The organism is Streptomyces sp. ISL-96 (genome assembly GCF_018614035.1).
Classification (GTDB): domain Bacteria; phylum Actinomycetota; class Actinomycetes; order Streptomycetales; family Streptomycetaceae; genus Streptomyces.
Genome location: NZ_JAGGPA010000020.1, coordinates 224,692 through 282,362, shown reverse-complemented (window position 1 = coordinate 282,362; position 57,671 = coordinate 224,692). Strand labels below are relative to the sequence as shown.

Annotated in this window: 48 protein-coding genes and 2 pseudogenes (2 of these 50 only partly in view); 31 read left to right on the top strand and 19 right to left on the bottom strand. The window is 69.8% G+C overall.

Annotated elements, in window-relative coordinates; genetic code table 11:
* The 14 genes from J7E96_RS14430 to J7E96_RS14365 all read left to right on the top strand — a co-directional run.
* Positions 1–785, top strand: the 3' portion of a protein-coding gene (locus J7E96_RS14430; protein WP_215131169.1) for an ABC transporter substrate-binding protein. 196 nt of this gene lie to the left of the window's left edge; 785 of the gene's 981 nt are visible here — the last part of the coding sequence; its start codon lies beyond the left edge, outside the window; the stop codon is at positions 783–785.
* Positions 786–844: 59 nt separating this feature from the next.
* Positions 845–1,774 carry an iron ABC transporter permease gene (locus J7E96_RS14425; RefSeq protein WP_251069912.1) on the top strand — a complete coding sequence of 310 codons (930 nt, stop codon included), beginning with the start codon at positions 845–847 and terminating at the stop codon, positions 1,772–1,774.
* Positions 1,771–2,835 (top strand): iron ABC transporter permease, encoded by a 1,065-nt coding sequence (locus J7E96_RS14420; RefSeq protein WP_215131167.1) that lies wholly within the window; start codon positions 1,771–1,773, stop codon positions 2,833–2,835. Before J7E96_RS14425 ends, J7E96_RS14420 begins: the two co-directional genes overlap by 4 nt.
* 47 nt (positions 2,836–2,882) lie before the next feature.
* Positions 2,883–3,791, top strand: a complete 909-nt coding sequence (locus J7E96_RS14415) for an ABC transporter ATP-binding protein (protein ID WP_215131165.1) — start codon at positions 2,883–2,885, stop codon at positions 3,789–3,791.
* Positions 3,792–3,849: 58 nt separating this feature from the next.
* Positions 3,850–3,996, top strand: coding sequence for a streptamidine family RiPP (gene amiA / locus J7E96_RS14410; RefSeq protein WP_215131164.1), 147 nt, complete (start codon positions 3,850–3,852; stop codon positions 3,994–3,996).
* Between the two features lie 92 nt (positions 3,997–4,088).
* The gene (locus tag J7E96_RS14405; protein ID WP_215131163.1) at positions 4,089–4,952 is read left to right on the top strand and encodes a hypothetical protein; all 864 of its coding nucleotides are present in this window, start codon (positions 4,089–4,091) and stop codon (positions 4,950–4,952) included.
* 110 nt (positions 4,953–5,062) lie between these two features.
* Positions 5,063–6,556 (top strand): CocE/NonD family hydrolase, encoded by a 1,494-nt coding sequence (locus J7E96_RS14400; protein ID WP_215131162.1) that lies wholly within the window; start codon positions 5,063–5,065, stop codon positions 6,554–6,556.
* Entirely contained in the window at positions 6,547–7,938 is a 1,392-nt protein-coding gene (locus tag J7E96_RS14395) for a YcaO-like family protein (RefSeq protein ID WP_374196677.1), read from the top strand. The genes J7E96_RS14400 and J7E96_RS14395 overlap by 10 nt, the downstream gene beginning before the upstream one ends.
* 11 nt (positions 7,939–7,949) lie before the next feature.
* Positions 7,950–9,296: a hypothetical protein gene (locus J7E96_RS14390; protein ID WP_215131159.1), complete on the top strand. Its 1,347-nt coding sequence runs from the start codon at positions 7,950–7,952 to the stop codon at positions 9,294–9,296.
* Complete coding sequence (locus tag J7E96_RS14385) at positions 9,293–11,032, top strand: ABC transporter ATP-binding protein/permease (protein ID WP_215131157.1); 1,740 nt, start codon at positions 9,293–9,295, stop codon at positions 11,030–11,032. The genes J7E96_RS14390 and J7E96_RS14385 overlap by 4 nt, the downstream gene beginning before the upstream one ends.
* Complete coding sequence (locus J7E96_RS14380) at positions 11,029–12,795, top strand: ABC transporter ATP-binding protein (protein WP_215131155.1); 1,767 nt, start codon at positions 11,029–11,031, stop codon at positions 12,793–12,795. Before J7E96_RS14385 ends, J7E96_RS14380 begins: the two co-directional genes overlap by 4 nt.
* A gap of 167 nt (positions 12,796–12,962) precedes the next feature.
* On the top strand, positions 12,963–13,244 hold the full coding sequence (locus tag J7E96_RS14375; RefSeq protein WP_308295954.1) for a polyprenyl synthetase: 282 nt from the start codon (positions 12,963–12,965) through the stop codon (positions 13,242–13,244).
* A gap of 10 nt (positions 13,245–13,254) precedes the next feature.
* Positions 13,255–14,295 (top strand): polyprenyl synthetase family protein, encoded by a 1,041-nt coding sequence (locus J7E96_RS14370; protein ID WP_215131391.1) that lies wholly within the window; start codon positions 13,255–13,257, stop codon positions 14,293–14,295.
* 49 nt (positions 14,296–14,344) lie between these two features.
* The gene (locus tag J7E96_RS14365) at positions 14,345–15,508 is read left to right on the top strand and encodes an oxygenase MpaB family protein (protein WP_215131153.1); all 1,164 of its coding nucleotides are present in this window, start codon (positions 14,345–14,347) and stop codon (positions 15,506–15,508) included.
* A 90-nt stretch (positions 15,509–15,598) separates the two neighbouring features.
* Here the strand turns inward: J7E96_RS14365 and J7E96_RS14360 are convergent, their stop codons facing one another.
* Complete coding sequence (locus tag J7E96_RS14360) at positions 15,599–16,606, bottom strand: NADP-dependent oxidoreductase (RefSeq protein WP_215131151.1); 1,008 nt, start codon at positions 16,604–16,606, stop codon at positions 15,599–15,601.
* Between the two features lie 189 nt (positions 16,607–16,795).
* Between J7E96_RS14360 and J7E96_RS14355 the strand changes: the two genes are divergently transcribed.
* From J7E96_RS14355 to J7E96_RS14340, 4 genes and pseudogenes are all read left to right on the top strand, one after another.
* Positions 16,796–17,590 (top strand): NPP1 family protein, encoded by a 795-nt coding sequence (locus J7E96_RS14355; RefSeq protein WP_215131150.1) that lies wholly within the window; start codon positions 16,796–16,798, stop codon positions 17,588–17,590.
* Positions 17,591–17,664: 74 nt separating this feature from the next.
* Positions 17,665–18,215: pseudogene (locus J7E96_RS14350) on the top strand (AraC family transcriptional regulator); the annotation flags it as partial.
* Positions 18,216–18,816: 601 nt separating this feature from the next.
* Positions 18,817–20,076, top strand: coding sequence for a PP2C family protein-serine/threonine phosphatase (locus J7E96_RS14345; RefSeq protein WP_251069860.1), 1,260 nt, complete (start codon positions 18,817–18,819; stop codon positions 20,074–20,076).
* A 107-nt stretch (positions 20,077–20,183) separates the two neighbouring features.
* Entirely contained in the window at positions 20,184–20,324 is a 141-nt protein-coding gene (locus tag J7E96_RS14340; RefSeq protein ID WP_215131149.1) for a hypothetical protein, read from the top strand.
* Here J7E96_RS14340 and J7E96_RS14335 read toward each other — a convergent pair.
* Positions 20,297–20,596 carry an Hsp20/alpha crystallin family protein gene (locus tag J7E96_RS14335; protein WP_215131148.1) on the bottom strand — a complete coding sequence of 100 codons (300 nt, stop codon included), beginning with the start codon at positions 20,594–20,596 and terminating at the stop codon, positions 20,297–20,299. The genes J7E96_RS14340 and J7E96_RS14335 overlap by 28 nt on opposite strands.
* 229 nt (positions 20,597–20,825) lie before the next feature.
* Here J7E96_RS14335 and J7E96_RS14330 point away from each other — a divergent pair, with 229 nt between their 5' ends.
* Positions 20,826–21,221, top strand: a complete 396-nt coding sequence (locus J7E96_RS14330) for a J domain-containing protein (protein ID WP_215131147.1) — start codon at positions 20,826–20,828, stop codon at positions 21,219–21,221.
* Positions 21,222–21,466: 245 nt separating this feature from the next.
* Positions 21,467–21,670, top strand: a complete 204-nt coding sequence (locus J7E96_RS14325; RefSeq protein WP_093797454.1) for a cold-shock protein — start codon at positions 21,467–21,469, stop codon at positions 21,668–21,670.
* A 162-nt stretch (positions 21,671–21,832) separates the two neighbouring features.
* On the opposite strand, the gene J7E96_RS14320 is transcribed toward J7E96_RS14325, so the two are convergent.
* Positions 21,833–22,255, bottom strand: a complete 423-nt coding sequence (locus tag J7E96_RS14320; RefSeq protein WP_215131146.1) for an Hsp20/alpha crystallin family protein — start codon at positions 22,253–22,255, stop codon at positions 21,833–21,835.
* 280 nt (positions 22,256–22,535) lie between these two features.
* On the opposite strand from J7E96_RS14320, the gene J7E96_RS14315 reads away from it, so the two are divergent.
* The 5 genes and pseudogenes from J7E96_RS14315 (at position 22,536) to J7E96_RS14300 (ending at position 31,882) form a co-directional block, all read left to right on the top strand.
* Positions 22,536–24,971: a SpoIIE family protein phosphatase gene (locus J7E96_RS14315; RefSeq protein ID WP_215131144.1), complete on the top strand. Its 2,436-nt coding sequence runs from the start codon at positions 22,536–22,538 to the stop codon at positions 24,969–24,971.
* 109 nt (positions 24,972–25,080) lie between these two features.
* On the top strand, positions 25,081–27,156 hold the full coding sequence (locus J7E96_RS14310) for a prolyl oligopeptidase family protein (protein WP_215131142.1): 2,076 nt from the start codon (positions 25,081–25,083) through the stop codon (positions 27,154–27,156).
* A gap of 177 nt (positions 27,157–27,333) precedes the next feature.
* Positions 27,334–28,512 (top strand): annotated as a pseudogene (locus J7E96_RS37360) (glycoside hydrolase family 5 protein); the annotation flags it as partial.
* Positions 28,513–28,689: 177 nt separating this feature from the next.
* The gene (locus J7E96_RS38445) at positions 28,690–29,478 is read left to right on the top strand and encodes a cellulose binding domain-containing protein (protein ID WP_308295964.1); all 789 of its coding nucleotides are present in this window, start codon (positions 28,690–28,692) and stop codon (positions 29,476–29,478) included.
* Between the two features lie 52 nt (positions 29,479–29,530).
* The gene (locus J7E96_RS14300; protein WP_308295953.1) at positions 29,531–31,882 is read left to right on the top strand and encodes a glycoside hydrolase family 9 protein; all 2,352 of its coding nucleotides are present in this window, start codon (positions 29,531–29,533) and stop codon (positions 31,880–31,882) included.
* Between the two features lie 54 nt (positions 31,883–31,936).
* Here J7E96_RS14300 and J7E96_RS14295 read toward each other — a convergent pair whose 3' ends face one another.
* Positions 31,937–33,304 (bottom strand): ABC transporter ATP-binding protein, encoded by a 1,368-nt coding sequence (locus J7E96_RS14295; RefSeq protein ID WP_215131138.1) that lies wholly within the window; start codon positions 33,302–33,304, stop codon positions 31,937–31,939.
* Between the two features lie 242 nt (positions 33,305–33,546).
* Here J7E96_RS14295 and J7E96_RS14290 point away from each other — a divergent pair, with 242 nt between their 5' ends.
* Both J7E96_RS14290 and katG read left to right on the top strand, forming a co-directional pair.
* Complete coding sequence (locus tag J7E96_RS14290) at positions 33,547–36,240, top strand: glycoside hydrolase family 9 protein (RefSeq protein WP_374196668.1); 2,694 nt, start codon at positions 33,547–33,549, stop codon at positions 36,238–36,240.
* Between the two features lie 311 nt (positions 36,241–36,551).
* A complete protein-coding gene (katG, locus tag J7E96_RS14285) occupies positions 36,552–38,741 on the top strand; it encodes a catalase/peroxidase HPI (protein ID WP_215131134.1) in 2,190 nt (729 codons plus the stop codon).
* Between the two features lie 22 nt (positions 38,742–38,763).
* Here the strand turns inward: katG and J7E96_RS14280 are convergent, their stop codons facing one another.
* From J7E96_RS14280 to J7E96_RS14255, 5 genes are all read right to left on the bottom strand, one after another.
* Entirely contained in the window at positions 38,764–40,305 is a 1,542-nt protein-coding gene (locus tag J7E96_RS14280; RefSeq protein WP_215131132.1) for an FAD-dependent monooxygenase, read from the bottom strand.
* Positions 40,306–40,322: 17 nt separating this feature from the next.
* Positions 40,323–42,017, bottom strand: a complete 1,695-nt coding sequence (locus tag J7E96_RS38440) for an alpha/beta hydrolase (protein ID WP_308295952.1) — start codon at positions 42,015–42,017, stop codon at positions 40,323–40,325.
* Between the two features lie 243 nt (positions 42,018–42,260).
* Complete coding sequence (locus J7E96_RS14265; protein WP_215131130.1) at positions 42,261–43,010, bottom strand: TetR/AcrR family transcriptional regulator; 750 nt, start codon at positions 43,008–43,010, stop codon at positions 42,261–42,263.
* 276 nt (positions 43,011–43,286) lie between these two features.
* Positions 43,287–43,451, bottom strand: a complete 165-nt coding sequence (locus tag J7E96_RS14260; RefSeq protein ID WP_215131128.1) for a hypothetical protein — start codon at positions 43,449–43,451, stop codon at positions 43,287–43,289.
* 440 nt (positions 43,452–43,891) lie between these two features.
* A complete protein-coding gene (locus J7E96_RS14255; RefSeq protein WP_308295951.1) occupies positions 43,892–44,176 on the bottom strand; it encodes an STAS domain-containing protein in 285 nt (94 codons plus the stop codon).
* A 234-nt stretch (positions 44,177–44,410) separates the two neighbouring features.
* On the opposite strand from J7E96_RS14255, the gene J7E96_RS14250 reads away from it, so the two are divergent.
* Entirely contained in the window at positions 44,411–44,980 is a 570-nt protein-coding gene (locus tag J7E96_RS14250; RefSeq protein WP_215131124.1) for a hypothetical protein, read from the top strand.
* Here J7E96_RS14250 and J7E96_RS38790 read toward each other — a convergent pair.
* Together J7E96_RS38790 and J7E96_RS38785 are read right to left on the bottom strand one after the other, a co-directional pair.
* Positions 44,965–45,186 carry a WYL domain-containing protein gene (locus tag J7E96_RS38790; protein WP_374196676.1) on the bottom strand — a complete coding sequence of 74 codons (222 nt, stop codon included), beginning with the start codon at positions 45,184–45,186 and terminating at the stop codon, positions 44,965–44,967. The two genes, J7E96_RS14250 and J7E96_RS38790, sit on opposite strands and share 16 nt — an antisense overlap.
* A gap of 152 nt (positions 45,187–45,338) precedes the next feature.
* The gene (locus J7E96_RS38785) at positions 45,339–45,896 is read right to left on the bottom strand and encodes a helix-turn-helix transcriptional regulator (protein WP_374196675.1); all 558 of its coding nucleotides are present in this window, start codon (positions 45,894–45,896) and stop codon (positions 45,339–45,341) included.
* On the opposite strand from J7E96_RS38785, the gene J7E96_RS14240 reads away from it, so the two are divergent.
* On the top strand, positions 45,846–46,793 hold the full coding sequence (locus J7E96_RS14240; protein WP_374196674.1) for an epoxide hydrolase: 948 nt from the start codon (positions 45,846–45,848) through the stop codon (positions 46,791–46,793). The genes J7E96_RS38785 and J7E96_RS14240 overlap by 51 nt on opposite strands.
* A 393-nt stretch (positions 46,794–47,186) precedes the next feature.
* On the opposite strand, the gene J7E96_RS14235 is transcribed toward J7E96_RS14240, so the two are convergent.
* Together J7E96_RS14235 and J7E96_RS14230 are read right to left on the bottom strand one after the other, a co-directional pair.
* On the bottom strand, positions 47,187–47,693 hold the full coding sequence (locus J7E96_RS14235; protein WP_251069859.1) for an SMI1/KNR4 family protein: 507 nt from the start codon (positions 47,691–47,693) through the stop codon (positions 47,187–47,189).
* Between the two features lie 209 nt (positions 47,694–47,902).
* Positions 47,903–48,940, bottom strand: a complete 1,038-nt coding sequence (locus J7E96_RS14230) for a lactonase family protein (protein ID WP_308295949.1) — start codon at positions 48,938–48,940, stop codon at positions 47,903–47,905.
* Between the two features lie 638 nt (positions 48,941–49,578).
* Between J7E96_RS14230 and J7E96_RS14225 the strand changes: the two genes are divergently transcribed.
* Together J7E96_RS14225 and J7E96_RS14220 are read left to right on the top strand one after the other, a co-directional pair.
* Positions 49,579–49,806 (top strand): hypothetical protein, encoded by a 228-nt coding sequence (locus J7E96_RS14225; RefSeq protein WP_215131118.1) that lies wholly within the window; start codon positions 49,579–49,581, stop codon positions 49,804–49,806.
* A gap of 233 nt (positions 49,807–50,039) precedes the next feature.
* Positions 50,040–52,289 (top strand): MMPL family transporter, encoded by a 2,250-nt coding sequence (locus J7E96_RS14220; protein ID WP_215131116.1) that lies wholly within the window; start codon positions 50,040–50,042, stop codon positions 52,287–52,289.
* Here the strand turns inward: J7E96_RS14220 and J7E96_RS14215 are convergent.
* The 6 genes in view from J7E96_RS14215 to J7E96_RS38170 are tightly spaced (at most 44 nt apart) and all read right to left on the bottom strand, a layout consistent with a single transcriptional unit that may run on beyond the window.
* The gene (locus J7E96_RS14215) at positions 52,253–52,891 is read right to left on the bottom strand and encodes a sterol desaturase family protein (protein WP_215131114.1); all 639 of its coding nucleotides are present in this window, start codon (positions 52,889–52,891) and stop codon (positions 52,253–52,255) included. The genes J7E96_RS14220 and J7E96_RS14215 overlap by 37 nt on opposite strands.
* Before the next feature lie 33 nt (positions 52,892–52,924).
* A complete protein-coding gene (locus J7E96_RS14210) occupies positions 52,925–54,070 on the bottom strand; it encodes a GNAT family N-acetyltransferase (RefSeq protein ID WP_215131383.1) in 1,146 nt (381 codons plus the stop codon).
* Positions 54,071–54,075: 5 nt separating this feature from the next.
* A complete protein-coding gene (locus J7E96_RS14205; protein ID WP_215131112.1) occupies positions 54,076–55,338 on the bottom strand; it encodes an aminotransferase class I/II-fold pyridoxal phosphate-dependent enzyme in 1,263 nt (420 codons plus the stop codon).
* A 44-nt stretch (positions 55,339–55,382) separates the two neighbouring features.
* A complete protein-coding gene (locus J7E96_RS14200; protein WP_215131109.1) occupies positions 55,383–56,513 on the bottom strand; it encodes an acyl-CoA dehydrogenase family protein in 1,131 nt (376 codons plus the stop codon).
* 29 nt (positions 56,514–56,542) lie between these two features.
* Positions 56,543–57,493, bottom strand: a complete 951-nt coding sequence (locus J7E96_RS14195) for an acyl-CoA dehydrogenase family protein (protein WP_215131107.1) — start codon at positions 57,491–57,493, stop codon at positions 56,543–56,545.
* On the bottom strand, positions 57,480–57,671 hold the 3' portion of the coding sequence (locus J7E96_RS38170; RefSeq protein ID WP_308295947.1) for an acyl carrier protein. The gene runs 114 nt beyond the window's last position; 192 of the gene's 306 nt are visible here — the last part of the coding sequence; the start codon falls outside the window, past its right edge; its stop codon occupies positions 57,480–57,482. The genes J7E96_RS14195 and J7E96_RS38170 overlap by 14 nt, the downstream gene beginning before the upstream one ends.

Genomic DNA, 57,671 nt, shown 5'->3' with positions numbered 1-57,671 from the left:
CGGCCAAGAAGCCGCCCCAGCGCATCGTCTGCCTCGTCGCACTGTGCGACGACATGCTGGCGGAACTCGGCATGACCCCGGCGGCCACCAATTCCACGCTGCTCGCCCACCCGGAGTTCTTCGGCAAGGAGCGGGCGCGGAAGATTCCGGTGGTTCCGGGCGGCTTCCTCAGCCCCGAGGTCGAGGCCGTCCTCTCGCACGAACCGGACCTGGTGATCGGCCTGGAAGACACCCACGGCAAGCTCGCTCCCGCACTGAAGGGAGCCACCACCTTCTGGCCCGTTCAGCCCTCCACCTGGGAGGACAGCGTCGGCTACCTGCGCGACCTGGCAGCACTGACCGGGCGTACGAAGCAGGCCGAAGCGGCGGAGAAGCGCTTCCGTACCAAGCTCGCCCGGGCGGAGAGGGAGAAGAGCGACAAGACGTCTCTGATCATCTTCGGCAGCGACGAGAACTTCGGAGTCGCGACGCCGAAGAACGACGTGGCCGCCGGCCTCTTCCCGAAGATCTCGTCGTATCCCTGGAAGGGACGCGGCGTTGAAGGCAGTTACAGCATCGAGGAAATCCTCACCCGCGACGTCGACGTTCTCTTCGTCGAGACCCTCTCCTTCGGCGCGCCGGACGGAAAGCTTTCCGACAAGCTGGCCAAGAACCCGCTCTGGTCGCGCATCCCGGCCGTACAGAACGACAAGGTGTTCGAGGTGAACTCCGACGTCTGGGCCAAGGGACGTGGAACGCGCTCGCTCGGCCTGGTCCTCGACGAGGCCACGGCCGCACTGCGGTGATACGCCAACTGGCAGGCGCCGCGGTTCTCCTGGTGGTGGCATCCGGCGTCGCCCTGTGCATGGGGACGCCGTACGTCGCTCCACACCGGCTGCCCGCGGCGCTGAGCGGCAGCGGCATCGAGGGGGTGATCCTCACCGAACTGAGACTTCCGCGGCTGGTACTCGCGCTGGCGGCCGGCGCCTGTCTGGGTGCGGCGGGCCTCGTCCTCCAGGAGGCGCTGCGCAACCCGCTGGCCGTACCGGAGATGATCGGAGTGTCCTCGGGGGCCGCCCTCGGCGTCGCCGCGCCGCTCGTGCTGGCCCTGTCGGTGCCCGCGGCCGTGGTCCCGCTGCTCGCCCTGGGCGGAGCGGTGATCGGCGGCGTGCTCACCCTCGTGGCGGCGGGATTCGGGCGCAGTCCATCGGCCGTCCTTCTGACGGGAGCCGCCGTATCGGCCGCTCTGCAAGCCGGTCTGCTGGTCCTGATGGTGCTCGCCGATCAGCTGGATCTACAGCTGATCTACCGCTACCTGCTGGGCAGTTTGTCCGCCAGGACCTGGGACGATGTGACAGGGCTCTGGCCATGGCTGCTCGTCGCCGTCCCGGCGCTCGTGCTGTGTGCCCCGGTCCTCGGGGTGCTGCGCCTCGGGGACGACGACGCCCGCGCCATGGGAGTACGAGTGCGGCAGGCGCGGCTCGGGGCGCTGGCCATCGCCATTGTCCTGATCGCTCCGGTCGTCGCCGTCTGCGGGCCGGTCGCGTGGGTGGGGTTCCTCGCGCCGCAGCTCGCCCGACGGCTGCGGCCGGAGGCGGACGCGCTGACCTGGCTGCCCTGGTCGGCCGTGTGGGGGGCGCTGGTCGTCCTGTGCGCCGACCAGCCGGCCCGCTTGGCCCTCGCGCCGGTCGAGACGCCGGTCGGCGCGTGGACGGCGTTGCTCGGGGTGCCGGTGGGGGTCGCGCTGCTGCGGATGCGGCGGCCGGCCGGCGCTGTCTCGGGAGGTGGCCGATGAGCGCACCGGCCACCGCACGCGAACGTGCACGACGCCGGCCCTCCACGATCGGCACGGGAGCGAAGCTGTGGCTGCTGTTGGCACTCGTCGTCGTGGCCGTCTGCGCCCAGATGACCGTCGGCCGCAGCCTGGGCGCGGGTGAGGTGTGGGAGGTGCTGACCGGGGCGGGCGAGCCGACCGCGCGGCACATCGTTGTGCAACTGCGCATGCCGAGAGCGCTGGTCGCTCTCGGCGCCGGGGCGAGCCTGGGCCTTGCCGGGCTCCTCCTCCAGTCGGCGCTGCGCAACCCGTTGGCGGGCCCAGAGGTTACGGGTGTCACCCCGGGAGCGGTGCTCGGAGCGGTGACCGCGACCGGGCTGGGGCTGGCGGGCTGGGAATCCCCGACGGCAGTGGTCGTCGCCGCCTGCGTGGGCGGCTTCCTCGGAGCAGGGCTGCTGTGGCTGCTCGCCGGGCGTGAGAAGGGGGACCCCGAGCAGACCGCTGTCTACGGAGTGCTCGTGTCCGCCGTACTCGCCGGACTCACCGCGGTGGTGCTGCTCGTCGCACCCGGAGAGCTGGGCAGCGTGGTGCAGTGGCTGATCGGGTCCACCGAGGGGCGGGTGTGGCAGCACTGGTCGCTGCTGTGGCCGTGGGCTCTGGCATGGGCCGTCGCGGCCTGCTCCCTGGCGGCGCCGCTGACGTTGCTGAGCTGTGGTGACGAGCAGGCGAGCGCGGCGGGACTGGCGGTCGGACGGGCCCGCGGAGCGGCGCTCGTGTGCGCGGTCGCACTGACCGCGGGCGCCGTCTCGGCCGTGGGGGCGCTCGGCTTCGTGGGACTGCTGGTGCCTCATCTGGCGCTCGCGGTCTTCGGCGCCGATCTGCGGGTCACCCTCCCGGGAGCCGCGCTGATCGGCGCGCTCGTGGTGTGCGGGGCCGACGCGGCGGCGCAGTTGCTCTCCCGGCTGCTGGTGGAAGGGCTGGACGCCGGGCGGGTGACCGTACCGGTCGGGGCGCTGACGACCTGCGTGGGCGCCGTACTGCTCCTCGTCGTGGCACGCCGTCAGGGGGCCGGGCAGGGGTGAGCGGGCGACAGACGGGACTCCGACGGACGTTGTACTCAGGAGGAAAGATGACCGCCTCGCAGACCTCAGAGGCATCAGAGGCCGGACTGGCGCGAGCGGCCGGGAGTGCGGCTGCCGGTGCTGCCTCGCACAGGCCCGACGCGATAGCCGTTGAGGCAGTGAGCTTCGGCTATCCGGGACGGACCGTCCTGGCGGACGTGAACCTACGGGTCGAGGCAGGCGAACTGCTCGCTCTGATCGGCCTCAACGGTTGCGGAAAGAGCACGCTGCTGCGGCTCATGGCCGGGCTGCTGCGTCCTTCGGCCGGCCGGGTCGTACTGGACGGCGACGACCTCGCACGCCTTTCCCGGCGGGCCGCCGCACGCCGGGTCGCACTGCTGCACCAGTCGTCTCCCGGTGTCCCCGGCATGACGGTACGTCAGTTGGTGAAGCAGGGGCGGTACGCGGCCCGTGGGCCTCTGGGCATGCTCAGGGACGGCGACGACGACGTGTGCGCGCGGGCGCTCGCCGATGTGGGGGTGTCCGACTGGGCCGACCGCATGGTCGATTCCCTGTCCGGCGGCGAACGCCAGCGGGTGCGACTGGCGATGTCCCTGGCCCAGGACACCGGCGTACTGCTGCTGGACGAGCCCACCACGTATCTCGATCTGCGGCACCAACTCGAGGTGCTGCAAACCGTGGTGAGGCTCCGCGAGGAGCGTTCGCTGACCGTGGTGATGGTGTTGCACGACCTGGGCCACGCCGCGCGCTTCGCGGACCGCGTGGTCGCCCTGCGTGGGGGCCGGGTGGTGGCGGACGGCCCGCCCGGCCGCATCGTCACCCCTGAGCTGCTCGCCGACGTACTGGGCGTCGCCGGCCGGGTGGGCAGGGACCCGGAGGGTGGCTGGCCGGTGTGTTACCCAGATCACCCTCTGCCCGCCGAGGAGCTATTGCAAAACGATAATCATATTCACTAGTGTCTGTGGTGCGGCGCCGACAGGCGTCCGCGGTTTCCCAAGCGAATGGAGACTTCCCATGGAGCACAACAAGGTGTTCAGCCCGATCGCCGAGCAGGGCCAGCTGGCGCACCTGTCGGCGACCCACTCCAACGCCCTCGTCGAGAACCCCTTCGACAACGACGCGGCCGACGTCGCCGACGTCACCGTCGACGACAACAAGTAGAAGCAAGGGAGCGGGCCCGCCCAGCACTTGGGCGGGCCCGCTCCTCCCTTCGCAGCGCCGCAGCCGCAGCCTCTTACCTCAGGAGCCTCCTTGTGACCGTCAGCCGACTCGCACCTGGCGTCGAGATCGTCGCCGTGCCCGGACTGGGCGTGGCCGTACGGACGCAGGACGGTGAATTCCTGCGCGTCGACACCGGGGAGGTGGCGGCCGAGGACCTGATCGGCAGGTTCGAGGGAGGTCCGCAGGGCACTCCGGCACTGGAGAACCTGGTGCAGGCCTTCGAGAGCGCCGGCTATGCGGGGAGCGACGACGAACGGCCACTGGAAGGACGGACCGTCTTCCTCCTCGGCGAGGCGACCCTCACCGGGAGGCTGGCGCGGCGGATCGCCGCCGAAGGCGCTGACGTCAAGCACATCGGGCCCGACGAGGTCGCCGCGATGTCCGAGAAGGGGCCGCGGCAGGACGTAACGGCAGCAGTGGTGTGGTGCCTCGACTCGCCCGTGCCCGACGGGCTGTGGGAGGTCGCGGACCGGCTGCCCGAGCGGGGCATCGGCTGGCTGCGCTGCCACCGTGAAGGGTTCCAGGCGTGGATAGAACCACTCGCCGCAGCACCCGGTGACGTCACGTCCGCGGACGTGCGCCTGCGGCGGCTCGCCGCCACCGCCGCGCACCGTGAACTCGCCGCCTACTGGGCGGGAAGCCGGTCGCCGGAGAGCGGCGGGACGGGCGGCGAAGCGTCGGCCGCACTGATCGTGGAGCTGCTCACCGCCGACCTCGTCGCCTGGGCCGGCGGCCGGCACAAGGCCGGTCGTGTGCCGGTACGCCGCCGCCTGCGCCGCGTCGATCTGCGCGACTTGACGGTCACCGAGCACCTCGTACTGCCCGTACCGGCGGTGGCCCCGCTGCACCGGCCCGGTACGCCCGCCACGGCGGGTGCACGGGGCGCGGCCCGATGAGCGGCATATCCGGCGCCGGCGCGGTCGTCGGCGTACCGACAGGGAGGACGCTCTCACCTTCGCGAAGAGAGGGCGACGCTCCCTGCCCCGTACAGGAGACGCCGGTTGGCATGTCCGACGGCGTCCGGCTGGTGGCGGACCTGTGCCTTCCCCCTGAAGCGTTCGGCGACGGGCCGTTCCCCGCCGTCCTCATCCGCACGCCGTACGATCGCCGCCACCACCGCGCCGAGCTGCGCGCCTGGGCGGCGCTGGGCTTCGCCGCGATGGCGCAGGACGTACGCGGCCGGCACGCATCGGACGGGCAGTGGCACCCGTACCGGAACGAAGAGGGAGACGGCGCGGCGACGGTGCGCTGGATGCGCAGTCAGGCCTGGTGCGCCGGGAAGGTCGTCGCTTACGGGAGCTCCTACGGCGCGTACTGCGCACTGACTGCCGGGCTGGGCGAACCGGCGGACGGCCGCCCGGACGCCCTCATCGCCGCGGTGCCCGCGCTCGGAGCCGCCGAAACGGCGCGCGAGGCGAGCGGACCGGAGCGTCTGCTGGCCCGGGCGGGCTGGTGGGCCGCGCACGGCGACCGCAGGACGTCCGACGAGGACGCTCTGGAAAAGGCCCTCGCCAGGGACCCGCGCCTTCTTGACCACCTTCCCGTGAGCGATTTCCCGCGCAGGCTCCGGCGCGCGCTGCCGTCCTGGTCAGGCTTGTGGCAGCAGGCGAGGGGCAGCGGCATCGCCGCGCGCGGCGCGGCGGCCGGCATACCTCTGCTCGCGGTCGGCGGAAGTCGAGACCCCTTCCGCGACGACACCGTCGAGCTGTGGCGGCAATGGGGCGGCCCCGCCCGGCTCCTGATGGGGCCGTGGGGGCACGCGCTGACGGCATCACCGGGAGCCGAAGCCCGCCGAGAACACCGGCTGAATCTGGGTGCGCTCTACGCCCGCTGGGCGCGAGCAGCGCTCAACGGCGAGCTGGCGGAGGGCCGCCGTGGAGCGGCCGCGCTCGGAGGCAGCGGATGGTGGGCCTCCATGGCTGATGTCCCGGAGCCCACGGTGTACCCCTTCGGCACCGGCCTGCGCCTGGTCGGCGGAGCAGGCTTCGAAGCGGACCCCGAACGGCCGCTGCGCTCCGACCACTTGAACGTCCCGGCCACCGGCGCCGCCGACCGGTGCCTGCTCGTCACCGCGCCGCTGCCCCGGCCGCTGGACCTCCTCGGCCGGGCGGAGGTCTCGCTGACGGCCGTGGCGGACACGCCCTGCGCCGACTGGCTCGTACGCGTCGTCGCCCTTGACCCGCGGGGGTTCGCCGATCCCCTGGCGACCGGAATCGTACGGCGTACGGACCCCAGGAACGAGGCCGCCCGGATGTCGGTGCCCCTCGGATTCGTTTCCCGGCGCCTGGCCGCCGGAACGCGCCTGCGCGTCGAAGTCGGCGGACACCACTTTCCCGCGCACGCGCGTAATCCGCACTCCGGTGAGGATCCGGTCACCGCGACCCGGCTGCACCCGTCACGCCGGTCCGTACTGCTCGAAGGCAGCGCTCTGGTACTGCCCGTTGTCCCCACCCGGCACCGCGTCGCGCGTGTCGACCCCGCACAGGAGATCTGCCGTTGACCAGCAACAGCGTGCCCGCAGGCCTCGTGCCGATCGATGAACTCGTGGACCCCGTGTGCGGGCTGATCCGGGGAGTGGAACCGGTCGAGCACCCCACCGGAGCACCACCGCGCTACACCGCGATGACGGCCGAAGTGGCCGATGCCCGCCGCTTCGGGGCCTGGCCGGCCGACCGCGTCTCGCTCGGGACGACGTTCGGCGACCCGCAGGGCGCCCGAGTCGCCGCCATCGCCGAGGCCATGGAGCGCTACTGCGGCAACCGGCTGCCCCCGCCGGGACACCCGGACGCTCCCAGGCTTGCCACAGCGCGCCAACTCCACGACGAGGGAGTGCGGTTGTACGGGCCGGACGAGCTGCCCCGTTACGCGTCCTGGCAGTACGACCGCCCAGGGTTCCCCTACCGGCAGTTCGACCAGGACACACCCGCCCTGTGGACCCGCGGGAACGAAGGTGCGGCGGAATGCTGGGCTCCGGTCGCACTGACCCACCTCAACTGGCGGCAGGGGGAGCTACGTTCCCTTCCTCGTACGCATCACCTGAACTACGCGGGTATCGCCACCGGTCAGGGCTTCGACGACGCCGTGGAGCGCGGGCTGCTGGAGGTCGTCGAGCGTGACGCGCTGGAGCTGTGGTGGCACCTCGACGGGCCGACACGAGGCATCGATCCCGCCAGCGTGCCGGGGCTGACGGCCGACCTCGACGGCTGCGAACTGGACGTCTGGATCGTCGAGATGCCGTCGGAATTCGCGCCCTGCATGGCCGCCCTGGTCTACGACCCGCAGCGCCGGATCTACGCCGCGGGCTTCGCCTGCCGCTACGACCCGGCGGAGGCCGCCCGCAAGGCCGTATTGGAAGCCGTCCACACCTGGGTGTTCACTCAGGGCGCGGTCGACCGCGACGGCTGGGTCTTCCGGGCGGTCGACGCGGGGATGTTCGCACCTGGCCTGTACTTGGAGCACCGGGCCGACCGGCGCTATCTGGACGACTGCGGCACCGACTTCGCCGCGGTACGCGACCTCGGCGCGCATGTGCAGGTGTGGCTCGACGAACGCGTCACCCCGCTGGCGGCCCGCTTCGCCGACCCGGCCGGCGGAGTCGTGGGAATCGGCGAGGTCGAGCCAGGAAGCCGCGGCGCCCTCGACGCCCGGCTCGCGGCCGGTGGGCACCGAGTCGTCACCTTCGACCTGACGACCGAAGACGTCACCGCGACCCCGCTCAGGGTGGCGCGCGTGCTCGTGTCCGGCCTCATACCCAACGCCCCGGCGGCGTTCGGCTACTTCGGCAGTCCGCGGTTCGCCGAGGCGGCACTGTCCCGGGGTTGGCGGTCGGTGCCGCCGCTCACACCGCAGGACTTCACGCTCACACCGCCGCCGCACATGTAAGGGGAAACGACGTGACATCACCCATGTCCTCGCCCCCCAGGACGGACGGCGCGGCCCGTACCTCGCTCGCCACGGCACGATCCGGCGCGGCGCCAGGGCCGGACACCCCCGCCGGCAGGGCTGCCGCCGTGTGGACCTCGCCGCCGCAGCCCCTGACCGCCGGGACGGCGCCGGACCTCGATCACCTGCTGCGGTATTCACTCGCCGCCCTCGAAGGAGCGAACGGGCGGCTGCGGCCGGCCCCTTCGGCGGGCGCGCTGCACCCCGTCAACGCCCATCTCCTGGTGGGCGGCGCGGGCGCGTTGCCCGCCGGGCGCTACGCCTACGACGCGCTGACTCACCGGGCCCACCGGCGCGGCCCCGCGCCCGGTGATCCACCCGACGGCACGCTGGTCGTCCTTACGGTCAGCGCCCGGCGCACTGTCTCGCACTACGGGCACCGTGCCCTGCCCCTGCTGCTTCTGGACACCGGCCACGCCGCCGCGGCGCTGGCACAGGCCGGGGCGGCGCAGGTGTGCCTGGACGCGGACGGCGCCCTGCTGGCAGCGGCTGCGGGACTGCCCGACCCCGGCCACTGGCGGCAGACTTGGCCCGGAACAGAACCACAGCATGCCCTCGCCGCAGTAGCCCTCGGTCCGGCGGCCGGTCGTGCCGAGCACGCCCTCACGCGCTGGGCGGCGTGCGGCCTGGGACAGCCGCCGCAGGCGGAACCCGCGGCCGCCGAAGTCCCTCCCGTACTGACCCGGACATGGCACGCCCTTGAGGACATGACTACGGTCGCGGCCGGGCCGGGGGAGTGGACGCCGACGGCAGAGCGCGTGTCCGCCAGGACGCTGATGTCCCGGCGCAGCGCACCGCCGCCGCTGAGGGGTGCGCCCGCGCGGGAAGATGTCGCCCGCGTCCTGGCCCGTGCGGCAGGGGCCTCACTGTCCGGCGGGCCGCGGTGGTGTGTAGCCGTCGGCGGCGCGCGCCCCGCGTTGTTCGAACTCGCCCGGGACGGGGGAGAAGGCCGGGCACCGGAACACGGACGAGGTCCCGCTCTTCGGCTGCTCGCGTCCGGCGACGCCCGGCCGACGCTCGCGGCCTGGGCCGCCGGCCAGGCGTGGATCGCCGAAGCCGGAGCCGTACTGCTCGCCTACGGCTGTCCTCCGGACGCGGACGCGGGACGTATCCGCCGCGATCACCTGACAGCGGGATACGCCGTCGGCCTGGCGCAGTGCGCCGCGGCGGAACTCGGGCTGGTGTCGCGCCCGGTGGGCTCCTGGCAGCAGGCAGACCTCGGCGCCGCACTGGGCGGTGCGCACGGCCGGGACTGGATCGTGCACGGACTTGTCATGGGAAGAGATGATCACCAGTGATGCTTCACCCGGAGCTGACGCGAGCCGCCGGTGCGGCACGCGGCGCGCTGCTCGGTGCGACGGCCCTGCTCGGCGCGGTGGCCCTGACCCACCTGGCCCAGGCCGTGCTGCTCGCTGTCGCTCTCTCCGCGATCGCCCGCGGTGACACCCGTCAACTCCCCGTCCTGCTCGGTGCGGTGCTCGCAGCCGTCGCCGCCCGCGCGGGGCTGAGCTGGTGGCAGCGGCGTACGGCCGTGTCAGCCGGTTCACGGGTACGGGTGCGACTGCGCGACGCGCTGCTGGAACGACTCGGGCAACTGGGCCCGGCTCACCTCAACGGCGCCCGCGCCGGGGCCGTCCGCGCCACGCTCGTCGACGGTGTCGAAGGCGTGGACGCCTATGTCTCCCGCTACCTGCCGCAGCTTCTGGTCACCTGCGTCGTGCCCCCGCTGCTGCTGATCGCCGTCGCCGTCATCGAGCCGTACGCCCTCCTCGCCCTCGTCCCGGCCCTCCTCCTCGCGCTCCTCGCACCCCGCTGGTGGGACCGGCTCCTGGAGGACCGTGGCCGCGAGCACTGGGACAGTTACGAGAACCTGGCCGCCGACTACCTCGAAGCCCTGCAGGGCATGCCCGCCCTGCGCGCTGCCGGGGCGGTCGGACGTACCCGCGAACGTCTGGAACGACGGTCCTCCGCCCTGCACCGGGCCACCGTGGCGAAGCTCCGTGTCTCCCTCGTCGACACCGGGCTCACCGATTTCGCGATCCAGGGCGGCACCGCGGCCGCCGCTCTGGTGGCCTGCGCTTCGGCTGTTTCCGGGAACGCGACGGCAACCAGCACGTATCTGCTGCTGATGCTGTCCTCGGAATGCTTCCGCCCCGTGCGCGACCTCTCCAGGGAGTGGCACGCGGGATACCTGGGGGTCTCGGCGGCGGACGGCATCGCGGCCCTGCGCACTGCACAGGGCGGCGTACCGGACGAAGGACAGCAACGGGCGGACTGGGACGGGCCGCCCGCCATCTCCTTCGACGACGTGACGTTCCACCATCCGGGCGCGGAACGGCCCGCGCTGGACGGGGTCACCTTCACCGCGCCGGCCGGCGCCACGACAGCCGTGGTGGGGCCCTCCGGAGCCGGCAAGTCGACGCTCCTGTCCCTGCTGTTGCGCCACAGCGACCCACAGCGCGGCAGGGTCCTCACCAACGGAACGCCGACGGCGCGCTACACCCTCGACTCGCTGCGCCGCGGGATCGCCGTCGTCTCCCAGGAGACGTACCTCTTCCACGCGTCCGTCGCGGACAACCTCCGGCTGGCCCGCGCCGACGCCACCGACGACGAACTGCGCCACGCCGCCCGCTCCGCCGGAATCCACGACGAGATAGCCGGCATGCCGGACGGATACCAGACCGTGGTGGGGGAGCGCGGCGCCACCTTGTCCGGCGGCCAGCGGCAGCGACTGGCCCTCGCCCGGGCTCTGCTCGCCGACGCGCCCGTACTGGTCCTCGACGAGGCGACCAGCGCGGTGGACGAGCGCGGAGAGGCCCGGATCGGCGCGGCACTGGCCCGGGCCGCCCGCGGACGCACCTGCATCGTCGTCGCCCACCGCCTGGACTCCGTACGTAACGCGGACCGGATCGTCGTGCTCGACGGCGGCCGGGTGCAGGCCGTCGGCGATCACACCACCCTCATGGCCGACGGGGGACTCTACGCCGCACTGGTCGAGGCCGGACGAACGAAGGAAGCAGGACGAGCGGCATGAACGCCTTCGACACGGCGGAGCGCGGGTCCCTGCGGGGACTGCTGCCCGCCCTCGGACCGCACCGGAGCATGGTGGCGCGCACCTGCGTGGCCGCACTCGTCGACCAGGCCGCGCTCGTCGCCCTGGTGACGCTCGCCGCCCATACCGTGGGCGCCGCTGTCATCGAACGCACGCCGCCCTCCGGCGCCGTGGTGGCGGCACTGATCGCACTCGTCCTCGTCCGGGCCCTGGCCACCTGGCGCGAGATGGACCTCTCACACGATCTCGCGTACCGGGTCCTCGCCGAGTTGCGTGTACGGGTCTTCGACGGCCTCGCGCGCAGTGCGCCGGCCCGCATCGGGGGCCGGCGGAGCGGCGATCTGGCAGCGACAGCCATGGGTGACGTCGAGGCCCTGGAGTTCTTCTACGCCCACGCCATAGCCCAACTCATGGCCTCCGCTGTGGTGTTCGGTGGCGGAACAGTGACTCTGGCCGTCATCGAACCGCGGATGCTGGTCGCCGTGTTCCCCGTCGCGGTGCTGCTCGTCCTCGCACCGCTCCTGGAAGGCAGGGGAAGGACCGTACGGGGAGCCCGGACGCGTACGGCCGCCGCCGAACTGTCCGCCGAAGCCGTACAGACGGTCGACGGCCTGCGTGAACTGCTCGCCTTCGGCGCCCTGCGACGCAGGCGCGCACGGCTCGCGTCGGCGGGCGCGGACCTGGCCGACGCCCAGCGCGCGGAGCAGTCCTGGGAGGCGGCCGCGGCCGCGATGCGCGACGCGCTGGTGGTCGCCGCGGTGGCCGGGGTCGTCGCGATCGCGGCGCACGCGGTCGCCGCCGGGCGGCTCGACGGACCGTGGGCCCCGGCCGCCATGGCGTTGGCACTGAGCACCCTCGCGCCGGCCGCCGACGCGGCGGCGGCGCTCGGGCAGGCGGGTGGACTCCGCTCGGCGGCCGCCCGGGTCGGAGCGGCGATCAAGGCTGCGGCCGGCGCGCCGGAGGCCGTCTCGCCGCGAGCCGTCCCCGCCGGCCCCTTGGGCGTACGGCTGCGTGAAGTCCGTTTCGACTACGGCGGCTCACCTGTTCTCGACGGGATCGACCTCACCGTGCGAGCGGGAGAGACCGTGGCGCTCGTGGGAGCCTCCGGGGCGGGCAAGTCCACCTGCGCCCACCTGCTCGCGCGCTTCTGGGACCCGTCCGCAGGGGCTGTCGAGCTCCTGCCGGCCGACGGTTCCGGTCCTGTGGACCTGCGCGACCTGGCCGAACCGGAACTGCGCCGCGCCTTGGCCGTGGTCGGTCAGGAGACACCCCTCTTCCACGGCACCCTGGCGGACAACCTGCGCCTCGGTTCACCGGAGGCGACCGACAGCGAGGTCGCCGCAGTGGCCCGCAGCTGCGGCATCGACCGCTTCGTCACGAGCCTGGACGCACATGTGGGCGAGCGCGGTACGACGCTGTCCGGCGGGCAGCGCGCCCGCATCTCACTCGCCCGGGCGCTGCTGGCCAATCCGCGCGTACTGGTCCTCGACGAGACGACAGCTCACCTCGACACGGCCGGCGACGCCGAACTCGCCGCAGCCCTCACGGCCGCCTCCGCCACGCGTACCACCCTCTGGATCGCTCACCGGCCGGCCACGATCCGCCGGGCCGACCGCATAGCGGTTCTGGAGTCGGGACGCATCGTCGAGGAAGGAACGTGGAGTCAGCTCGCCGCCCGGAAAGGCCCTTTCACCAGGGTGGTGGCGCCGGAGCCGGGAACGCCCGTCGGGCGGACATGCCACTAGCAGTTCATCGGCGTACGGACGCCAGTGTGACCGGTCGCCCAATCGGTGGTTCTCGTCGCGTCGCCGGCTCCGTCCCGGCAGGCTGCCTGTGAGGGCGGTGCCGGCAGATCATCCAGCCGGGCCCCCGGGAATTGCCGCTGGTCGGCGGCTTGTTGGGGGGAGACGGCGTGACGAACGGTGCTGGACGCGGGCGTGGTACGCGGGAGAGCGACGCGATGCTGCTGGTCGCGGGGATCGCCGACATGGCGGTCAGCGGCCTGAGCACCGTCGTGGGCGGACTGCGCGGCCTGATGCGTCGCGCGGACATGGCCGAGCTGGCCGCAGAGGGACAGCAGGAGATCAAGGCTCGTGGGCGTCTGGCCCTGGACCGGTTCACAGCCTCTTCTCCGGCGCATCTCGAGGTGCTGGCCCAGCAGGTGAAGGCCCACCGTGGGCCGGCCGGTGTCTGACGGCAACGGCATGGAGCACGCCGCTTTCAAGAACCGCGTGGACCTCGTCCTGCAGCGCTTCGCCAGGGAGGAAGTCGACCATCTGCTGGCGATTGACGACGGTCTGGGGCCCGTGGCCGAGCAACTTCAGCTGGCCACCTCCCACGGAAAGCGTCTGCGCGCAGCGTTCTGCTACTGGGGATGGCGGGCAGTCGGGCAGCCCGACAGCGACGCCCTGATCCGAGCGGCCGCCGCGATCGAACTCGTGCACGCGGCAGCCGTCGTCCACGACGACCTGATCGACGGGAGTTCCCTCCGGCACCGCCTGCCCACCGCCCACGTGGCCCTGCGTACCGCTGTGGGCGACAGTCCGCACCCCGGGGCCGCGGCCCGGTCCCTGGCCATGCTCGTGGGTGATCTGCTGATGTCGTGGGCCGGGCAGCTGTTCACCACCAGCGGTCTGCCGGCGGCGTACCTCTCCCGGGCACGCCCGTTGTGGGCAGTGCTGGCACGGGAACTGGTCGCGGGGGAATGTCTGGAGATCCTGCGCACCGGTGGCCGCCCGGACACCGCCACTTCGCTGAAGGTGATCCGCTACAAGACCGCCAAGTACACCGTCGAGCACCCTCTGCACATCGGCGGCGCCCTGGCCGGAGCCTCCCAGGACTTGCAGGAGGTCTTCACCGACTACGGACTGCCGCTCGGTGAGGCGTTCCAGCTGCGCGACGACCTGCTGGGGCTGTTCGGCGATCCCGGCCGTACGGGAAAAGGGAACGCGGACGACATCGCTGCCCACCGGCCCACCGCGCTGCTGGCCCTGACCTGGCAGGACGCCACCGAAGTTGAACGCGAGGAGCTGGGACGGCTGCTGGGGCGTCGCGACCTCGACGAGGAATCGGTGCTGCGAGTACAGGAAATCATGCACCGCACCCGGGCCCCGGCTCGCATCGAGAGCCTGATCACCGATCGGGTCCGGGCTGCCACCGGCGTCCTCGACCAGACACCCCTGCCCGCGGAGGCCGCCCGCGCGCTGGCAGATCTGGCACAGACGGCCACCGCCCGCCGTCACTGACAGGGCGTTCGAGCCCGCCGGCTTCCCCCCTGACCCACCAGGAGCTGTGATGACTTACACCGAAGCATCGATGGACGCGCTGCGGTCGGCCGGCGACGAGCTGGCCGACGCGACCGTCGCGACACTGTTCGAACGGGGAGAGGTCGGCAAGTTCAACACCCTCATGCGCTACTTCTCCACCACGGGCCAGGACCTGCCCGAGGGACTGCCGGAAGTGGCCCGCGAGTACTTGCACGCCACCAGCACCCCACCGGCGTGGGTCGACTGGGGCGAGATGGAAAAGGCAAGGCTCTTCTTCATCGACAACAACGTGCACATCTCCACCGCCCTGTCCTTCGCCTCCATGCCCGCCTGTTACGTCGTGCCCCACGTCGCCAGACTCCTGTCGGCCACCCATTCACTCAAGTACCCCTCCAAGCGGATGGCCGAGACCGGGCAGTTCACCGTCTACCTCATGCGGCCCGACGCCTTCGAAGCCGGCAGCCGCTTCATCCCGGCCGCCCAGAAAGTCCGGCTGCTTCATGCCTCCATCCGCCATCACCTGCGCCGCGAAGGCCGCTGGGACACCGAGAACCTCGGCACACCGATCTGTCAGGAGGACATGATCGGCGGCCAGATGATGTTCTCCATCCAGGTGCTGGACGCCCTGCACCGGCTCGGCATCCACATGAGCACCGAGGGCGCCGACTCCTACTACTACGCCTGGCGGGTCGTGGGCGCGATGCTGGGCGTCGACCAGAACCACGTCCCGGTGGACCTTCAGCAGGCCCGCCGGTTCTCGGACCTCTACATGACCCGGCACATGGGGCCTTCCGAGGAAGGCGCCCACCTGACCCGCCAGCTCATCGACCTCTACGAAGAAGTGGTCCCCGGCACGTTCTTCGATCCCGTCGTCGGTGCTCTCATCCGCTATCTCATCGGCGACACCTGCGCCGACTGGCTTCAAGTACCCCGCACCCCATGGGACACGGCCGTCAAGGCCGCCCCAGCCCTCCTCGGCGTTCTCGAGACGATCGAGGACCGCTCGCCCCTCGGAGCCTGGGCGCTCGACCGGCTGGGCCACTTCACGACTCTCTTCGAACTCAGTTCGCTCACCCGCGGCCGCGTCATGCACTACGCCATCCCGGAACAGCTCAAGAAGGACTACGGCATCTCCTCGACCGTCCCTCCCACCAAGCGCTGGACCCCGCCCGCCCCTACTACTCCGTTCTGAAAGGACGCGCTCCCCTGTGGGGCTCCGGGGCGCGGTCGCCACGATCGGCCATGGCGCGGCGATACCGCGCCAGGTCGAAGTCCTCAGCGGTCATGCCAGCTCCAGCACGAGCTTGCCGACGTTCTCGCCGCGGAAGAGCATCTGCAGCGTCTCGGGGAAGTCGTCCACCGTCCCCTTCACCACATGCTCCTTTACCTTGAGCCGGCCGTCGCCGATCCAGCCGGCGATCTCCTGTGCGGCCTGCGCGTAGCGCTTCGCGTAGTCGAAGACCACGAAGCCCTCCATGCGGGCACGGCGCACGAGCAGGGACAGGTAATTCGACGGGCCCGTGACCGGTGTCGCGTTGTTGTACTGGCTGATCGCGCCGCAGACCACCACGCGAGCGTGCAGGGCCAGCCGGGTGAGGGCGGCGTCGAGGATGTCCCCTCCGACGTTGTCGAAGTAGACGTCGATGCCGTCGGGGGTGTGCTCGCGCAGCGCACGCTTGACGTCGCCGGCCCGGTAGTCGATCGCCGCGTCGAATCCCAGCTCGTCGGTGAGCAGCGCGCACTTCTCGGGCCCTCCGGCGATGCCGATGACGCGGCAGCCCTTCACCTTGGCGATCTGGCCGACCATGGTGCCGACCGCACCCGCCGCGCCGGAGACGACGACGGTCTCACCGTCCTTGAGAGCACCGACGTCCAGCAGCCCGAAGTACGCGGTCATGCCGGGCATGCCGAGTGCGCCGAGGTACGTCGAGGGCGGCGCGAGCGAGGTGTCGATCTTCACGGCGCCCTTGCCGTCGGACACGACGTGCTCCTGGACGCCGAACGTGCCCACGACGTGATCGCCGGGCTGGAAGCCGGGGTGGTTGGAGGCGGTCACCTCGATGACCGAACCCGCACGCATCACCTCGCCGAGCCCGACGGGCGGGAGATAGGAGGGGCGGTCGTCGAGCCAGCCGCGCATCGCGGGGTCCAGCGATATGACGCGCGTCCTGCCCGCGAACTGGCCGGGGCCGGGAGCTTCGGCGGGTGCGGAGACGTGTTCCCAGTCCTCGGGTTTGACGTCACCCGCGGGGCGGGCTGCCAGACGGATCTGACGGTGGGTCGCAGACATGAAGCCTCCTGTCGTCCATGAACCCTCCAACCATACCGACCAGTAGGTATGTCTGTGACTGTGAGGTGCGCCACATCCACGGGCCTGACGCCCCGTCAGTGTCCAGCGCGCAATGGGGGTTCGGGAGAATTGGGATGGGCATGTCAATCCCATCGCGTGCCCAACTCAGCGGTCGATCAGGAGGACGCAGTGAAGACGAGCTCGCGGATGCGCAAAGTACCGCTCATCCTTGCCGGCGCCATCGCACTGGTCATCGCCTTCCCGGGCAGCGCTCTCGCCGACCCTCCCAAGGCCCTGCCCGCCAACGCGGACGGACTGGAGCAGACGTTTCAACCCGCCTACGACTACGACACGGACGGCTGCTACCCCACGCCCGCCATAGGCCCCGACGGGACTGTCAATGGTGGCCTCAAGCCGTCCGGCGCCCTCAACGGCCAGTGCCGTGACTCAGGGGACCTTGACAACACCAATGGATACGCGCGGTCCAAGTGCAACAACGGCTGGTGCGCGATCATGTACGGCCTCTATTTCGAGAAGGACCAGGCCGTGGTCGGCAGCGGGCTCGGCGGTCACCGGCACGACTGGGAGCATGTCGTGGTCTGGGTGCAGGACAACCAAGCCCGGTACGTTTCCACTTCCGCTCACGGCAACTTCAACATCTACACGCGCGACCAGATCCGGTGGGACGGGACGCACCCCAAAGTCGTTTACCACAAGGACGGCGCGAGCACGCACTGCTTCCGCCCCGCCAACCCCAACGATGAACCACCGGAGAACCACCACCACGGCTGGCAGTTTCCCAGCCTGGTCGGCTGGAACGGCTACCCCGCGGGCCTTCGCGACAAGCTGAGCCAGGCCAATTTTGGAAGTGCCGTCTTCGGCCTCAAGGACGGCAATTTCAACTACCACCTCGAAAAGGCCAAGCCGGCCGGCATTTCCTTCGCCCCCCACGACGCTCTTGCGGCCTATTCCGTGTCGCCGTAGGCCGCCCATCGTCCGATGACGAAGCCACCGCCGTCCTGGCGGACCTCTACGACATCCGCCCCGGCGAAGTGCGCTCGTTGGGGGTGGGGGACGCGGTGCTGTTGCCGCACGGCACGGGCCATGTGATTGCCGACTCGCCCGCCGACGCGGTGGCCGTGGAGCGGGCGGTGCCGTTCGACGGGTGGGCCGAGGGGCAAGGGGCGGGCCGGCCCCGAGCCGCCTCCGGGGCGGTGGAGATGCTGTGCGGCAAGTACAGGCTCGACCACAGTCGCGTACACCCGCTCATGGCGGAACTGCCCAACCTCGTCCACCTGTCGAATCGCGCGGGCAGCCGCCCCGAACTGCGCGCCGCCACCGGCTGGCCGCCGAGGCGGGCGTCTCCCGTCCCACCCTGGCCCGCCGTTTCACGGCCCTGGTCGGCCGGCCTCCGATGGCATACCTGACCTGGTGGCGCCTGACACTCGCTGCCACCTTGCTCCGGGACACCCTGGACCCACTTGCCACCATCGCCCGCCGTGTCGGCTACGGCACGCCGTACGCTCTGTCGCACGCCTTCAGCCGGGAGTTCGGGACTACACCGGGGCGGTACCGGGCGGCGGCTCCAGGGGCAGAGCCGACCCCGTGATGGTGCTCAGTGGCGGGGCGCGGCACGCGTCGAGGAGCCCTGGTGCCGTATGGCACCAGGGCTCCGAGGATTTGCAGCACCATCTGCCGGCCTACTGCGGTGCCGGCCTTCTGTTTCCGCACCGTCTCCGGCGGGAGGGAGGCGTGTGCGGGGATCGCGGATGCGTGACCGTGGGACCACCTTCCGTTCCGGGGCCTGCGGTACCCGGGCTGACTACGTCCTCGCCCGGGCGATCCTGAACTGCGGATGCTGCGTACTGCCGGCGGCCCTTGTGGCCGCCCGGCCCGGCAGTCAGCGAGGGGACCCCGACATACTCCGGCCCCGCCACTCCACTGCCGTGCCACAACCTCATGTGGTCCTGCGTGCGCGGCAGTTCGTCTCTGCCGCGCCTTCTTGCTGTCTTGGTTACGAGGAAGACACTAAGCCCCAGAGGCCCGCATGTCTACTTCCGCCATGACAGATTTTCTACTGGCGGGAATGGTGGGGTCCTGTCGTCCGTGCTGCCGGGAAAGCCGGCTGGCACATGCCTCCGCCGCCCCGCTCGTGATTGGCGGGCTGAGGCGGCTTGGGAGAGGCTGGAAGCACGGCCGAGGAGGACAGCATGGCGGGCGGTGCGCGGGGCGTCGAGGAGATGCTGGTCGGCCTGCTGAAAGCAAGCCATCTGATGCCGCTGGAGGAGTTGCCCACCAAGGTCGCGGAGTACGCGCCGGCCGCGGGCCTTCTGGCTGTGGACGCGTACGTGTGCGATCTTCAGGAGAGTGTGCTGCGCCGGGTGACGGGCGAGGGCCTGGGCGCCGACGAGGGTGACGGCGAAAGCGAGTTCAAGATCGACGGCACCTTGCCGGGGCGGGCGTTCCAGCACGGTGAGGTATTGCCGACGATGCGGAAGGCGCGAGCGGGGGAGTACCAGTGGTGGGTGCCCTTCCTCGACGGCACCGAGCGCCTGGGTGTGCTGCGGGTGACCACCGCAGCCGACGATGATCAGACGCACACCGCCATGCAGAGCCTGGCTGCGCTGATGGCGCTGATCGTGGTGAGCAAGCGCGAGAACAGCGATTCCCACGCCCGTCTGGTGCGCACCGCCGCGATGAACGTGGCGGCGGAGATGCAGTGGCACCTGATGCCGCCGCGGTCCTACGCCGATGCCCGGGTGATGATCGCCGGAGCGATGGAGCCGGCCTACCAGGTGGCGGGGGACGCCTTCGATTTCGCGCTCGCCGGTGAGGTCGTTCACCTGGCGATCTTCGACGCGATGGGTCACGACACCGCCGCCGGGGTCACCGCGAACCTCGCCGTGGCCGCCTGCCGCAACTATCGCCGCCAGGGAGCCCGACTGGACAGGACGGGGGAAGCCATCGAGCGGGTGCTGACCGAACAGTTCGCCCACAGGGTTCGGTACGTAACCGCGATCCTGGCGGATCTGGACACCCGCACCGGAAAGCTGTCATGGGTCAACCACGGGCATCACCCGCCGGTGATCATCCGAGGCCATCGCTGGACCTCCACCGTGCACTGCCCGCCCGCGTACCCGCTGGGCGTCGAGCTGGGACTGGAAGCGACGCTCTGCCGCGAACAGCTTCAGCCCGGCGACCGGCTCGTCCTCTATACGGACGGCATCACCGAAGCGCGCAGTCCGGGCGGTGAGGAATTCGGTCTGGACCGCTTCCTCGACTTTCTCATCCGCCAGCATGCCGATGGCCTGCCCGTCCCGGAAACACTGCGCCGCCTGCGGCACCGCATCCTGGACTATCACGGTGGCAACCTGGGCGACGACGCCACCGTGCTCATCCTCGAATGGCACGGCCCCACTCCCTATCCCCGCAGGGAGGTCGAGGCGCTGGTCGGGCTCCCCGACCAGTGACCGGCCGCAGTGTGACCTGGGTCATTGGTACACAGTGCGACATATGCCCACCATGGGGGACGATCCCATTTCCCCATCGGGGTATGCCGACAGCGAAGAGTGTCCCTATGAGTAAGCAGCATGTACACGTGCGCCTCAACCAAGGCATCGCGGTCTCGGAAGAGGGAGAACTGGTCGAGCAGTCCCGCTGCCGGTGCGGAGAGTCCTGGACCAAGACCTATCAGGTCGAGGACCCGGAGACCGACTGACTGAGGAAGCGGTCCCCGGGCCCGCGAACCAGCGGGTGACCCGCTATGCCTTGTCGCCGCTGTCCCGGCGGTGACCGCCGATCGCGATCTTGCGGCGCTTTTCCCTCTGCTGCCTTCGGGATGCGGACGGTGAGGATGCCGTCCGTGAGATCGGCGTCGATGTTCTCGCTGTCCGCTCCGCCCGGCAGGCTGGTGCGGTACAAAAACTTTCCGGTCCGGCGGCTCAGCACCTTGCCGCGCTGTTCCTCGCTCAGTTCGCCCGCGTCGGCCATCGGCAGCCACTCGCATGGGCAAAGCCATGGCCATCTCCCAACGCTGCTGTGTGAAACCAAATGTCCTGCGTTGTCGCCAGGGCGGGTAACCAGCACCAGGGCAGTCGAAACGGATTTCCGCGGCTTCCGAGCCGCAGGAATACACCTCCCGAGAACCCTTGAAAATGCTCCTTCGGGGTTCTATGAACATTGCTGTAGGGGCTTGTGAGGCCAGAGGGAGGCACAGGCTGTGGCGGTGCGCGGGCAGCGGAACCCATACGCGGTGCTCGGCGTGGAGCCGACGGCATCGGCCGTGCAGATCACGAGCGCCTTCCGGAAGCTGGTCCGGACCCTGCATCCGGACTCCCAGCCGGAGCAGCCGTCGGCGCGGCGCCAGGAGCGGCTGGACGAGGTGGTTGCCGCCTATGCCACGCTTCGTGACCCGCGTCGGCGGGCGGAATACGACGCGAAGCGCACTCGTGCTGTGGCAGCCCGGCGTGCGAGGGAACCGCGAGCGGCACGGGTGGGCGTTCGGCCGGCCAATGGTTATGCCGTGGTGTCCCTCGGCGTCCGGCTGCGCCCGCCCGTTCCGAGCGCGCCCTTGCGGGCAGGCCCCGTCCGGATAGAGCCGTTCCTGGGAAGGTAGTCACCCTGCGAAAACCAACGAAGCGTTACCCCATTGCGGGCCACTGTGGGACTCTCGTAGCAATACGTAGCGGCACGGGCACTGTTCGGGTAACTTCGCTGCCATAGCAGTCGTGGTTCCGAAGCCTGTTCGCCCGTGATCGCGATCACGGGCGTTTGTGTTCTTCAGAGTTTTCATGGGCCCGGCGACCAGCTCCGGGTGCCGTGACGTGCGGTATCCGACCCCTTTCATTCCAGGAGGCCGTTATGGCTACGGGCACCGTGAAGTGGTTCAACAGCGAGAAGGGCTTTGGTTTCATCGAGCAGGACGGGGGCGGCCCTGACGTCTTCGCCCATTACTCGAACATCGCCGCCCAGGGATTCCGTGAGCTTCAGGAGGGGCAGCGGGTTTCCTTCGATGTCACCCAAGGCCAGAAGGGCCCGCAGGCGGAAAACATCGTCCCTGAGTAAAGGGTCCGCCTGCCGAGCTCGGTAAGACGGCAGCCGCCGGGCTGCCGCCCTCATGGGTGGCAGCCCGGCGGCTGCTGGGCCATCTGTACGGGTGCGCCGCGGCCCTGGGCGATGGTCTCCCAGGGCCACAACGGTCGCCTGCGACCGCTCCGGGATGCCGGGTCAGCCGCTGATCTGCTTCTGTGCGTCCCCGGCGCTGATGGAGATCTTGCGGGGCTTGGCCTGCTCGGCGACCGGGATCGTCAGGCGCAGCACGCCGGCGTCGTACGAGGCGTCGATGTGCTCGGTGTCCAGAGTCTCGCCGAGGAACAGCTGACGGCTGAAGGAACCGGTCGGCCGCTCGGCGGCGACGACTTCGGAGTTCTCGGGAGCGCTGGGCCCGCGTTCGGCCTTGACCGTGAGCACGTTGCGTTCGACGTCGAGGTCGATGCTTTCGGGATCGACGCCGGGAAGGTCGAGTTCGACCGTGAAGGTGTCGCCTTCACGGAAGGCGTCCATGGGCATGGCCGCGGGGTGCGCTGCCGTACCGAGGAACTGCTGCGTCAGCCGGTCCAGCTCCCGGAATGGGTCAGTTCGCATCAGCATCGTCCTCACTCCCTCCCTGATGACGCGGGTGCGTATGACCTCAATTCCTTATATAACGCCGAGCGGGAAAGTCGACAAGACCCCGCGCAATGGCGGGGACGACGCGGCCTTCGCGTAGCCGCGCGCCCTCGTCGATTCGAGCCGAGCCGCGTGGCGTCGCACATTTCTGCAGGTGAGTGCCCGATCATGTTCGCAGACCTGCATCACTTCCCGAAGCGGGCGAAAGGCACTGCGGGGAGTGGGACCGGCAACCGGCAACCGGCAATCGACCACGAGGGCTATGGCGGTGGGCGCGCCCGTGAGGAAGTTCAGCGAGAGTCCGGAAGACCCGTTTGCTGTGCGCCGGGCGGCTTCGGTGGTGCTGGACAACCGAGGCGGGGTGGTCGGCTGGAGCGAGCGGGCCGAGCAGCTGCTCGGTTACTCGGCCGGGGAGGTGATCGGCCGCCCCGCACTCGAGTTCCTGGTCGACCCCGGCGACCGGCCTGTCGTCAGCGACGTCGCGGCGGAGTGCACGAGGGCACGGGGCTGGTTCGGGGTGGTGCCCCTGAGGCATCGCGGCGGGCACCGGGTGGAACTGGGGATCAGGGCGCGCGTGGTCACGAGGGCCGGTTCCGTGCGGGAATGGTTCCTGGTCGGCGCGCCGGCGGAGGAGGTCACCCGGTGGGAGCTGGACCGTGCGGTCCTGGACGGAATGTTCCGCAGGTCCCCGATCGGTCTTGTCGTCCTCAGCCCGGACCTGAGGGTGGTGCGGGTCAACCAGGCGATCGCACGGGTCAGTGGGCTCCCGACCGGGCGGCACGTGGGCCTTCGCAGCGCCGAGTTGCTGGTCAGCGAGGACGCCCAGGTGGCGGAGAACCGGTTGCGCCGGGTCCTGGAGACAGGGCGGCCCGCGATCTTCACCGAACAGTCCTCCCGACTGCGGCGGGATCCCCGGCGCGAGCTGGTGGTGTCCGTCTCGTCGTTCCGGATGGAGGACTCCACCGGCCGGGTCATCGGGGTCACCGAGCTGATCGAGGACGTCACCGACCGCCACCGGGCCCGGCGCCGGCTTGCCCTGCTCAACGAAGCCAGTGCCCGCATCGGGACGACGCTCGACGTGGGGCAGACTGCCCGCGAGCTGGCCGATGTGGCCGTTCCCGACTTCGCCGATCATGTGTCGGTGGACCTGCTGGAGCCGGTGCCCCGCGGCGAGGACCCGCCGCAGGAGACGGCGGGGCCGGTTTCCCGGATGGCCGTACGAAGCGTGTCGGATCCAGAAGCGCAGCTGATGCATCCGGTCGGCGAATTGATTCACCTCCGCCCGGAAGCACCGCAAGCCAGGTGCCTGGCCGAGCGGCGACCGGTGCTGGAACCGGCTGCCGGTATCTCCGCCGCGTGGTACTCGATGGAACTTCCACGCGCCGAAGGCGCTGACGGCCTGGACGTCCACTCGCTCATCGTGGTACCGCTCGCGGCACGCGGCCAGGTGCTGGGTGTGGTGAGTCTGTGGCGGTCGCGGCGCCCGGAACCGTTCGAGGAAGATGACCTCATGCTGGCCCAGGAGTTCGCCTCCCGCGCTGCCGTCACCATCGACAACGCCCGTCGCTACACCCAGCAGCAACAGGCCGCGCTCACGCTGCAACGCAGCCTGCTTCCGCGCGACGTACCCGAACACCCCGCCATCGAGGTGGCCTACCGCTACCTTCCGGCCAGTGCCGCCTCAGGCCTCGGAGGGGACTGGTTCGACGTCATCCCGCTCTCCGGGACCCGTGTCGCCCTCGTCGTGGGCGACGTCGTCGGCCACGGGATCCACGCTGCTGCCACGATGGGCCGGCTGCGCACTGCCGTGCACACTCTGGCGAGCCTCGACCTCGAACCGGATGAAGTCCTCTCCCGCCTGGACGACCTGGTCAACCTCCTGGCCGCAGAGCAGGAAGCCGTCAGCGGGAACCTGCCGCAGACCGCGCAGGTCGTCGGCGCGACCTGCCTGTACGCGGTGTACGACCCGATCTCCCGACGCTGCGCCGTGGCGTGTGCCGGCCATCTTCCGCCGGCGGTGGCGACCCCGGAAGGACGGGTCACCCTGCTCGACATGCCTGTCGGCCCGCCGCTCGGTCTAGGCGGACTGCCGTTCGAGATATACGAGTTGGAACTCGCCGAGGGCAGCCTGCTCGCTCTCTACACCAACGGGCTCATCGAGACGCGGCACGGTGACATCGACGTACCGCTGGCTCGTCTGCGCGCAACGCTGAGCCGCCCCGCGCAACCATTGGAGCAGACGTGCCAGGCGGTGTTGGATTCAGTGCTGACCGGCCACCCCCGAGATGACGTTGCGCTGCTGATCGCCCGTACCCGTGTACTGCCACCCGAGAAGGTCGCGTCCTGGGAGCTGCCCGCGGAACCCACTGCGGCTGCCCGGGCGAGGGCGCTGACCAGGGCCAAGCTGACTGAGTGGGGGCTGGGACAACTGACGTTCACCACCGAGCTGGTCGCCAGTGAGCTGGTCACCAACGCCTACCGGTACGCCGGCGGGCCAGTGGTGTTGCGGCTCATCCATGACGGGAACCTGATTTGCGAGGTCTCCGACACGAGCAGCACTTCGCCCCACCTGCGCCGGGCTCGCAGCACCGACGAGGGTGGGCGCGGCCTGTTCTTGGTGGCCCAGTTCACCGAGCGATGGGGCACCCGCTATACGCGCGACGGTAAGACGGTATGGACGGAGCAGACAGTGGGCTGAGCGCGGCGGGTCGCGCTGGGTCCGCGTCGTGGCAACCGTGACAACGACGACCAGGGGCGCAGCGCCTTCCGGCACCGCATCCGGGGGGGCACGTCCGGGGTATTGGGGAATGTGGTCTTGCCGTGCCTTCCGGGACTGCACAATTTGGCTTGTGATCGATGATGACCCGTACCTGTGGCTGGAAGACGTTGAGGGTGAGGCCGCGCTCGAGTGGGTGGCCGAGCGGAACGCCGAGACGGAGGCCGTGCTGGCTGCCGGCGCCGGGTTCGCGTCCCTGAAGGCGCGCCTGCGGGAGGTGTTGGACGCTTCGGACCGTATCCCTTACATCACCCGTCGCGGAGCGTTCCTTTACAACTTCTGGCGGGACGCCGGGCACGTCCGCGGTGTGTGGCGGCGTACGACGCTGGAGCAGTACCGCAAAGATGCTCCCGAGTGGGAGGTCCTCCTCGACGTCGACGCGCTCGCCGCCGCGGAGGGCGAGAAGTGGGTGTGGGCCGGTGCGGGGGTGCGCCATCCCGACTACGACCGGGCGCTTGTGCGGCTCTCCCGCGACGGTGGTGATGCCGTTGTGGTCCGCGAGTTCGACCTCGCCACCCGCGCCTTTGTCGACGGCGGGTTCCGGGTGGGGGAGGCGAAGACGCGGATCGGGTGGATCGACGCCGACCACGTCTTCATCGGCACGGACTTCGGGCCGGGCTCGCTGACCGACGCCGGCTATCCGCGTACGGTACGCAGGTGGCGGCGCGGCACGCCGCTGGAGGATGCCGCCCCGGTTTTCGAGGCCGGGGCGGGAGACGTGTCGGCCTGGGCCTGGCACGACTCCACACCGGGTTTCGAGCGGGACTTCGTCGGCCGCTCGCTCGACTTCTTCCGCAGCGAGATGTACTTCCTGACCGCCGACGCCACGCTCGTGAAGATCGACGTTCCCGCCGACGCCAGTGCCTATGCCCATCGCCGGCATCTGATCGTCACTTTGAAGTCCGACTGGCTCGGGCACCGGGCGGGCTCCCTGCTGGCGTTCGGCTTCGACGCCTTCCTGGCGGGCGACCGCACCGCCGAAGTGCTGTTCACGCCGGATGAGCGGACGGCTCTGGCCGGGCACTCATGGACCCGCCACCATCTGATCCTGGAGACGATGCGCGACGTCAGCACCCGCATCGAGGTCCTCGCTCCTGCCCCTGGCGGTGGCTGGGCGGGCAAGCCCCTCGCGGACGTCCCGGCGCTGTCCGCGGTCACCGTGGTGGACACGGACCCGGACATCTCCGACGAGTATTTCCTCGATGTGTCGGGGTTCTTGCAGCCCTCCACCCTCTACTGCGGGCAGATCGGCGCCGATGCGGAGATCCTCAAGCAGGCTCCGGCCCGCTTCGACACGTCCGGTCTGGCGGTGGAGCAGTTCTTCGCGACCTCCAGGGACGGCACGCGGGTGCCGTACTTCGTGATCGGCCCCGACCGTACCCCCACCGGCCCCGCCCCTGCCCTGCTGTACGGCTACGGCGGCTTCGAGGTCTCCCTCACCCCCTTCTACGGCGCGGTGACGGGCCGGGCGTGGCTGGAGCGCGGCGGCACCTACGTGATCGCGAACATCCGAGGTGGCGGCGAGTACGGACCGGACTGGCACCAGGCCGCCCTCGGGGCGGACCGGCCGCGAGCCTTCGAGGACTTCGCGGCCGTCGCCACGGACCTCATCGCGCGGGGCATCACCACCCCGGCCATGCTGGGCGCCGCGGGGGGCAGCAACGGGGGCCTGCTCATGGGCGCGATGCTCACCCACTATCCGGAGCTGTTCGGCGCCATCGTCGCCCAGGTACCGCTGCTGGACATGTTCCGCTTCCATAAGCTCCTCGCCGGCGCGTCGTGGATCGCCGAATACGGCAACCCGGACAACGAAGCCGATCACCCTCACCTCCGTGCGCTCTCCCCCTACCATCGGCTCACCGCAGACCAGGTCTGTCCGCCGGTCCTGCTGATGACCTCCACCCGTGACGACCGCGTCCACCCCGGCCATGCCCGCAAAATGGCCGCACGGCTGCGCGAACTCGGCCACCCGGTTCTGTTCCACGAGACCATCGGCGGCGGCCACGCAGGCGCCAGCGACAACGAACAGTCCGCCTACAACAAGGCCTTGATGCATACCTTCTTGTGGCAACACCTCACACAAACGGTTCGGCCGGCCTCCAGCTGACGGAGCGGTGCCTCACCCAGCGCTCGTACGGCGGGACATGGAAACGCTCCGTAAATAGGCAGTTGCAACTTGCCTTGCCAAGGCGTCAGAACGCCCCTACAGTCCCAGCCAAATAGAAATGGGAGCGCTCCCAACACGCTCCGCTTTGAACCCGCCACCGACTGAAGGGCAGCACCAATGAGGCAGTTACGAAGAGAAAGACGGCGTCTGCGAACGCTGGTTGCCGCGGTTGTCACCGCAGGACTCATATCGGTGGGCGGTCTCGCGGGCGGAACGACGGCCCAGGCCGCCCCAGTGGCTGAAGAGGCCGCGAGCGGCGCCGCCGCGGCCGGTGGCGACTGGCTTCACACCAAGGGCAACAAGATCGTCGACGCGAACGGTGACGAGGTCTGGCTCACCGGCGCCAACTGGTTCGGCTTCAACGCCTCCGAGCGGGTCTTCCACGGACTGTGGTCCGGCAACATCACCGGCATCACCAAATCCATGGCCGACCGCGGCATCAACATGGTCCGCGTGCCGATCTCGACGCAGCTCCTCCTGGAATGGAAGAACGGCCAGGCGACCGTCCCGTCCGGCGTCAACAACCATGCCAATCCCGAGATAGCCGGCAAGACCTCATTGGAGGTCTTCGACTTCTGGCTGAGCCTGTGCGAGCAGTACGGCATCAAGGTGATGCTCGACGTGCACAGCGCGGAGGCCGACAACTCCGGTCACAACTACCCGGTGTGGTGGAAGGGCGCCATCACGTCCGAGCAGTTCTACGCCGCGTGGGAATGGGTGACGGCCCGCTACAAGGCCGACGACACCCTCGTCGCCATGGACATCAAGAACGAGCCGCACGGCAAGGCGAACGAAGCCACCCGCGCCAAGTGGGACGGCTCGACCGACCAGGACAACTTCAAGTACGCCTGTGAGACCGCGGGCAAGCGGATCCTGGCCATCAACCCGAACGTACTCGTGCTGTGCGAAGGCATCGAGGTGTACCCCAAGGCCGGTGTGAGCTGGACGTCCACCACCCCGGCCGACTACCACTCCACTTGGTGGGGCGGCAACCTGCGCGGCGTACGCGACCACCCGGTCGACCTCGGCGCCAACAGCGACTAGCTCGTGTACTCCCCGCACGACTACGGCCCGCTCGTGTACGCCCAGCCCTGGTTCACCGGCACCTGGGACCGCACCACCCTCGAACGCGATGTCTGGGATCCCAACTGGCTCTACCTGCACAAAGAGAACAAGTCGCCGCTCCTCATCGGCGAATGGGGCGGCTTCCTCGACGGCGGACCGAACGAGAAGTGGATGAAGGCGCTGCGCGATCTCATCGTGGAGAACCGCATCCACCAGACCTTCTGGTGCATCAACCCCAACTCCGGTGACACCGGCGGCCTGCTGCTCGGTGACTGGAAGTCGTGGGACGAGCAGAAGTACGCCCTGCTGAAGCCCGCCCTGTGGCAGCACGGCGGCAAGTTCGTCAGCCTCGACCACGAGGTCCCGCTCGGCGGCACCGGAAGCACCACGGGCATCAGCCTGACCGACGTGTACGGAGGCGGGGAGCCCGACCCGACCGACACCACCGCACCCACCGTGCCGGCCGGACTCACTTCCACCGCCACGACGGCGAACAGCGTGTCGCTGTCGTGGTCGGCTTCGACGGACAACGTGCGCGTGACCGGTTACGACGTCTACCGGGGCACGGCGAAGGTGAACGCCACCCCCGTCACCGGTACGTCGTTCACCGACACGGGCCTCGCCCCCTCTACCGCGTACAGCTACACCGTGCGGGCACGGGACGCGGCGGGCAACGTGTCGGCGCCCTCGGCGGCGTTGAGCGTGACGACCCGGGCCGGGGACGGTGGTGGCGGCGATCCGTCGGGCGCGGTGAAGGTCCGGTACAAGAACAATGACGGCTCCGCCACGGACAACGCCATCCGCCCGGGTCTCCAGGTCACCAACACCGGATCCACCTCCCTCGACCTGAGAACGGTGTCGGTCCGCTACTACTTCACCCGTGACGGCGGGGCACCCTCCGTCAGCGCGTGGTGCGACTACGCGGCCGTCGGGTGCGCGCAGGTGAAGCTGAAGGTCGTTCCGCTGACCACGCCGGTCACGGGCGCGGACGCCTACCTGGAAGTGACGTTCGCCGGCGGCTCCCTCGGGGCGGGCAAAGACACCGGTGACATCCAGCTCCGTATGAGCAAGGCGGACTGGTCGAACTTCAACGAGGCGAACGACTACAGCCGTTCGACGGCTACCGCGTATGCCGATGCCCCCGCCGTACCCGCGTACACCGGCACCACCCTGGCCTGGGGCGCACCGCCCGCCTGACCGGACACGCCGCCCCCTCCCATCGACGTACGGAAGGACCATTCCGTTGCGCGTGCCTACCTGGCTGAACCCCCGAAGAACCCGGCGCCGTACCACAGCTTCAGCGGTCGCGGCCACGGTCGCCGCCGGTCTCCTCGTCCCCCTGTCGCTGCCGACCCCGGCCGCCGCCGCGCCCGCCTTCAACTACGGCGAGGCGCTCCAGAAGTCCCTCTCGTTCTACGAGGCGCAGCAGTCCGGCAAGCTCCCCGACACCAACCGCGTCGACTGGCGCGGCGACTCCGGCCTGAACGACGGCAAGGACGTCGGCCTGGACCTCACCGGCGGGTGGTACGACGCCGGTGACCACGTCAAGTTCGGTCTGCCGATGGCGTTCTCCGCGACCATGCTGGCCTGGGGCGGAGTGGAGGAGAAGGCCGCGTACACCTCCTCCGGGCAGTTGCCGCACCTGAAGAACAATCTCCGTTTCGTCAACGACTACTTCCTCAAGGCACACCCCTCCCCGAATGTCCTGTACGGGCAGGTGGGCAACGGCGCCGACGACCACAAGTGGTGGGGCCCGGCCGAGGTGATGCCGATGGCACGGCCCGCCTACAAGATCGACGCGTCCTGTCCCGGCTCCGACCTCGCCGGCCAGACCGCTGCCGCCATGGCGTCCTCGTCGATGGTGTTCGCCGACAGTGACCCGGCGTACGCCGCAAAGCTCGTGACGCACGCCAAGCAGCTGTACGCCTTCGCCGACACCTACCGCGGCAAGTACAGCGACTGCATCACCGACGCGAAGTCCTACTACAACTCCTGGAGCGGCTACCACGACGAGCTGGTGTGGGGCGGCATCTGGCTCCACAAGGCCACCGGCGACGCGGCCTACCTGGCCAAGGCCGAGTCGTACTACGACAACCTCTCCACCGAGCCGCAGAGCACCACCCGCTCCTACCGCTGGACGCTGTCCTGGGACGACAGCTCCTACGGGGCGTACGTCATGCTGGCGCAGCTCACCGGCAAGCAGAAGTATGTCGACGACGCCAACCGCTGGCTCGACTGGTGGACGGTCGGTGTGGGCGGCCACCGGGTGCGGTACTCGCCGGGAGGACAGGCCGTCCTCGACAGCTGGGGCTCACTGCGGTACGCCGCCAACACCGCCTTCGCGGCGCTCCAGTATTCCGACTGGCTGACCGGCGACAGCGAGCGCAAGACCCGCTACCACGACTTCGCGGTACGGCAGATCAACTACGCGCTCGGCGACAACCCGCGCAAGGCCAGCTACGTCGTCGGCTTCGGCACCAACCCGCCGACCAAGCCGCACCACCGGACCGCCCACGGCTCGTGGACGGACCAGATCAACAGCCCGGTCGAGAGCAGGCACACGTTGTACGGCGCGTTGGTCGGGGGGCCGAGCGCGCCGGACGACACGTACACCGACGACCGGTCGAACTACGTGAACAACGAGGTCGCGACCGACTACAACGCGGCCTTCACCGGGGCGCTGGCCCGGTTGTACGGGGAGTACGGCGGCAGCACGCTCGCCGACTTCCCGAGGCCGGAGCAGCCGGACGGACCCGAGATCTCCGTACAGGCGTCGGTGAACGCCACCGGGCCGGGCTTCACGGAGATCAAGGCGTACCTGGTCAACAAGTCGGCCTGGCCCGCGAGGGCGCTGACCGACGCCTCGCTGCGCTACTACTTCACGCTGGAGCCGGGCGTCACCCCGGACCAGATCAGCTACACCACCAACTACAACCAGTGCGGCAAGGTCAGCGGGCCCACGCAGTACAAGAACGACGTCTACTACGTGACGGTGGACTGCTCGGACGCGACGATCGCCCCGGCGGGGCAGTCGGCGTACCGCAAGGAGGTGCAGTTCCGGATCAGTTCGGCGGGCGCCTGGAACCCGGCGAACGACTGGTCGTACCCCTCGTCGGCGACGACACCCGGCACCACCCCGGTGGACGCGCCGAACATCGTGCTGATGGAGGGCACGGCGAAGCAGTGGGGTGCCACGCCTGACGGCACGGCCCCGACTCCCACGCCGACCCCGACCCCGACCCCGACACCCACGCCGACCCCTACGCCCACGCCCACCCCACCGCCCACGGGTTCGTGCGCGGTCACCTACAAGGTCACCGCGTCGTGGGGCGGTGGATTCACCACCGATCTCGCGGTGAAGAGCACCGGCGCCACCGCGATCGACGGCTGGAAGCTCGGCTTCGCCTTCAAGGGCGCCGAGAAGGTCACCAGCCACTGGAACGCGACCATCTCCCAGAGCGGCGCCGATGTGACCGCCATCAACGTCGCCCACAACGCCGCCATTCCGGCGGGCGCCGCCGTGTCCTTCGGGTTCCAGGGCTCCGGTGTGCCTGCCGGCGCGCCCACGGGCTTCACACTGAACGGGAAGGACTGCGCCTGACCGAGGACGCCCCGCCGCTGCCCCACCACGGGGGGCAGCGGCGGGGCCACGACCTCAGAGAGGTGAGACGTCGAGGCCGGGCAGATCGGCCGGTGCCGGACAGATCCTGCGGCCGTAGTGGTCGAAGACGTACAGATGCGCGAGGTCGACCAGGAGCGGAACCTGCGTGCCGGTCCGCAGCCGCATGTCCGGGCCGGTACGGACGACCAGGTCGCTCGCCCCGAGCGTGGGGCGCTGCGAGTTGTACGCGTTGCCCCGGGGCGGCGCCGCGGGATCCGGCTCGTCGAGGACCACGACCGGTCCCGCGACCCGCTGTGCCGCCCGCTCCCTCAGCCGGGACAGCATGCCCGGCGCCGGAGTGCCCCGGCGGCGGCGACGTACGGCAGGTTGCGGCCGAGGCGACTCCAGATCCGGTACGACGGCGGGCTGCGAGCCGGTGTTGAGGTGTACGAGTGCCTCGTGCCCCTGGTACTCCATGTGCTCGACCAGACCACTGATCGCGACCTCACCGGGGCGGGCCTCACCGGGCGTGGCGATCCGTACGGCCTCCGAGCGCAGCCCGACGACGAGCTGTCTGCCCTGCTGGATGCGGAGCAACTGGTGGTCGGGGCTGAGGGGCTCGGGAAGGCGCAGCCGCTGCGCGCCGAGAGCGATCCACATCGCGCCCTCCAGCGGCGCGTGCACGACGGCCTGGAGCAGGTTGATGCGCGGGGTGCCGATGAACGCGGCGACGAAGATGTTCTCCGGCAGCCCGTAGGCGTCCCGGGGGCGGCTGAGCTGCTGGAGCACGCCGCCGCGCATGACCGCGACCCGGTCGCCGAGTGACATGGCCTCGGACTGATCGTGGGTGACGTACACGGTGGTTACGCCCAGTTCGCGGGTGAGGTGCGCGATCTCGGAGCGCAGATGGCTGCGCAGTTTGGCGTCGAGATTGGACAGCGGCTCGTCCATCAGGAAGACGGAGGGCCGCCGGGAGATGGCCCGTCCCATGGCGACGCGCTGCCGCTCACCGCCGGAGAGCTGCGCGGGGTAGCGGTCGAGGATGTCCTCGATGCCGAGCATCCGGGCGGTGGCCTCGACGCGTGGGCCGGAGTCCTCTCCGGGGGCCTCGAAACGCAGGGGGAAGCCGATGTTGCCGCGGCTGGTCATGTTCGGATAGAGGGCGAAGTTCTGGAAGACCATGGCCATGCCGCGCTGCCCCGGCGCCAGGTGGTTGGCGTACTCGCCGTCGAGGAACAGATCGCCCGCGGTGATGTCCTCAAGTCCGGCGATCATGCGAAGGACAGTTGATTTACCGCATCCGGAAGGGCCGAGCAGCACGAGGAACTCGCCAGGGGCGATGTCGAGGGAGACGCGGTCGACGGCGCGAACGGCCCGGTCGTACGTCTTGGAAACGCTGTGCAGGGAGATTGAGCCAGACATGGGGTTCCGCCCAGGGCAAATCAGCGCGACGGCTGCGGCCAGAAGTGACAACTGGGCACGCAACGTAGCTGGTTACTGGGGAGTCGGGAATGGTCTGGACCGAAAGATTCACGTCCGACGTCTTGACGCGGCATCTGCGACCTCGCACATTGGGAGCGCTCCCAAAGCTACTTCCACCGCACACGTAACTGCCCATGTCTCAGGCCCCGCGCACCTCCCTACTCCCCGCTGGAGGACCCGGCGTGTCGCATCATCCGCCTCCCCTTTCCCGTACGACTCGGCGTCGCAGACGCTCGGCGCCGGGTGTCGCCGCCCTCGCCGCCCTGGCTGCTGTCGCCGGCCTGCTGGCCGGCGCCGTGGTCGCCTCACCCGCCGCAGCTTTACCCGCAGGCGCAGCCGCAGCCGCCGCCGAACCGGCCGACGAAGCGCCCGAACTCATCACCAACGGCGACTTCTCCGAAGGCACCGCCCCCTGGTGGTGGACCGACAACAGCCCCGCCGCGGTCGTGGATGGGCGCCTGTGCGCCGATGTCCCGGCAGGCACAGCCAACCCCTGGGACGCCATCATCGGGCAGAACGCGCTCGCTCTCGCCTCCGGCGAGGGATACACGCTCAGCTACACGGCGACCTCGACGGTGCCCCTCACCATCCGTACCAACGTGCAGCTCGGGGCCGCCCCCTGGACCACGGAGCTCTCCGCGGCGCAGCAGGTCGGCGAGAGCGCCGAACGCGTCAGCCACACCTTCACGGCGGCGGCCGACCACGACGCCGCCCAGCTCGTCTTCCAGCTCGGCGGCAGCGAGAAGGCGTTCACCTTCTGCGTCGACGACGTATCGCTGCGCGGCGGCACCGCCCCGCCCCCGTACGAACCGGACACCGGCTCTCCCGTCCGCGTCAACCAGGTCGGCTACCTCACCCACGGTCCGAAGAGCGGCACGTACGTCACTGAGGCAACCGAGCCGCTTCCCTGGACCCTCAACGCCGCCGACGGCACCCGGCGCGCCAGTGGCACGACCACCCCGGCGGGCGTCGACACCACCTCGCGGCAGAACGTCCACACCTTCGACTTCGGCACAGTCACCACCGCCGGACAGGGCTACACCGTCACGGTCGCGGGGGACAGGAGTGAGCCATTCGCCATCGGCGACGACCTCTACGGGTCGCTGCGCACCGACGCGCTCGCGTACTTCTACCACAACCGCAGCGGCATCGAGATCGACGCGGATCTCGTCGGGGAGGAGTACGCCCGCCCGGCCGGCCACGTCAACGTGAGCCCCAACCAGGGTGACAACGACGTGCCGTGCCAGCCCGGCGTGTGCGATTACCGCCTCGACGCGGCCGGCGGCTGGTACGACGCCGGTGATCACGGCAAGTACGTCGTCAACGGCGGTATATCCGTGGCCCAGTTGATGTCCGCCTTCGAACGGACCCTGACCGAGGAGAACGCCGACGCCGCACCCCTCGCCGACGGCGGACTTCCGCTGCCGGAGCACGGCAACGCCACCCCCGACATCCTCGACGAGGCCCGCTGGGAGCTGGACTTCCTCATGCGCATGCAGGTCCCGGCGGGCGAGCCGCTGGCCGGTATGGCGCACCACAAGCTCCACGACAAGGCATGGACCGGGCTGCCGACCCGGCCCGACCGTGACCCCCAGCCCCGCGAACTGCATCCGCCGTCCACCGCGGCCACCCTCAACCTGGCGGCCACCGCCGCCCAGTGCGCCCGCCTCTTCGCGCCGTACGACGCCGCCTTCGCCTCTCGCTGCGACAAGGCCGCCCGTACCGCCTGGAACGCGGCGAAGGCCCACCCGGACATCCTGGCCGACCCCAACGACGGCACGGGCGGCGGCGCGTACTCCGACACCGATGTACGGGACGAGTTCTACTGGGCGGCGGCGGAACTGTTCATCACCACCGGGCAGGACGCCTACCGTCAGGCACTTCTCGGCTCACCGCTGCACGGCGACACCGACGCCGTCTTCCCGCGCGGCGGCATGTCGTGGCAATCGACGGCGGGCCTGGGCGCCCTGGACCTGGCGACCGTGCCCAACCGGCTCTCCGCCGACCAGCTCAAGGCGGTGCGCGGCACGGTGACGCGAGCGGCGGACGGTTACGCGGCCGACTCCGGCAAGGCCGCGTACGGCATTCCGTACGCCCCCTCCGACGGCCACTACGTGTGGGGCTCGAACGGCCAGGTCGCCAACAACATGGTGGTCCTGGGCACAGCGCACGACCTGACCGGCAAGGCCGCCTACCGGGACGCCGTGCTGCGCGGGATGGACTACCTCCTGGGCCGCAACCCGCTCAACACGTCGTACGTCACCGGCTACGGCGAGCGGGACGCGCGCAACCAGCACCACCGGTTCTGGGCCCACCAGCTCGATCCGTCCCTGCCCAACCCCGCGCCCGGCTCCCTCGCCGGCGGACCGAACGACGGCATCCAGGACCCGCTGGCGCAGAGCAAGCTGAAGGGGTGCGCCCCGGCGATGTGCTACATCGACCACATCGAATCGTGGGCGACGAACGAGGTCACCATCAACTGGAACGCACCACTGGCCTGGATCGCCGGTTACGCCGACGACCTGGGCGGCGGCGAGGACCGGGCGGCGACCTGCGAGGTCGCGTACACGTCACAGCGGTGGGACGGCGGCTTCACCACCCAGGTCGTGCTGAAGAACACCGGCACCCGGGCGGCCAGCCCCTGGCAGCTCACCTGGTCGTTCGCCGACACGCAGCGGGTGACCGACACCTGGGGAGCCACCATTTCGCAGACCGGCCCTCAGGTCGTGGCCACGGCGCTGAGCTGGAACGCGAGCCTGCCTCCCGGCGGAACCGCGCGCTTCGGCTTCAACGGAAGGTCGACGACCGGCCAGGTGAACGATCCCCGGGTCTTCAGGCTGAACGGCCGGCCCTGCGGCGTGACGCCGATCCGCTGAGCGCATCTCGTGAAGGGCGTCTGACCTGGAAATATGTCCAGGTCAGACGCCCTTCACGCGCGTTGTCGCCGACGGTTGCCGCTCTTGAGCCCGTGGCGTTGCCGGCTCACGCACCCAGATGCGTGAGGATAGGAATTCCGCTGGCCGGCAGGCTTGGCGTTGCCCGCCGCAGAGCCGGTAAGGCTTTTCCAGCGGTGGGCTCCATCGCGCGTTACGAGGCACTGGTCGCGGTACTCGACACTTGCAAACCAGCGAACGTCAAGAGTAAGCAGCAAGCAGAAGGAAACACCGAGACAGGAAGAAGGACGGACGTGTCCGGCAGCGAAAGCGAGAACCCGGTAATCCCCTCTCCGACCCCTACGCCGACTCGGCCCAGGACGAACAGGGACTGGTGGCCGAATCAGCTGGACCTTCAGGTTCTCCACCAGCACTCGCCCCACGCCAACCCGATGGGCGAGGACTTCAACTACGCGGAAGAGTTCGCGACCCTCGACCTCGACGCACTGAAGCGGGACGTCTTCGAGGTGATGACGACGTCGCAGGACTGGTGGCCCGCCGACTACGGCCACTACGGGCCGCTCTTCATCCGGATGAGCTGGCACGCCGCGGGAACGTACCGCATCGCCGACGGCCGGGGCGGTGGCGGCAGCGGCGCTCAGCGCTTCGCCCCCCTCAACAGCTGGCCGGACAACGCGAGCCTCGACAAGGCGCGCCGGTTGCTCTGGCCGGTCAAGCAGAAGTACGGGCGGAAAATCTCCTGGGCCGATCTCCTGGTCTTCGCCGGGAACTGTGCCATGGAATCGATGGGCTTCAAGACGTTCGGGTTCGGCTTCGGGCGAGAGGACATCTGGGAGCCCGAGGAAATCTTCTGGGGGCCCGAGGACATCTGGCTCGGAGATGAGCGCTACAGCGGCGAAAGGGAACTCGCCGGTCCCTTCGGTGCCGTCCAGATGGGACTGATCTACGTAAATCCGGAGGGGCCCAACGGCAACCCGGACCCGCTGGCTTCCGCCAGGGACATCCGCGAGACGTTCCGGCGTATGGCGATGAACGACGAGGAGACGGTCGCGCTCATCGTCGGCGGCCACACGTTCGGCAAGTGTCATGGCGCGGTCGACCCCTCGTACATCGGCCCGGAGCCCGAGGCCGCCTCCATCGAGCAGCAGGGCCTCGGCTGGCGGAACACCTACGGCACCGGCAAGGGCGCCGACGCGCTCACCAGTGGGCTTGAGGGCGCATGGACCTCCGAGCCGACGAAGTGGGACAACGGGTACCTGGACAACCTGTTCAGGTACGACTGGGAGCTGACGACGAGCCCCGCCGGTGCGAAGCAGTGGACTCCCACGGATCCCTCGGCCAAGGACACTGTGCCTGACGCTCATGATCCGTCGAAGAGGCACGCTCCCATGATGCTGACGACGGACCTCGCGCTGAGGCTGGATCCGGTCTACGGGCCGATCGCGAAGAGCTTCCACGAGAACCCGGCCAAGCTCGCGGATGCGTTCGCCAAGGCGTGGTACAAGCTGTTGCACCGCGACATGGGACCCCTGTCGCGTTACCTCGGGCCGTGGATTCCCGAGCCGCAGCTCTGGCAGGACCCCGTCCCCGCGGTCGATCACGAGCTGGTCTCGGACGAGGACGTCGCGGCTCTCAAGGGCAGGATCCTCGCCTCGGGACTGTCCATCCCCCAGCTGGTCACCACCGCCTGGGCGTCGGCGGCGAGCTTCCGCGGCACCGACAAGCGCGGCGGGGCCAACGGGGCACGCATTCGACTCGCGCCGCAGAAGGACTGGGAGGTCAATGACCTGCCCGAGGTGGCCGAGGCGGTGCGGACCCTCGACCAGATCCGGCAGGACTTCAACCGTTCACAGGCCGGCGGAACGAAGGTTTCGCTCGCTGACCTGATCGTTCTGGGCGGGTGCGCTGCCGTCGAACAAGCCGCGAAGAACGCCGGGCACGAGATCACGGTCCCGTTCGCACCGGGGCGCACGGACGCCTCGCAGGAGCAGACCGACGTGGAGTTGTTCGCCGTGCTCGAACCCAAGGCGGACGGGTTCCGCAACTACCTCCGGGCGGGAGAGAAACTGTCGCCGGAGACCCTCCTGCTGGACCGCGCCAACCTGTTGACGCTGACCGCTCCCGAGATGACGGTTCTGATCGGCGGCATGCGGGCCCTGAACACCGGCTTCAAGGGATCCCCGCACGGCATCTTCACGCACCGGCCCGAGACATTGACCAACGACTTCTTCGTCAACCTGCTCGACATGGGCACGGAGTGGAAGGCGTCGGCCTCGGCCGAGAACGTATTCGAAGGTCGGGATCGCGCCACGGGCAAGGTCAAGTGGACCGCCACCGCCGTCGACCTCATCTTCGGTTCCCACTCCCAGCTCCGAGCCGTCTCGGAGGTCTACGCGTCCCAGGACGCGGGAGAGAAGTTCGTGCGTGACTTCGTGGCAGCATGGGACAAGGTGATGAACCTCGATCGGTTCGACCTCGCCTGAGCCCGATGTCCGGGTCGGCCGCTCATCGGCCGACCCGGACCCCTTCGGGATCCGGTCGGGGCGGCGTCGGCGTGAACGCCTTGGCCGCGGCGGTAAAAGCCGTCGTCCAGTCGGACGTGACGATGCTTGCGATGTATCCGTCCGGGCGGATGAGGATGAGCGTGTCGCCGGTGATTCCGTAGACGCTGTTCAGTTGACCGGTGGTGTCGGCGAGGACGCCGTCGTCGATGGGGCGTCCGGTGCGGACGGCGTAGCGGCGCAGTTCGGTGCCGTCGGTGGGCCAGGTCAGCTTGTGCAGCGCCTCGGTGGCGTCCGGGCCGAAGGCCAGGAGTGTGAAGTGCGGTCCCCGGAAGACGTCGAACAGGCGTCGGGCATCGCGCGCGGAGCACGGCGCGTCCGGTGCGCGGTCGCCCACGTGCAGTGTCTTGGTGGCCGGAGAGTGGCCGGGGGCGAGTGGGCCGCCGCGGTAGGAGAGATCGAGTTGGCGTTCTTCGTCTCCGCGCTTGAGGCCGGAGACACGGTGCCGGCTGAGGTTGGCGTACAGCTCGCTGGACTTACCCAGAACGCGTGCGGCGATCGGCTGCCGCTCGGCCTCGTAGGTGTCGAGGAGGCTGTCGGGTGCGCCGGCGATGACTTGGGCGAGTTTCCAGCCGAGGTTGTAGGCGTCCTGTACGCCGGTGTTGAGTCCTTGGGCGCCGGCCGGGGTGTGCACGTGGGCGGCGTCACCGGCCAGGAAAACCCGGCCTGCGCGGTAGTGCTCGACGAGCCGGACGTTGGGCCGGAACACCGAGCTCCAGGTCATGTCACGCAGCCGCAGACCGGTCAGCTTCTGGAACCGGGCGGCCAGCGCGGCTTCGTCGAGATCCGGTGTGTCGTCCGGCTTCAGCCGGATCATCACCTGGAACTGGTCGGAGTGCGGCAGCGGGCACGCTCCCGTGGAGGCGCGGGGCCAGATGTGCCACCGGTCGCGGGAGAGTCCGTCGATCGTGCCGTCGATGACGAGCGTACGGTCGGAGGCGTCGGTCTCGCCCGCGAAGCCGAGACCGGTGGCCTTGCGGACGGCGCTGGCGCCGCCGTCGGCGCCGACGAGGTACGTGCTGCGTACCTTCTCGCCGGATGCGAGTGTGGCCGTGACGCCGGTGGCGTCCTGTTCGAAGTCCTCCAGTGCGGTGCCGTATTCGATGGGCAGTCCAAGCCGGTTGAGCAGGCGGTGCAGGATGGCGTCGGTGCGGTGCTGGGGCAGGAGCAGGATGTTCGGGTACGGCACGTCCGGGGTCGGCCGGTTGCGCTGCTGCATTTTCCATGGCGCGGTGAGCGGTCCGAGGTGGATGCCCGCGAGTGGGTAGGGGCCGCCTTCCGCGTGTGCCTCGTGCAGTACGCCGAGGTCTTCGAAGACCTCCTGTGTGCGTGGCTGCACGCCTTTGGCGCGGGAGCCCTTGGAGGCGTGCGGTGCCTTGTCGATCAGGCGGACGCGCAGGCCGCGCCGCAGCAGGTCGGCCGCCAGGGTGGAGCCTGTCGGGCCGGCTCCGGCGATGAGTACGTCGACGTCGTGGTGATCGTTCATGGAGATGGGCCTCTGCCTCAATTGATCTTTTCGAAGAAGGTGGCGAGCAGCCGTGCGGTGCCGTGCGGATCCTCGAACGGGACCATGTGTCCGCAGTGGTCGAACACGTGCGAGTCGTCCGGCTGGAAGAGGTCCCGGACGGCGTCGAGCTGGTCTATGGGGGTGACCTGGTCGTGTTTGCCCCACAACAGCAGCTTCGGTACGGGCAGTCGGCCGGCCCGTCGGTAGAGGTCGTGCTGTGCGCTGAGCGGGAAATCCCTGACCGTGGACAGCGTGGCGTAGATCGAGCCGTGGAAGCGGTAGGGCTCGTCGACCAGGCGGTGGAGCCGCGCGATGTCATCGCTCGACCGCACCTCGTTTCCCACATGGCTGCTGAGGAAACGGTGGCCGAAGAGCCTGCCCAGGCGCCGGGCCAGCGGATCGACGGCCAGCAGGCGGGTGAGGGGATGGGGCTGCCCGGCCAGGCCCGCCGGACCGATCAGGGTCAGCGACAACGGCGTGGGAACGCCGGGCTGGGTGGCGTAGGCCTGGGCGATGAGGCCGCCCATGGACGTCCCGACCACGTGGACGCGCTCCTCGGGGGCGACGGTGTCGAGGAGTTCGCTCAGCTGACGGAGGAACAGGGCCTGGTCGTAGCGGGCTTCGACGCGGTCGGACCATCCGCGGCCGTACGTGCTGTACGCCAGCGTGCGCAGGCCGCGGGTGTGCAGGTTGGCGGCGACCGCGTCCCAGTAGCCGAGCGGAGTCGTCAGCCCGGGCGCCAGCAGCACGAGCGGACCCGTGTCCGGCCCGGCCAGCTGGTAGTGGGTCACCCCGTCGGACAGCGGGACGAAGGACCCTTGGGCGGCCGCCCGGGCGTTCTCGTCCAGGATTCGGTCTTCGCCCTTGGCGACGTAGGCGCGGCTCATGACGGGTCTCCGAGGAATTCGAGAAGGGCGTCGGGCCACTTCGGCGGGTGCTTCCTCCGGTATCAGGTGACCGACACCGGGGAGTACGACGTCCCGGCTGTCAGGAATGTCCCTGGCGAAGTGCTGGCCGTCGATGCGGTCGCCGCGCAGGATCAGCGAGCGCACGCGCAGCCGCCGGAGTTCAGGCGTCCGGTCGGCCTGGTCGGTCCTGGCGAGGTCGATGAAGGCGGCACGGTTCCCCGCCCCGCTCATCATGGAGTGCATGCGGTCGACCATGGCTTCCGGCACGGTGAAACCGGGCCCCACCATGCCGCGTACGCTCCGGGCGACCATGCCTCGCGAGCCCGCACGGCGCAGCAGCGGGCGGGTGAGCGGGTTGCGGGCGAGGCGCATCGCGACGGGCAGCGACTTGCCGGCGTACCCGGTCGCGTTCATGAGCACCAGGCGGTGTACCCGCTCGGGGTGGGTGAGTGCGAAGTTCCACGCGATGTTCCCGCCGAGAGAGTGGCCGGCGACCGTGCAGGTGTCCACGGACTGCCGGTCGAGGAAGCGGTCGACGAAGGCGACGTACGACTCGATGCGGTAGTCCCGGTCCGGGCGGGGCCCGGTCAGTCCGAAGCCCGGCAGGTCCAGCCGAATCACCTCGTAGGCCGGGCGTAGCCGGGCCGCGATCTGCTCGAAGGCGTCCAGGGAGGAGCCGGAGCCGTGCAGCAGCACCGCCGGCCCTCGGCCCTCCCGCACGAAGCGCACGCGCATTCCGTCGACCGACGTGAATGACGATCCCTCCGTGAGGCTGTTCTTCATCTCGCCCCCAGGTATTGGTTACGATGTAGCCGTATCGTTTTCGGATACAGAGTAGCCATATATTTTTGAAAGGGGCAGCCAAGTGCGGACGAGGGTCGGGCAGGGCGGTGGCGGCGCCACGTGCGGAGAAGTGGAATTGGCCTGGCGGGGCACGTGTCAGTCGACTGGCGCGGCACGGGCCGAAAGCGTGACGCCTGCGCCTATGAGGGACGGGGGTCGCTACGCACTAGTGAGCTGCCGGAGTCAGGGCCCGCTGGAATCGCCAGGCGCCTGAGCGTCTTTGCGCCTGGCCTGTTCCAAACCGTCGACGAGCAGGTCCAGTCCGAACCGGAACTCCTCGTGCAGCGGCACGGAGGTCAGCTCGTCGGCTGCGGCCGTCGTGGCCGGATAGGTGGCGGGGTCCAGAGAGTGGTAGTAGTCCCGCAGCTGTGCCTGGTCTTCGGGGCGTGGTGTTCCGGGGCCGTGCTGCTGGATGGCGAAGCCGACCACGTAGTGGCCGATGGCGGTGAAGGCGCGGGCGGCCAGACCGACCGAAAAACCGTGGCGCAGGAGCAGCCTGATGAGCCGTTCCCTGGCGCGGAGGCCGTTGGGGCCCACGGGAACCTTGGCCGCCAGCAAGGGCAACGCATGGGGGTGTCGGCGAAGGGTGTCGTAGAGGGTCTCCGCGGCGGCGGTCACGGCTTCCCGCCAGGTCAGACCGTCCAACTTTTCGGGCGCGACGCCGACCTCGCCCAGGATTCTGTCGGCGACGAGGGCGAGGAGTTCGTCCTTGCCGTTGAAGTGGCGATAGAGCGTTGCCGTGCCGGAGTCCAGTGCGTTGGCGAGCATACGCAGGGTCAGGGCCTGGATCCCGACTTCGTCGATGAGCTTCAGCGCGGTCTCGACGATCCGGCCGACGTCCATCGGAGGGCGTCCGCGCCGGTACGCAGGGGCCGGTTTCCGGCTCGCCCACCAGGCAGGACTGCCCGGCACCGGCGGAATCTCCGAAGCCATGAAGCGGTCCTCCTTTCAGCGGCCGGCCGATCTCCGCATGCATGCGTCGAGACAAAGTACCTTTCGGCCCCACAGTATCCGTTAACAACCCCGACGCGGCCCCCCAGAGGCCGGGCCGTTGCCTGCCGGCCGAATCTTCGACCAGGCGATGAAGACCTCGAACCTACCGTCGGTGATGGCAGCGTGAGCGACGTTCGCGCGCCCTGCTCGTGCGGGCGCCCCCTCGGTATCCAGCAGTCCGATGGCGGCCTGGACGATCTGCCCCCGGCTCAGCGCTCAGCGCGGCCCAGAGACGTCGATGGTCTCGGCATCGGAAACGTCCAGGTGATCGCCCGTCTCAGCGACGCGGTCTTCCTCGACAAGAATGTCCAGGCGCTCCGCGTCTGGCCGCCCGGGCGCCATGGTGATCACCCGCGCCCCACGTAGCAGTGTGCGGCTCATGCGACCGTCTTCCCGCATCTCGAAGCTCCTTGCCAGTGGCGTCGTTGCCGCCGCCGCGGCTCGTGTCGGGTGGCGGCAGCCTCACGGTTGAGGGCCGCGTCATAACGGTTACAGTGTTGTCATTATTGGGGGAGTGCGTCAAGAAAAGGAGGCGAACGGACCCTCGCGGCGCGCCAAACCACCACCCGTGATCGCCCTCGGACAGCGCGGTCACCCGGATGCGTTGGTGTCCGCGGCTTCCCGGAATCGTGCGGCGAGTTCGCTCCGGGAGTGGATGCCGGGCTTCGCGTAGACGTGGGTCAGGTGGTGGTTACGCCCGCCCGGTCGTACGGCAAGGGACCCTTTCGTAGTCTCCGCGTGCTCCGACGACCTGGGCGCGCGCCAGGCAGCTCCCGGAGGCCCGCCGGACTCGGGAAGGCCCGTGACCGCTCCGGCGCAGGTCAATCCTCGATATGCAGAAGCTTTTCGGCGCCGGTCTCGTGCAGGGTTCTCCGCACGCGTCTCCGCGCGCCCCGGACGATCACCACGGGCGGCGGTGAGCCCTCGACCAACGGCCTCATCAGCGCGTACGCACAAGTAGCATCCAGGTACTCGACCTCGCTGAGATCCAGCACCCACTCGCAAACGCCGCGCAAGGACTTATGGGAAAGGCATTCCTCGATCTCCAGGGCGGCATTCCCGGTCACCTCACCGCTGAGCGCGAGCTCGGCACGGCCTGCGTCCACAGACTTCAGACGTACGTGAGCTGAAGAACCGAGATCCGTCCCGTACGGGGCAGCGGACATAAGGAACCCCCTCGACCGGAGGTGACGCCGGAATTGGCGCTCATCCCCATTCTGCAAGGTAGGCGCCGCTCAAGGCGAAACTTGGCCGACCACGCTCGCGGCCCCCTCGTCTGCGCCACGACGACCGCGACACGTGTGAGGAACCGGGGTCCTTGCCGCGCCGTCGTACAGGGCATGGAAAGCAACACCTCACAGACCCCGTTGGCCCCAGCCACCCATCCCGCCACCCCTGACGAGTGGTATGCCCTGGTGGCCGACTGGGACTCTCTCCGGCACGGGTCCTACCTCGGCGACAAGGACGAGGCGGTCTTCCGGTGCGTCCGTCACCTTCGCGCGGAGGTGACAGGCCCCCACTCGCTCTTGTGGACGCTCGGGCTGGTCGTCCTGTCCCCGTACGTCGGCTGGGGCAGCCCGGGGCCTGGTGTTGAGGCACCGGTGGTGGCAGTGCTCTCAGCGGTGGCACGCGCGCACGAAGGACACGTATGCGGGCACGGAGGGCATCCCTTCGAGCCGTTTGAAGACGACATGGACCTGTATCTCGACCGGCTTCCCGGCGCGCTGGAGGTTCTGAGCAATCCCGACACGGTGAGGTTCGGAAACCTTGACCTTGACCTTGATGACGAGGACGACGACCGTCGGAACGACGAGAGCGCTCTGATCTGCCCGGAACTGCTGGAGCGGTGGCGCTGTCCACGCAACATCGCCGGATTCGCCCGAGTGGCCCTCGATTACATCGGCGGCTGAGGTGCGGAGTGCGGTGAGCGGGCGATGGGGCTCAGTGCGGCTGCCAGCATTCTGACGTGCTCGACGAGCTCCGGGGGTTCGTGCACCTGGAAATCGAGTCCTTTGGTTGTCACGTAGATGGCCAACTCGTCCAGCGAGTCGGACCCGGCCCGCAGCGTGCAGCTGTGCTCGTCGATAGGCTCCAGCGCTCCGGTGGTGGGGGCGATCCGCTCCGCCGCGGTCTCGGCGCTGACGTACAGGGTGAACCGGGCCGGGTAGCGGTACGCCGACGTGGAGACCGCTCGCGAGGTTTAGCCGCTGATATCGGGGTCCGGCGGGGTGCGCGGGTCTGGGACGCCGACCGCCAGGACTGGCGTACCTAGTACCAGCGCCGCCCCGTGTGCACCAGCCGGTGCGGCTCGGTCGTACGGCTGCTGCTGGTTCCGTCGTGGGAGCGGTATTCGAAGCGCAGGCGCAGCGAGTCGCGACAGGCGGCGGCGACGGCGGTGAGGGTGCTCGGGTCGACGGTGGGGCCGGTGTTGGCCATCGGCACCGTCACCGACTGCAGGGCGTTGATCCGGTGGCGCAGCCGGGACGGCAGTACCTGTTCGAGCTTGGTCAGGGCCCGCACCGAGGTCTCCTCGATACCGGTGATCGAACCGCCAGCGGCCGTGCGCAGGCCCATCGCGATCGCGACGGCTTCGTCGTCGTCGAGCAGCAGCGGCGGCAGGTCCGCGCCGGCACCCAGCCGGTAGCCGGCGGTGCCCGCGGTGGCCAGCACGGGGTAGCCGAGGCCGCGCAGCCGGTCGATATCGCGGCGCACGGTGCGCGGAGTGATCTCCAGCCGCTCGGCCAGCTCGGCGACGGGCGCGTCTACGAGCGGGAGCTGAACAACTACCCGCAGTTCACCACCGAGATCGACGGGCAGAACATCCATTTCCTGCACGTGCGCTCGCCCGAGCCGGACGCGCTGCCGCTGATCATGACCCACGGCTGGCCCGGCTCGATCGTTGAGTTCCTGAACGTCATCGGCCCGCTGACCGACCCCAGGGCCCACGGCGGCGACCCGGCGGACGCGTTCCACCTGGTCCCGTCGATCCCCGGCAGCGGTTTTTCCGGGCCGACCGACGAGGCCAGCTGGGACACCAACCGGGTGACCAGGGCGTTCGCCGAGCTGATGAACCGGCTCGGTTACGACCGCTACGGCGCACAGGGCGGCGACACCGGCGCGGTCATCTCCCCGGGGCTCGGCCGGCTCAACCCCGACAAGGTCGTCGACGTACACGCGAACGGGCTCGCCGCGTTCACCGAGGTCAACCCGGACGAGGTGGGGGAGCTGACCGAGGCCGAGCGGGCACGGCTGGAGCACGTGGAGTACCTGAGCACCGAGCAGTCCGGCTACGTGATGATCCAGATCAGCCGGCCGCAGACCCTGGCGCACGGACTGCACGACTCGCCGGTCGGGCAGTTGGCCTGGATCGTGGAGAAGTTCAAGGAGTGGACCGATCCGGCCGCCGAACTGCCCGAGGACGCGGTGGACCGGGATCTGCTGCTCACCAACGTGATGCTCTATTGGATGACCGGCACCGCCGGGTCCTCCGCCAACAGCTACTACGAGACCGCGCATGCCGGAGCCTGGGGCGCGAGCGAGCGATCTGTAGTGCCGACCGGGGTGGCTGTGTTCCCCCTGGACGTGTCGATCCGGCGCACGGTCGAGCTCGAACACACTGTCGTGCACTGGTCCGAATTCGGCCGCGGCGGCCACTTCGCCGCTATGGAGGCCCCGGACCTGCTCGTCGGCGACGTACGGGAGTTCTTCAGCAAGCTGCGCTGAAACCACAGCGGCGCAGACCACGAAGGGTCGGCGTCGCGGCGGTGGTCTGAGCGCATGACGGTGTTCGCGTGTGCGGGATGCACGCCGTGCTGAGTGCCCCGCTGTCGCAGGTTGCGCTTCCCGTCCATGCTCGTCAGAAGTGGGGAAACGGAGCGCTGCTCCCAGTGCTCATGGAGCCGGGGACGTACGCCGTGGACCCTGAGCCTTCCGCAAGCGCGTGCCGACCGATGGTCGTCCCCAACTCATCGGCCTCGGCGTGCCTGTCCTTGTCGATGCTGCGGCAGCACCGCCTTGGGGTAGTGCGGGAGCGGGCGCAGGACCGCACGGGTCAGTCGTCAAAGAATTGCCGGCCAGCTCATGTTGACTTCCTTGGCCTGGAAGACGCCCCGGTCATCAAGCTGGTACGGGGTCACCAGCAGAGCCTTCACCATACGTGCTGCCCGCAGTGAGGCCCTCGACGAACGAGCGGAAGTCACCGGCTAGGACGAGCTCCGTGCCGAGGTCGGTCTCGAACCATGTGACCGAGGGTTCGCCATCCCGCCCGCAAGCGCGGTAGTCGAGCCCGATCCAGCAGTGCGCCTCATAGGAAAGCAGTACAAGTGGTGCTGGCATGCCCCACTCCTCAGCCAGGTACGGAGTGTCGAGCATCGAGTTCATCCCGTCGCCTCGCCCGATGCCCATCAGGTAGTCGAAGGGAACGTGGTCCTCGCTCCACGACGTCGGCCGGCCAGTGGGGAACGCATCGTGATCAGCAGCCACGATGCCGCCGTTCTGAATCCGCAGAAGGTCAAGCAGGGCCGAGGGCAGCGTCACGCCGAGCGCCCGCTCGGCTTCCCGCACCATCTCGTCCGTCAGGGTCTGCTGGACGCCGTAATCGCCGTCACCCCAGAACGTGGCCATGACCTCATCGAATCGCGCCATGACACGCAGCCTACTGCTCTCAGTCGCCGCGTCGTCCTGCGGCCGCTGCCCAAGCAGATCGGACCGCTGCGAGTCGTCTCCCTCTGAACAGCGACGAACTGGGCACCTCTGTGGCGCTCATCGTGGCGGCGCCGGCCCCCGACGGGGAGGCTGTACAGCGCGGGTACGGCGGATGCGGGGCGTCTCGATCACGACAAGACCACGCAAGCGGCGGCCGGAACCTCCAGCGCGCCGCCGCGGTGCAGTTGACCGCTCTCCGCGTCCACGTCGAACCAGGTGACGTCCCTTGACCACTCGTTGACGACGTACAACCGGCGTCCAGAAGGGTCGGCCACCAAGTCGCGCGGCCAGCTCCCGCCGCAGTCCACGCCGCTCGTGAGCTGTGGCTTCTCGGCCCCGTCGGCGAGGGAGAACGTCAGGATCCTGTTGCTGCCCCGCACTGCGGCGCGGACGAAGCGGCCGTCGGGCGAGACGGAGACCACGGAGGGGTAGACCTGCTCTCCCTCCGGGGCACCTTCGGGATCGATCGCCGCCTCCGCCAGCGGTTCCAGGCGCCCGCACGCCGGATCCCAACGACAGACCGTCATCTGCGGCTCCAGCTCGTGCAGTACGTACACGACCTCGCCGTCCGGGTGAAAGGCGAGGTGACGCGGTCCCGACCCGGCGCGGAGCACCGTCTCGGTGTGCACCCGGAGCTCTCCGGTGACCTGGTCGAGCGCGCACACCCTTACCGAATCGGTTCCCAGGTCCACGCTGAGCACCCATCGCCCGCCGGGATCCGGCAGCACCTGGTGGGCGTGTGGTCCCCTCTGCCGCTCGCCGTCGGGCCCCGAGCCGTGGTGCGCAAGCACGATGGGGGGACCCGAAACGCTCCCATCGGGTCCCGTCGCGAAGCTGCTGACGCTGCCCGAGCCGTAGTTGGCGGTGAACAGTCGGCTCCCGGCCACGCTGAGATGGGTGGGGCCGGAGCCGCCCACCCCCACTGCCGGGCCGAGCGCGCTGAGGCTCCCGTCCGCCCCGGTGCGGAAGGCCGCGACCGCGCCCGGATCCGTATCGCTCACCGCGTAGAGGACCCCGGTCTCCGCGGCGAGGGCGAGACACGAGGGGTTGACGACGGCGTCGACGCTCGTGCGCGGGGTCAGCGCCCCGGTCGCCGCGTCAACGGCCGCGACCGTGATGCCGCGGCCGCCCCCCGAGGTGAACGAGCCGATGTACGCCCACTGCACAGGATGCCCCTCTCTGCCGTTCCAGCCTGGCTGGGCACTGTAATCACGGCTCGGCGCGTCAACGGCTGTACACGCCGTCCTGGCGGATCGGGTAGCCCCATCCGGTCCCGCGTTCGGGTCCATAAATTCGCAGGCCCCCTTGTTCAGCGGCGAGCAGGACGCTGGGTATCAGAGAATCTGTTCCGCATTATTGGCCGAATACAGGTGGCCGGTGGGGAATGGCTGGGGTGGCTCATTTGCGAGGAGACCCCACCTATGAACGTCGAAGACCTGCGCCCCGGTGCGTGGAAGCTGGCCGAGAGCCCCTATGCGTGGATGAGCGTGCGGGACGGCGAGTTGATCCGCGCGATCCTGCTACGCGCGGCCGCGCATGCCGAGGGACGCCTGCGCGTACTCGAATGGGGATCCGGCCGCAGCACCTTAGAGTTCACCCGCACCCGCACCCGCACCCGCACCCTCACCGAACAGCAGGACGCGCCGTTTCGCTGGGTCTCCCTGGAGTACGATCGCTCCTTCTTCGACACCCGAGTCGCCCCGCAGCTGCTGCGACGCGCGGACTGTGACCCTTCCTGCCCGACCACATCCAAGACCGCACCGCCGACCTGTCCGCATACGTGGCATACCCGCACACGACAGGCATGGAATACGACATCGTCATCGTGGACGGGCGGATGCGGCGGCGGTGCCTGCTCGCGGCGGCCGAGCGACTGGGGCCGCAGACCGTCGTCCTGCTCCACGACGCCTGGCACACCCACTACCACTGCGCCTTGCAAAGCTATCCTGCCGCTACTTTCCTCTGCGACGAGTTGTGGGCGGGTGCGGCCAGCAGAGCCACGCTCGACCGCGCCCTCCGTCAGCCGACATGACCCAGCGTGAGTTGGAGGACGAAGGGCGTCTGGACTGGGCTGGTTCCCGTCATGCGTCCTCCGCGCGGACACGGGTTGCCGGGCACGTGGCGGCGAGCGGCGATGCCGTTCCGTATGGACGCGCCCCACTCACACGCGACCGTCCACGTCGGCTGTACGGAGTTGGGAAACGTCCTCATCAATTATGACCAGCCCGGTGACGGTTGGTCCGTGGCGTCGTTGCCCCGGGCGTGATGAAGACCGCCTCCCAGAAGGGGCACACGACAATCCGGCAGCTCGGTGAACCGCCGGTCCCCGCACAGCTTGCGAGACGCCGTGCGGCTCGGGTGCTCGTCCTCGCCTGTCTGGCCGCCTGCGGCGCGGTCTGGGTCCTCCTCGGAGTCGGCAGCCGGCCCTCCCCCGAGAGCTGGACGCCGCCCACCGCCGAGTCCCTGCGTGCCGACGAGTTCTTGGCCTCCCGGTTCAGCACCGGTGAACCGCATCTGGCGCTGGTGGCCACCTCTTCCGGGTCGGTCGACAGCCCGCGCGCCACGCGGGCCGGGCAGAAACTGCTCGACAGTCTCGCCGCCGATCCCCGCACCGAGTGGGTCCGAGGGTACTGGCCGCTCCGGGTCCCCGAGTTCCGTACGGCCGACGGCAGTCGCGCGCTGGTACTGGTGCGCTTCCACGGAGACGAGCAAGCCGTGCGTGCGGCCGCGAATGACGCGATGGACCGCTACACCGGGAAGACCGGGCCCGATGAGGCACTGCGAGTCTCCGCCGGGGGCGAGGACGCGGTCCTCTCCGAAAGCGAACACCTCAGCGAACGCGGTCTGCTCCTGGCCGAGCTCATCGCGGCTCCCGTGATCCTGCTGATCCTGCTGTGGGTGTTCTCCAGCGCCGTGGCCGCGCTGCTTCCGGTCGTGGTGGGCGCGTTCGCCGTGGTAACCGCTGGGGCATGCCTGCGGTTGCTGGACGGTGTGGTGCCGGTGTCGGCCTTCAGCGTCAGTGTCACCACCGCCTTGGGTTTCGGGCTGGCCGTGGACTACAGCCTGCTGCTCGTCTCCCGCTACCGGGAGGAGGTCGCGGCAGGTAACACCCCGGACGCGGCGGTGCAGGTCACGCTGCGAACTGCCGGACGCGCCGTGGCGTTCTCCGCCGCCACCGTGGTGGCGGCTCTGTGCACTCTGCTCGTCGTCCCGCTGCCGCTGCTGCGATCCCTCGCCTTCGGCGGCACCGCGATCGTCATCACCTCCGCCGTAGGGGCGTTGGCCGTCGTGCCTGCGCTGCTCGTGGTACTCGGAGCCCGTATCGACAGCGGGGACGTCTTCGCCCGACTGCGCCGACCGCGCGGCAGTCGCCGGGAGGGCGACACCTGGGCCCGGCTGGCGCACTGGGTGGTGAGAAGGCCGACGGCCGTCGCGCTCGCCGGCTTCACCTTCCTGATCCTCCTTGCCGTACCGGCGCTTGGGGTGCGGTTCGGGGTGTACGCCGACGCGACGCTCCCGGAGTCCTCGCCGGTCGCCTCGACCGCCCGGATCCTCCGCACAGAATTCGGCGCCGCCTCGTCGGGCGCCCCCTCCGTCGTGCTGCCCGGCCTGAACGCCACGGCGGACCCGCGCGCCCGGGCGGCGCTCGACGGATACGCCCGCAGACTGTCCCACGTCCCGGGAGTGGCCCGGGTGGACACCGCGACCGGGATCTACCGCGCCGGAAATCGGTCACCGCTCCCGGCAGTCCGGGCGGCGTCATTCAGCGCCGGATCGGCCAGTCGGCTGGCCGTGACCCCTCAGACGTACGCCCGCGCGCCGCTCACTCCTGAGGGGAGCCGGCTGGTGGAACGGCTCCGTGGGGTTCCCGCACCGGTTCCGGCTCTCGTCGGTGGTCCGGGTGCCCGGCTGGCGGACACCGAGAAGGTGATGACAGAGCGGCTGCCGCTCGTGGCCGTACTCGCCTGCGGTGGGACCTTCCTCCTGCTGCTGGTCTACACGCGCAGTCTGCTCGTGCCGGTGAAGGCTGTGCTGCTGAACATGCTGAGCCTGGCCGCCACCTTCGGCATCCTGGTCGCCGTATTCCAGGAGGGCTGGTTTCCCGGTGTGTCTCCTGCGGGCATCACCGATGTGCTCATCCCCCTGATGTTCGCGGTCGCTTTCGGCCTTTCCATGGACTACGAGGTCTTCCTGCTCTCGCGGATCCTTGAGGAACACCGGCGCGGCAGCCCCACCCCGCTCGCCGTGGCCACCGGTCTCCAGCAGACAGGCCGGCTCTTCACCTCCGCCGCACTGGTCTTCGCCGTATCCATGTCCTCTTTGGCACTGTCCGGGCTGTTGCACCTACGCGTGGTGGGCGTCGGCCTCGCGTTGGCCGTTCTGGTGGACTGCACGGTGGTACGCGCACTGCTCGTACCCGCCGTGATGCAACTCGCGGGCCGGGTGAACTGGTGGCTGCCGGCCTGGCGGGGAGCCCGTCAGCGCGAGGCGGTACCGAAGACGTGGTCCCAGTAGGGGCAGCTCACGCCGAAGCCGCGCCGTTCGTCCTGGAAGTGATGGCGCAGATGTCGGTTGCGCAGGCGCCGTCCCAGGGCCGTGGACGGGCGGTGGTGGTGCATGTGGAAATGCAGGACGTCGTACACGACATAGCCCGCGATGAATCCGCCGGTCAGGGCGGCGCCCGGCCCCGCTCCCGCCAGCAGGTGAAACAGCTCGTAGGCACCGTATGCGCCGGGAATGCTGACCGAGGGAGGCATCACCAGCCGCCGGGGATCGTTGGGGTGATCGTGGTGGACCCCGTGCACCATCCAGTGCGCCCGGCGCCCCCACGCGCTGCGCGGGGTGAAGTGGAACAGAGCCCGGTGCACCCAGTACTCGGTCAGCGTCCATACTGCGTAGCCGAGCAGACAGTACGCCAGGAGTGGGAGCGCCTCGTTGTGCCGGACCGCCCAGGCGAGCAGCAGAAGTACGACCGGCCCGTGCAGCAACGGGGGCACGGCGGGATGCACACGAGTGAAGCGGTCGAGGAACCGCGAGCGGAACATCGGCGGAGACGCTCGCAGTTGGTCCGCCCGCCCGGCGCTCTCGTCGGACCGCAGTGACTCATTCGCTGTCATCGCGTCTCGCCTCCGTGTTCCTCAGCCCTCTGATCACAGGGGCCGCTGATAGATCCGGTACGTCTTGGACCGCTGTGCTCCCATCCGCGCGATGGCCTGGTTCATGGCGTAGTTGTCCTCCAGGACCCACGACAACTCGCCGCCTCTGTAGCCGAGTTGGCGTCCGGCCTGTGCAAGGCGCGTGTACAGCAGTGCGTCGAGGCCTCGGTGCCGGTATTCCGCCTTCACTCCCAGGGCGATCAGTCGGCACCGGTCGATTCTCCGGGCGGCTCTGGTGGCCCGGATCAGGCCGATGGGCAGCCCGTATCGGGTCAGCCGACCACCGGCCGCCTTCAGCGCCTGATTGGCGTCGGGGACGGCTAGACAGAATGCCGCCGGGTCCCCGTCCACCTCCGCGACCAGAACCAGTTCGGGCCGGACAATGCGCCGAAGCTGCGCCGTGAGGTGGCGGAACTCCCGCTCCGTGGGGGGTACGAAGCCCCAGTTCCGTTCCCAGGCGTTGGTGTAGATGTCCCGCAGCCGCCGCTCCTCGCCGTCGAAGTCGCTCAGGTCGAGCGGCCGTACGCGAACGCCACCGCGCCCTTCCGCCCATTGCGCGAGCTGCGTGACGGCGTCGTCCACCGGCGCTTGTGTGGTCCACTCCCAGGCCCACAGATCCTTGGCCTTGGCGAATCCGCAGGACAGCAGCAACTTTTCGTGATGGGGCGGGTTGTACGGCATCAGGACAGCCGGCGATGAGGAGAAACCCTCCACGAGCGTGCCGCATTCGCTGTTGGTCGAGAAGCTCACCGGCCCCACCGACGAGGTGAGCCCGCGGACGCGCAGCCAGTCCCCGACGGCCTCGAACAGCGCCTGGGCCGCGCCGGGATCGTCCGCACACTCGAAGAGCCCGAAGAATCCGTCGCTGCCACCATGGTGGGTGTTGTGCCGGGGGTTGTGGACGGCGGCGACGCGTCCGACGGCCCGGTCTCCCCGATGAGCGAGGAACAGCTCGGCGTCGCCGAACTCGAAGAACGGGTTCTTCCGCGGGTTGAGGAACGCCTTGCGCTCGCTCTCCAGAGGCGGCACCCAGCAGGGGTCGCCCCGGTACAGCCGGTACGGCAGCCGGATGAACTCCCGGCGCCGCGCGGCGCCGCGCACCGCCGTGACACGGGGTGGCTCGGCCAGGGCACGCGACATGGCCGTCACGCCGTCCCCTTCACCGGCTCCGCGCCGCGGGCCTCCTCGTCCTCGGCAAGGGCGGCGGCGATCAGGCCGACTGCGTAGTCGATGTCCTCCTCGGTGTGCTCCGAACAGACGCCGAGTCGTAGCCGGGCTCCGCCGATCGGCACGGCCGGAGGGAACAAGGGGCAGACCAGCAGGCCGCGTTCGGCCAGCCGCCGGGTGACGCGCGCGGTGCGGTCCATGGTGCCCACCGGCACCACGACCACGTGGGCGGCGGAGTCTGCCGTGCCGACGCCGACGGCGTGCAGCCGGGCGCGCAGCGTACGCGCGTTGTCCTGGAGCCTGCGCCGCCGCTCGGCGCCTTCTTCCGCCAGCACCGAGAACGCCGCCAGTGCTGCCCCGACGGTGCCGGGCGGCAGGCCCAGGGACAGCAGATAGGCGTCCGCCGAGTGCCTGAGCAGCGTCACCACGTCGGTGTCGGCGCAGACGAATCCTCCGGTGGAGGCGAACGCCTTGCTGAACGTACCCGTCACGACGTTGACCCGGTCCAGCACACCGCACAACTCGGCCACACCCCGCCCCTGAGGACCGAGCGTGCCCGCGCTGTGCGCCTCATCCACCATGAGCAGGGCGTCGTACTGTTCGGCCAGATCGGCGATCTCCGCCAGCGGGGCGAGGTCACCGTCGGCGCTGAACAGTCCGTCCACGACGATCAGCCGCCGCCCCGACCGTTCCGGCCGGCTCGCCGCACGGAGCAACTCCGCCAGATGCTCGGTGTCGTTGTGCCGGAAGACGTGCGTGGTGGCTCCGGACAGCCGGATCCCCATGGTGATCGACTGATGGTTGAAGCGGTCGGCGAAGACATGGTCGCACGGTCCGGCCAGGGTGCCGAGTATGCCCAGGTTGGCCTGCATCCCGGTTGGGAAGAGCAGCGCGGCCGGGTGCCCCGACCAGGCGGCCACGGCGGCTTCCAACTCCTGGTGCAGCTGGGTGTATCCGCCGACCGCCTGGGTCCCGTACGTGCCTGTGCCGAACCGGCGGGTGGCGGCGAGCGCGCCTTCCAGCACCTCCGGATGCCGGGCAAGCCCGAGATAGTCGGCGGATCCGAAGACGGTGACCGCCCGGTCGGGGGCGTTCCCCGAACCGGGGCGGGCATGGGGCACCCCGATCCGGGCCCGAGTCGTCGCGGCCTCCGTGATCAGTGGAAACAGCGGATACGTGCCCTCCTGCTGCCAGCGGTCCACCAGGTCGAGCATGCTGCTGTGCGCGGGCCCGAATTCCATCGGTGGTCTCACCTCCCTTTCTCGCTCCTGTGCGTGGTGCGGGCTTACGCGGTGGTGCGTACGCCGCGAAGAATCTCTGCGGCGGCCGTGTCCCGGACCGTCTCGCAGCTGCCGCCGTACACGCTGAAGACACGGACATCGCGCAGCGCGGTCAGCATGCCGGGAACGGACTCGTCATCCCGGAAGGCGCAGGGGCCCGACAGCCGTGCGCATTCCTGTACGACCCGCTGCGCCAGCCGGGCACTGGCCGTCTTGGCCAACGCGGCGTCCAGCTGATCGTCGGCGCCGCCGATCCGTTCCGCAGTGGCGTCGACGTAGCTCTCGGCCGCCTCCAATTCGGCCTCCCACCAAGCGAGTTCGGGCATGGCCGGGTCTGTCGGACCCACCAGACGTACCGTTCGCTCCAGTGCCCAGCGAGCGCAGGCCAGGGCTCCCGCCGCGATCGCCAGACGCTCCTCCGGGAGGATTCTCGCCAGGAGGGCCATGGCGAGTCCGGGGCGTCCGAGCACGGCTTCGCGGGGCAGTCGGCAGTCCTCAAAACTCACCCGTCCGGTCGGGGAGGCGTGCAGCCCCGCCGTCGTGAGCTGCGTGACAACGACCCCGGGCAGATCTGCGGGTACGAGGAACAGGGTCAGGCCCAGGGCGGAGGTGCCGGGGGTGGTGCGGGCGAGGACGACCAGGACGTCGGCGAGGGGCGCGTTGGTGATGAATGTCTTCTCGCCCCGCAGGACCCACCCGTCCGGTTCGGACCGGGCCGTGGCGGCAACGGAGCGGACCAGATCGGAGCCGCCGGCGGGCTCGGTCAACGCGACCGAGGCGACGGTCTCGCCGACAAGGATCGGGCGCAGCCACCTGTCCCGTTGCCCGGGGGTGCCGTGGCGGGCCAGCAGAGGGGCGACCAAGTGCGTCAGCACCAAAAGACTGGTGCACACTCCGGCGGCCGACTCACGCATCACGGCGCGGCCGAATGCGATGCCGTGAGCGAGGTCCAGCCCCAGTCCCCCCTGGTCCACGGGTACGCCGATGCCGAACACCCCGGCTCGGCCCATGGTTTCGAACAGCGACCGCGGCACCGTCCCCTGCCGCTCCCAGTGCGCCAGATGGGGTGTGATCTCGGCGTCGACCAGGACGCGCGCCGACTCGCGAAACGCTGCGGGAGAGCTTGGATCGAGCATCCTCGCAGTGCCCGGCGGCGTGGCCCGCCTCACCGCAGGCTCGCCGACGCCGGTTGCCCGGCCCGCCCGGCCGTCCGCGGGGAGGGCGCGTGGCCCGCCAGCCGTTCGCGCATGCTGTCGACCAGCCGCCGCTGCCCGCCGAGCAGTACCGGGGCGAAGACCGCTTCGCGATAGGCCGCGGCGATCGGATGCCCGTCCATGAACCCCTGGCCGCCGAAGAGCCGACATGCGGTGCCCACCGACTTGGGTACCGCCCGGGAGACGAACACCCCAGCCCGCACAGCACGGTCCCACCGGGCGGGTCCGCCTGCGGCGGCGGCCCGCCGCGTCACCGCGTGGCACATCCGGACCTCCGCGGTGGCTTCGGTCAAGGCGTGCAGAAACGCCTGGCGGTCCGTCAGGGCGCCGTCCTGAAACGGCCTGCGGCTCGCATACCCGAGAACATCCGAGACGGACTGCTGGCCCAGGTCGGTCAGCAGCCGGGCGAGGCTCAGCCGAGTGGCCGCCACGGCGTCGCCAAGGAGCGGAGCATGCTGCGTCACGGTGCCCAGCAGCGCGTGGTCGGGCACGGGAAGCGCGGTCACCTCCAGCCTGGCGAACCGCGCACCGGCCAAAGCGCCGAATCGCTGTTCCCGTACGTGCGTGTGCGCCGTGCCGAGGGGCAGCAGAAGCAGTACCTGTCGACCGTCATATCGGCGAATGCCTTCGGCGAGCACCGCCCGTGCGTCGGGCAGACCGAGAACATGGTCGGCGTGTCCCTGTGCCTCCAGGCGACCCGGTGGCCCGTGCAGTGCGATGTCGCAGCGGGTTCCCAGCAGACCGTGGGTGGTCGCGTGGCTCAGTGCGGTACTCACCCGGTCCGGCCGTACCGAGGAACCCGGTGCCAAACGGTCGAGCAGCGGCAGGGTCAGCCGCCCGCAAACGGTCCCGAGCACGGCCCCGCCCAGCCCCGCGTCGTCACCCCGGTCAGGCGTCGGCATGGGAGGAACCCCGGCTCGTCCCCTCGCCCAGCAGGTCGAGGAACGCGCCGAGAGGGAGGGTGGGGACGACGTTCTCGGCGAACACCGCCATGTCGAACTCCACGTGGTAGCGGGTCTCGACGTCGGCCACCATCTCCGCCAGCAGCAGTGAATCGAGCCCGAGTTGATCAAGCGTGGC

Excerpts from the sequence above, each read along its gene's own strand:
- J7E96_RS14320 (WP_215131146.1), bottom strand. The coding sequence starts at position 22,255 with ATGCTGATGCGAACTGACCCATTCCGGGAGCTGGACCGGCTGACGCAG.
- J7E96_RS14195 (WP_215131107.1), bottom strand. The coding sequence starts at position 57,493 with ATGCCGACGCCTGACCGGGGTGACGACGCGGGGCTGGGCGGGGCCGTG.
- J7E96_RS14335 (WP_215131148.1), bottom strand. The coding sequence starts at position 20,596 with ATGGCCGACGCGGGCGAACTGAGCGAGGAACAGCGCGGCAAGGTGCTG.
- J7E96_RS14200 (WP_215131109.1), bottom strand. The coding sequence starts at position 56,513 with ATGCTCGATCCAAGCTCTCCCGCAGCGTTTCGCGAGTCGGCGCGCGTC.
- J7E96_RS14210 (WP_215131383.1), bottom strand. The coding sequence starts at position 54,070 with ATGTCGCGTGCCCTGGCCGAGCCACCCCGTGTCACGGCGGTGCGCGGC.
- J7E96_RS14220 (WP_215131116.1), top strand. The coding sequence starts at position 50,040 with ATGAAGACCGCCTCCCAGAAGGGGCACACGACAATCCGGCAGCTCGGT.
- J7E96_RS38785 (WP_374196675.1), bottom strand. The coding sequence starts at position 45,896 with ATGGATGTTCTGCCCGTCGATCTCGGTGGTGAACTGCGGGTAGTTGTT.
- J7E96_RS14280 (WP_215131132.1), bottom strand. The coding sequence starts at position 40,305 with ATGAACGATCACCACGACGTCGACGTACTCATCGCCGGAGCCGGCCCG.
- J7E96_RS14225 (WP_215131118.1), top strand. The coding sequence starts at position 49,579 with ATGGAATACGACATCGTCATCGTGGACGGGCGGATGCGGCGGCGGTGC.
- J7E96_RS14425 (WP_251069912.1), top strand. The coding sequence starts at position 845 with ATGGGGACGCCGTACGTCGCTCCACACCGGCTGCCCGCGGCGCTGAGC.
- J7E96_RS14235 (WP_251069859.1), bottom strand. The coding sequence starts at position 47,693 with ATGGCCACGTTCTGGGGTGACGGCGATTACGGCGTCCAGCAGACCCTG.
- J7E96_RS14380 (WP_215131155.1), top strand. The coding sequence starts at position 11,029 with ATGAACGCCTTCGACACGGCGGAGCGCGGGTCCCTGCGGGGACTGCTG.
- J7E96_RS14420 (WP_215131167.1), top strand. The coding sequence starts at position 1,771 with ATGAGCGCACCGGCCACCGCACGCGAACGTGCACGACGCCGGCCCTCC.
- J7E96_RS14315 (WP_215131144.1), top strand. The coding sequence starts at position 22,536 with ATGGCGGTGGGCGCGCCCGTGAGGAAGTTCAGCGAGAGTCCGGAAGAC.
- J7E96_RS38440 (WP_308295952.1), bottom strand. The coding sequence starts at position 42,017 with ATGAAGAACAGCCTCACGGAGGGATCGTCATTCACGTCGGTCGACGGA.
- J7E96_RS14265 (WP_215131130.1), bottom strand. The coding sequence starts at position 43,010 with ATGGCTTCGGAGATTCCGCCGGTGCCGGGCAGTCCTGCCTGGTGGGCG.
- J7E96_RS14295 (WP_215131138.1), bottom strand. The coding sequence starts at position 33,304 with ATGTCTGGCTCAATCTCCCTGCACAGCGTTTCCAAGACGTACGACCGG.
- J7E96_RS14345 (WP_251069860.1), top strand. The coding sequence starts at position 18,817 with ATGGCGGGCGGTGCGCGGGGCGTCGAGGAGATGCTGGTCGGCCTGCTG.
- J7E96_RS14415 (WP_215131165.1), top strand. The coding sequence starts at position 2,883 with ATGACCGCCTCGCAGACCTCAGAGGCATCAGAGGCCGGACTGGCGCGA.
- amiA (WP_215131164.1), top strand. The coding sequence starts at position 3,850 with ATGGAGCACAACAAGGTGTTCAGCCCGATCGCCGAGCAGGGCCAGCTG.
- J7E96_RS14365 (WP_215131153.1), top strand. The coding sequence starts at position 14,345 with ATGACTTACACCGAAGCATCGATGGACGCGCTGCGGTCGGCCGGCGAC.
- J7E96_RS14325 (WP_093797454.1), top strand. The coding sequence starts at position 21,467 with ATGGCTACGGGCACCGTGAAGTGGTTCAACAGCGAGAAGGGCTTTGGT.
- J7E96_RS14310 (WP_215131142.1), top strand. The coding sequence starts at position 25,081 with ATGTGGTCTTGCCGTGCCTTCCGGGACTGCACAATTTGGCTTGTGATC.
- J7E96_RS14260 (WP_215131128.1), bottom strand. The coding sequence starts at position 43,451 with ATGAGCCGCACACTGCTACGTGGGGCGCGGGTGATCACCATGGCGCCC.
- J7E96_RS14215 (WP_215131114.1), bottom strand. The coding sequence starts at position 52,891 with ATGACAGCGAATGAGTCACTGCGGTCCGACGAGAGCGCCGGGCGGGCG.
- J7E96_RS14250 (WP_215131124.1), top strand. The coding sequence starts at position 44,411 with ATGGAAAGCAACACCTCACAGACCCCGTTGGCCCCAGCCACCCATCCC.
- J7E96_RS14205 (WP_215131112.1), bottom strand. The coding sequence starts at position 55,338 with ATGGAATTCGGGCCCGCGCACAGCAGCATGCTCGACCTGGTGGACCGC.
- J7E96_RS14340 (WP_215131149.1), top strand. The coding sequence starts at position 20,184 with ATGAGTAAGCAGCATGTACACGTGCGCCTCAACCAAGGCATCGCGGTC.
- J7E96_RS14360 (WP_215131151.1), bottom strand. The coding sequence starts at position 16,606 with ATGTCTGCGACCCACCGTCAGATCCGTCTGGCAGCCCGCCCCGCGGGT.
- J7E96_RS14370 (WP_215131391.1), top strand. The coding sequence starts at position 13,255 with ATGGAGCACGCCGCTTTCAAGAACCGCGTGGACCTCGTCCTGCAGCGC.
- J7E96_RS14400 (WP_215131162.1), top strand. The coding sequence starts at position 5,063 with ATGTCCGACGGCGTCCGGCTGGTGGCGGACCTGTGCCTTCCCCCTGAA.